Origin of the sequence: Simplicispira psychrophila DSM 11588, from assembly GCF_000688255.1 — a bacterium.
In the GTDB taxonomy this organism is placed as follows: domain Bacteria; phylum Pseudomonadota; class Gammaproteobacteria; order Burkholderiales; family Burkholderiaceae_C; genus Simplicispira; species Simplicispira psychrophila.
Genome location: NZ_JHYS01000014.1, coordinates 1 through 53,925 on the forward strand (window position 1 = coordinate 1; position 53,925 = coordinate 53,925).

A 53,925-nucleotide genomic window follows, 5' to 3' on the forward strand; every position below is an offset into this window, starting at 1 on the left:
CTGCCACTGCCGCTGCCGCTGCCGTCGCGTTCTTTTAAGCGCGCCTCTTTTTTAGTGGACTCGTCACGCTCTTGGCGCTCTTTCTTGTCTGCAGCCTCGCGCGCTGCCTGCTCGGCTTTGCGCTGGCTTTCGGCTTCTTTTTCAGCGCGGTCTTTTTCTTCGCGCTGGCTTTTTTCTTTGCGGTAAATTTGCTCTAACAACCTGAGTTGCTGCTGATAGGTGTCCAGCTCTTTCTCCAGCAGCGTGACTTCTTCGGCATCTTTGCGTATCCGTGCGCGCTCGATGTCCAGTTTCAGCAGGGCCATTTTTTGCTGCGTCTCGGCTTGGTCTCGGGCGTAGCGGGCAGCGGCGACTTCTTCTTCGCTGCCCGACAGCTGAAGGAGGCGGTCTTGCAGCCCAGCCAGCCCCTGAGCCGCATCTGAGCCGCTGCGCTCGATGGCTTGCTGCTGCTTATCCAGCTCTTTCATCGCCGCGCTAGCTTCCCAAATGGCTTTATCTAGCCCCCACGGCCCAATGTTTTGGAAGTCCTCGTGCTTGCGATAAATTTTGGACAGCTCTTGGTAATACTCATCGGCCTCGACAATCGATTTGCGCCACGCGTTGGTGAGTGCGTTGGTCGCAGCGTTCTGAATGTCCGCCGCCTCCTTCATGTCCTCGGCAATACCCCAGCCCTGAGACTTAATAGATTGCAGCTCTTCGACGCTTTTGCCGGCCATTTGCGCTGCGTAGTCAATTTTCTTCAGCCCGCCCTCGACCTTTTCCAAGCTCTTGACCGAGGCCTTGCCAGCCGCATCGACCTCAATGGCAAAGCCTTGCGCTGCGGCCCCGGACGTGATTGCCGCATCGGCCACGCCGTCGTTGGCGGCAATGCTGGCCTCGGCCATCGCTTTCCATGCTTCGCTGATTTCACGCGGGCTAGCGGTTCCGCTGGCTTTGATGGCCTCAAACGCTTCTTTGGCGGTGGCGGCGGTTTGTTTCAGCTCTTTGTCGCTGGTGATGCCTAGCTCTTTAAAAGCCTCGGCAGCGCTGTTGATGCCCGGCGTGGCCGCGTCCATTGCGGCCTTGAGCTCGTCTGCTTTTTTGGCCGCTTGCTCCAAAAAGCCGTTGGCAACTTGCTCGCCCAGCACGCTGCGCAGCTCCTGCACTTTGGCTTTGAGAGCGTCGAGGTCGGCTTGGTTTTTGGCCTCCGACAGCATCTTGTTGAGCCCCAGCGTGATGGCCTCAGCGGCCTGTACGCCCTGCGCTTCCAGCGCGCTAAAGTTGTTTTGCAGCGCCGTCACAGCGACCGCCGACTCTTTAAAGCCGCTGCTGATTTTGGTGGACACCGTCTCGGCATCAATGCCCAGCGTTTTGAGCGCTTGGGCTGCGCCCTGAGAGGCGTTCACCAGCTTGAGCGTTTCTTTGCCCGCTGCGTCCATCTCAATCTTGTAGCCGCGCGCTGCGGCTTCGGCCTTGACCCACGAGGGGGCCAGTCCGTTGTTGGCGGCAATGGCTTTTTCTGCCGCCGCTGCAAATGCCGCGCCCACGTCTGCTGCGCTAGCGCTGGCGCTGTTTTTTATCAGCTCAAAATCGCTCTTGGCTTTGCTAGCCAAGTTCGTCAGCGCGGCGCTGCTGGTCACGCCCAAATTAATGTACGCATCCGCCAGCGCTGTGGCCGCCTGCGCAGCGTCCTGCACTGCGGGGCCGGCGCCGCGCAAAGCTGCGTTAATTTGCTGCAGCTTTTCCGCTGCGCCCTGCAGGTCACCAGACGCAATCAGTGCAGCGTATTCTTCGCGCAGCTTGGCGAGTGCTGCGGCGTGTTCGGCGGCTGCAGCCGTGGCCTTTGCGTCAGCGTCTGTTTTCTTTTTTTGCGCGTCAGTGGCAGCGGGCAGCGTGGTCGATAGGGTCGCCAGCGCAGCGTCAATCTCACGGGTTTTGGCGGCGGCTGCTTCTAGGTCGCCATTGGCAATCAGTGCAGCGTATTCCTCGCGCATCACCGCAACTGCGGCGTTGACCTGGGCAATCTTTTCGGCAGACGCGGCGGCCGCTGCTGCTGCGCTGGCAATGGCTGGGGTCGCCGCTGCGGTGCCAGAGGCCAGCTCGGCAAAGCCGTCGCGCGCCAGTTGCGCGCCATCGGCCACGGCGATAAATGCCGTTGTGGATTTAGCGCCCAGCGCCTCGGACGCGGCCCAAGTGGTTTCTGCTGACAGCCGAATTTCGTCGGCAGCCAATTTGTAAGCCTTGGACACATCGCCAAAGGTGACCTTGGCAAAGTTGTCATAGATCAGCGCCAGACCGGACTGGATGTTGCTGGCCACGCCAGCGAACGCCGCGCCGATGCCGTAGATGGCCCCCATGACAGTGTTGGTGCCGGCACTCATCACGCCGTAGACCAGCTTGACGATGTTGCCAGCGTTGGTGGCGTACTCGCCCACCTGTGCAAACGCTGCGCCGGTGCGGTCGGCAAAATCGCGCAGGTCAGTGGTTAATTTGCCAAAATCTATCGTCGCCAAAAACGCCCGCGCCCACGTCGCGCCCGACTGAAATGCAGCAGCAATGGCCTCGCCAAACCTTTGCACCGTGCCATCGGCTACAGCGCTGCGCAGCGCGCCCGCCAGTTGCTCCACGGCGCTTTTGAGCGCCGGCAGCACCGGCGTGCCCAGCACGGTGGTCACTGCGTCCCATGCGCTAGACAGCCCGGTGAGCGCGCCGCGCAGGTTGTTGCCCATCACATCGGCGGTGGCTTTGGCACTGCCCGCAGAGTCGTGCAGTTTGGCGCGCAATGCCTCCAGCGCCGGGATGCCCAAATTGAGCGCCGATTGCAGGGCCGGGCCGGCCTCCAGCCCCACGGCGCGCACGGCGGCAGCACCATTGGGGCCGGTAGCGGCCAGCTGCTTCAGCGCTTCGTCAAAATTGGTGGTGGTAATGCCCAGCGCGGCCAGCTCGCTGCGAAACTTGCTGGCCGGGTCGCTGAACTGCGACAGGATGGAATTGAGCGCAGTACCGGCGCGGCCCGCGTCAATACCGGCGTTGGCAAACTGCGCCACGATGGCGGTGGTGCTCTCCAGCGACAGGCCAATGGTTTTGGCCACCGGCGCAGCGTAGCTCATGGCCTCGGCCAGACCGGTGATGCTGGTGCGGCTGGCATTGGCCCCCATGGCCAGCACGTCGGCTACGCGGGCCGACTCGCCAAACTGCAGGCCCATGCCCATCACCACGCCCGTCAGGCGCTCGGACGCATCGGCCAGCGACACACCGCCGGCCTGCGCCATAGCCATCACGGCCGGCAGCGCGGCAATGGCCTCTTTGCCGCTCAGGCCCGCCTTGGCCAAGTTCTCCAGCGCCTGCGCCGCCTGTACGCCGGTAAATTTAGTGGTGGCGCCGGCTTGCTCGGCGGCCTTTTTGAGGGCTTCCAGCTCGGCACCACTGGCCTCGGTGGCCGCCTGCACCTTGCTCATGGCCTCCTCAAAGTCGGCTGCGCTAGACACTGCGCCCGCAAACGCCTTGATGCCAAAATAGCCCGCAATGGCGGCGCCAAATAATTTGACCTTGTTGCTCAGCTTGTCAAAAACCCCGCTGGCGTTGTCGCGGGCGTTGATCAGGATCCGCAGTCCAGCCCTCATCTCAGGATTCGCCATGTCTCACACTCCTCATTCATTGATTTAGCCTTTCACCCCACAAAAAAACCGCGCCCAAGGCTTACGCCTGGCGCGGTTTTTGTTTGCGTGGCACCCGAGCGTCAGACTGGCAGGTCAGGCATCGTGTCAATGCGCATGAACGGGCCAAACTCGGGGTCGGTCTGCAGGCCGGGCACATACAAAGCCGGGCCGCCCAACGTCAGCGAACTGGCCTCATCGCTGATCCAGCCAAAGTCGCCGGTCATGGCCAAGCTGATGCGCGGGATGATCACCCGCACCTTCTGCCCGTCGCCATTGACGCCGCTGAAGATGATTCCCTTCTCGACGTTGGACTTGCTGAACGCCGCAATATTCACAAAGCCGGCGTAGCTGTAATCCACCTTCAGCGGCTCCACGTGCGTCGCCGGGTGCGCCAGCAGGCGGTAGCGGCTGTGGTCGGCATCGCTGACTTCATAGTGCGTGCCCTGCACATAGGTGATCGGCACGCCGGTGCTGTCTTCAATCACCACGCTAGAGCTGCGCGGATTCTTCAAAAAGAAGTAATCCCCCGGCTGCATCTCGGCCAGCAACTCCTCGGTCACGGTGCCAGCGGCCTTGACCACCGCCGCGCCATAGAACGCCTGCGCCAGCGTGCGCCCGTCAAACTGCACCATCTCCAGGCCCACCGTCAGGCTCTTGCTTTTTTCCATTTCTTTGAGCGTCAGGCGCTGGCCCGAGCAGCTCTCGTTAATGGTGGTGGTCTCGCGCGCGGGCGTGGCCGTCAGCGTGCGGTTGCCACAGCCGACGCTGTACAGGTTGGTCAAAAAGCCCATCTCGGCACGGCCGTTCACCGGGTCATAGGTGCCAATGTGAACGGGCCCTTGGCCGTTCCAGATCATGCTGGTGGATGCAAGCGTCATGGCTTATTGCTCCTTGGTTTTAGGGGTGGCCACCGGTGCAGCAGCCGGGGCGGGGGCAGGGGCGGGCGCAGCCTCAGCGGCACCCACAGAAATCAGCCACTGGGCCTTGCCCTCGGGCAGCTCCAAGCATTGCTCGGGCAAATAATCGCGCCCGGCGTGGCGGTGCGGCTTGATCAGCTTGATGCGCTTATGCGCCAGCGGGTCGGGTTTGGACATGAAAAAGGGCTCCTATGTAAGAGCCCCCAGTGTTTGCCGTGCAGCGGTTTTGCAGGAAGAAAAGCGCTTTAGAAAATCAAGTGGTTGGATGCGGCATTCTTGTGTGCGAGTGCTGTCACCCCGCCTTGACCCACTGCTTGTAGGGGCTGGCCACAGCCGCAGCCGGCGGCACTAGGAATGTCGGCAACGCTACTGGGAGCGTGGCGGCACCGTTAGTTCCTGCGGCGACAAAAGCGAACAGGCCTTCTTTGTACGCCCCGGCGCGCCAGTCCAACACTAAGGGGAGAGTGCGCAGCGTCCACGCGATGCCGTCAGGTGACGTTGCAGCGACGTTGCTTGGCTCCGAGTCGCTTCCGGCAAGCGCGATGAACTGACCAGCACCAAATACCACGCACCCCCAAGATGCGCTCGCCGGAAGCGTGCGCTGCGTCCACATGATGCCGTCCGGCGATGTCGCTGCGATGTCCCCTGCCGTTGCGACGGCAACAAAAACGCCGTTGCCATAGGCGATAGATCGCCACTGCGCGGACTGCGGCAGCGTGCGTGGCGTCCATGTGCCTGCGGCGTTGGTTGATGTCAGCGCAATGTCGCCGTCATACGGCAACAGTATGTTGACACCGTTGCTTCGGCAGATGGCACCCCAACGCACTAGAGCCGGTAGCGGAAGAGGGCTCTTTACCCAGCTGCTACCAGTAAAGCGCACAACGTCGCCGGTTGCCCCGGCAACAAATGTAGACATAGGCAAAGCACCGAACCCCGCCGCCACACGGGCAACGCCGCCCACTTCCCATTCGGCACTGACCGGCAAAACACCTTGCGTCCACGTGATGCCGTCGGTCGAGGTCAGCGCAATGTCGGTGCCTTTGGCGACAGTGCTGAAAACGCCGCTGTTGAATATCACTGCCACCCAGTCTCCCGACACTGGCAGCGTGCCCAATGTCCAAGTGACGCCGTCGGGCGACGTAGCCGCCAGATCGGTGCCTCGGGCAATAGCGACAAAAACCGCACTTGTCGTAGAGTAGGCAATGGAGCTCCACTCTGCATTCTGGGGCATATAGCGGGTCACAGGCGCCCATACGCCTTGTTCGGGTAGCCCGAGCGCAGCGTACAAATCCGGGTAGTCTGCGCTTGGGTAAACGCCGCCGGCTTGCAGCCACTGCGCCCCGGGCGACTGCAGGCCGGTGTACACCGTGCCAACCGCCGGGGCGCTGGCACTGTGCAGCGCTTTGATGTCTGCGCCGATGGCCTGCGCCAGCGCGGTGATGCTGGACTCCAACGACATGGTGTTACGCCTTTGCCGCGTTGTAGGCGGCCACGTAGTCGCTGTCGTATGCGCCCAGCCCGTCGGTCAGCGCAGTCAGGTCAGCCGCAGCAGCTGCGCCGATGTTGTCACGTGCCTGTGTTTTTTCAGGCGAAGTCAGCACCTGCGCGGCGTCAAAGCGCACGCGGTTGGCAATCTCGGTGGCGATAGTGGCGGCAAAGCTCGGGTCGTTGCCCAGCGCTGCGGCCAGCTCGTTGAGCGTGTCCAGCGCAGCAGATGCGCCGCCCAGCAGCTCGTCTTTGACGGCGGTCTTGGCAGCTTCGATACTGTCGAAAATTTTGTCAGCGCTCCACGTCACGCCGGTGTTGCCGTTGCCTGCGCTGTCGTTCACGGCCACGCCGGCGCTGCCGATAAGCGTGAGCAGTTCGTTGATGGCCGAGACAATACTGGTTTTGGTAGTGGTGCCCAGCGCGGTCAAGTCGCCGCGCGCTACGTGCAGAGCTTTGACGTCGGTGCCCATAGCTTGGGCAAGGGCGATGATGCGAGTTTCGAGGGACATGGTGACTCTTTCAGGGGTTGGTTCAGGATTTGGCCAAGATGTAATAGGCCAGCGGGTCTACGGTACCGAGGCCGAGATTTGTTTGGGCGTCCGCTTGCGCAGCAGGGTCGGCGGCGAATTCGGATAGGCGGTTAGTCGTGAGCAGCGCACCGCCGGCGTCGCCGACAGGGCCGGGCGGGCCTTGCAGCCCAGGCACACCAACAATGGTGACCACGTGGGCACTGGCGCCGTGGTTGATGACAGTGACAAAGCTCATGCTGTAACTCCGCTCAAGGGGTGGTGACGGCGTCTAGCACTTGCACGCTCACGTCGCAGGTGTGCATAACGCAACCGGCCGCGTCGGCGTAGCGAATGTCGGCAGACAGCTGTCCCGTAGGCCAGCCCGAGGTCTCGGCACTCGTGGCGCTCAGCAGGTAGGTGCCCGCCGCAGCAAGGTTGCCAATAACAACGGCAAGGCGATGCACCAGCTTGCCGCCAGGCGCGCGCACCCAACAGTCGATCTGCCAGCCCGTAATGTCCAGCGGCTGCCCTTGCTGCTGCACAGTGCAGACAAGGTTGAGGGTGTCGCCGCGCTTGAGGGTGATCAGGCGCATGGGTCAACCTCCTTGGCGGCATGGCACATCCTTGTGCAGCAGGTATTGGATTTGGTAGCGGTCGGCAAACAGCAGCACGCTGGCGTCGTAGTCCAGCACCGCCCCGCCGTCCCAGCCCACCACGCGGGCGCCCTTGTCGGGCTTGTGCCCAATCAGCGCCGTGCGTACTTGGCCAATCAGCACGCGGGCTTGGTCGCTCATCTGTTCGCCCATTTGCTCGCGGTAATTGCGCAGTGCCAGCACCACACCAAAGCGCACGCGCGCCTCTTGGCTGCACACGCCAATGCTGGTCGGGATGCGACCGGTGTTCTCCTCCTCAGAAAACACCACAAACGCGCTGGGTGTGCGAAAGCTGCGCAGCTCTTTCACCGCCGCATAGTCCGCCGCGCTGCCCACCACCTGCAGCTCAGGCACCGCCTGCAGCAGACGCTGCACGATCAGGCCGGTATCAAAAGGCTCAAAGTTCATTGCGCACCGCCCTACCTGAAAGCCTTGAGCTGGTCACGCCCAAACACATTCGGCGCAAACGCAAAGCGGGCATCGTGCTGGTCAATGGCCACCGCGTCTTGCGCGCCCAAACTGAATTTGCCGTCCGCCGTCTGCTGCAACAAGCGCAGCGCATCGTTGTAGCCGCGTGCAATTGGGTCTTTGCTCTCCAGCGCGGTGCGGTTTTTGTGCAGCAGGTAGCGCGCAAGGGCCCGGCACCACGCGCTCACCAACGGGTGCACCGGGCTGAGCGGCAGCACATAGCCGCGCTTGGCCAGGTAGCCGTCGATCAACGCGCCGGCATCGCCCACGGCGGCATCAATGCGCGTGGCCGCGCGCTGCGCCGCCAGCACATCGTCGGCCGGCCACGCGCTCACATCCGCGCCGCGCAGCACGGCATCCAACAACTCGGCGGGCACGGGGCGGCGGTGCTCATCGCTGGCCACCTCCGACAACTCCAGCGCGCCGGGGCTCTCAGCCAAATCTGCGTGGGTGATGTAAGCCATGACCTGCGCTCCTTACAGCCAGTCGGCCACCAGCGAATCGAGCGCGCCCATCACATCGTTGGTCACCACGCCCACGCCCGGCTCGGCCACCAGTTCGGCCTCCATCAGCTTCTTGGCCACAAAGCGCAGCGCCTTGGGCACCACCAGAATGTTGGGGCTGATGCCCAGCGGGCGACCGTGGTCGCCGGTCTGCGTCTCCATCGCCAAGATGGCTTCTTTCAGGCTCTCGGCCGTCAGCGGCTTGTTGCTGGCGTGGGCCAGTTGCCAAAAGCCAAAGCCCGCATTGCGCCGCGCATCCACGCCGTACACATACTGCGCGCGGTTAAACACACCCTCGTCCGTCTCGCCGGTCAGCGAGACAAAGTTGGGGTTCTTGCGGTTCTGAAAAATCAGCGGCTTGAGCGCGCGGCGTGTCTCCAAGATGTACCAGCTCGGGCCAGCGCCGGCGTCGTCTGACACGTTGGACACGCTGACTTCTTTGCCCTTTTCATTGAGCACCTTATGGCCGGCGCTGAAAAACGGCTGGCCGTCGTAGCACAGCGCCGTGCGCCCGTCTTTGAGCAGGCCAAACACCAGCTGGTCGGGGTGCACCTCCACCGCGCGGCCCATCTCCTGCATCAGCGGGGTGTAGACGCCGTACTGGTCGTCTTCAATGGCGGTGCGCGGCACGCCCACCGTCAGCTCAAACGGCTTGTTTTTGATGGTGTAGCCGTGGTTGCCAATGGCGTGCACCACGCGGTCGCCCAGCCACTCGCGCAGGCCCGGCAATTGGCCCAGCCAGCCGTATTCTTCTGCCGCCGTGGTGCTGGGCACCGTAGTGGCAATCTGGCCGTACTGGCTCTCGGCCTGACCCAGACCGGCCTTGAAGGCCGCGTTAAACGCCACATACAGCGTCTTGAGGTTTGCGTTGTTTACTTGCATTTCAGTCTCTCTATTTGGTTATCAGCCCACGCGCACCCACACGCCGCGCTCGGTCACGTCCAGCACCGTGCCGGCCTGGCAGGTGCCGGTTTTTTGCACGGTGCAATCGTCCAGCGCGTAGCAGGCGGCACCAATGTCGGTGCGCGCCAGTGCGTCAGCGCCGGGCGCGTTATCAAAGCAAAACACCCCCAGCGCGCCAGCGGTCTGCGCATCGCCTGCAGCTTGCACGGCGCGCACACGGGCTACGGCACGCACTGGGGTAGTCGCTGCCGCCGTGGCAGGCGTAGCCAAGGCGGTAGCGCTCAGCACATACATCGCGCCGGCAAAAATCGTTGCGCCAGTGGCCAGCGGGTCGGCCACCAAGCGGCCATCGCGCTCGGGCGTGGTGCGGTCTTGGGTCAAAGCAGTCATTGAGTGGTACTCCTTGCGCTAAAAATTAAAAATCAGTTGCTGCGGCCGCCGGCGTAGGCCTCGGGCGTCATGCCGCAGGCCACGGCTACCGCCATTTCAGAATCGCTCAGGCCATGCGGGTTGCCGCTCTGGTTGCCCTGCGGTGCCAGGCCCCGGGTCTGCGTGCCGGTCAGCGCCGCCATCGGCTGCGCCGCCGCCAAATAAGCACTCAGCGCCGCCACATCCTTGCCGCCCAGCTCGCGCGCCCACACCTCTAGCGCTGGCAGCAAGCGCCCGTCTTGCAGCGCCGGTGCCACCAAGTCATCGACTTGGCGCGTGCGCGACTGCGCCGTCAGCGCCGCCACTTGGGTTTGCAGCTCGCGTACCGCAGCCACGGGCACAAACAGCGCCGGGTCAGCGCCTTGGGTGCGCAGGCGGGCACAGGCGGCAGCCACCGCCGGGGCGTCCGCCTTGTTGTCCAGGCCCAGCTCTTGGTGCGCGGCATCCAGCTGCGTCTTCATGGCACCCAGCGCCTTGAGCGCGTCGTCTTCGCTGGTGGTATCGGGCAAGCCCAAGGCGGCTAGCAGTTTTTTTAGCAATTCATTCATCGCGGGGGTCTCCGGTGCGGGGGGATGGTTCAAAGGGGTAAAACGTGCGCTGGCAGCGGCCATCAGATTGATGGCCTCCATGCCGGCAATGGCGGGGTGATTGGTCAGCGCGCCCATCAAGATGCGCGTGACCTCACCCGTGCCCCGGGCGTACTCAAAAACGGGGGAGAAATAGCGGTACTCGCCCGCCTGCACCAGGCTGCGGGCGCGCTCAGTCAGCTCCGCCTGCGCAAACAGGCCTTGGCCTTCAATCCAGCGCAGGCCGTGCATCCAGCCCGCCGCCGGTGCGGGCTGGCCGTTGGCTTCTTTGTGCAGAGTCTGGTGCTCGTAGTCGATGACCGGGGGCTGCTGCGCATTGAAGGCTGCAATCACCCGCTGCGCCACCTGCGCATCCATGCGCCACGCGGGCACGTCCATCGCGCGCCCGTCAGACGGCGCAAAGTCCTGCCCCGGCGTCAGCTGCAGCAGCACATGCTGCGCAGGCACTGCTGCACCTGCAACAGCAGTAGCGGCAGCAGCACCAGCGGCCTTGGCGTCAAACGCGCAGGCCGCCACCGCAATGCAGTAAGGGGATAGGGTGGGGAAAGAAAGAGAAGCACTAGGCATGGCGCCATAGTGCAAGGCAAGGGGTGCGGGGGCCGACTAAAGCGTTTTACAACTTAGCCCCCCGCTGGCGTGACAACCGCCTCAGGCGTCGCCCAAGCCCGGCAGGCGGCCTTGGCAGGTCTGGAATTGCTCCAGCTGCCAAGTGCCCACAATTTGGCGCACGCGCATCTCAGTCAGGCCGTAGCGCCGGGCCAACTGCGGGTAGTTGTTGCCCATAAATTCAGCGCACAGCCGCCGGTCGCGCGCGCTCAGACCCACGGCCATGCCCTTGGCCAAGTAAATCGGCTGGCCGCCCAGCTGCGTCGCCAGTGCATCGAGCTGCAGCAGCACCACCTGCGCCATCGCCACCAGCACCGCTAGCCAGGGCTCATTCGGGCAGTGCTGGCCGGCGCGCGCGTCTTGCAGCACCAAGGGCGTAAACAGGCACAGCGCCACCTCGCGCATCGTCTCCGTCAGTCCCTGCGGCAGCATGGCTTCGAGCACCTGCGCCTCGGCGCTGCTCAGGTAGCGCTGCGTCATGCCGCACCCCCGCGCAGTTGCCAGGCCTTGAGCGCCTCAATCAGCACGTCCAGCTGCACATCGGTGGCAAAGCGCAGCGCACTCACCTGCACCGTGCGCTCCACCCAGGCATTCAGCGCGGCCGCGCTGGTGTTGCGCACCACGCCGTCGCGCCCCAGCTGATGCCACAGCGCCCACACCTTGCGCTCCTTGGGGCTGGCGGCAGCTTTGACCTGGTCGAATTTTGCCGCTGCGTAGGGGCGCTGGCGCGTGGGCTGCACCGCGCCCATGCGCTCGGCCAGCTTTTGCAGGTGGTCACGCACCGCGCCGCGCTGGGTAGGGGTCAAGTCCTTGCTGCTGGTCTTGCCGGTCAAGTTGGCCAGCAACGCGCGGTAGTCGCCATCTTGCAGCTGCAACTTGGACTTGAGCACGTGGATGGCGGCAATGTGGTTGGTGGCCATGCGCTACCCCTGTTTCAATTTAAGCGCCACAGAGACGATTTCGGGGCCACTGGCACCCAGCGCCCCGGCATTTTCTTTGGGACGTTTTGGGACGGCATTGGGCGCGGCTGCGGTGCCTTGGTGGCCGATGGCGGCGGCCATGTGTGCCAGCAGCCGCACCGCATCAGCCCCGGTGGTGCGAATCGTCACGCCCTTGGCGGTTTCGCGCACGGTGATGCTCATACCGCCGCCACGTCCAAACTGATAGGCAAATACTCACCGGTGGTGTCGTTGCGCTCGTAGAAGCGGATGTAGGGCTTGGTGCTGGCGGTTTGCATACTGTCGGCAATGGCCTGCATGGCTTGCTGCCACGCCTCGTCGTGAATGGCCAGGCGACGCAGGCCCAGCACGCGGGCGGTGTTGATCTTGCCCTCTTTGTCGGTTTGGAAAGCATGGTTTACCAACACCAGCATGTTGTCATTGGCGCCTTCGCTCCACTGCTGCACGCATTCATCAATCAGCTCTTTGGCGGCCATCAACTGCTCGCCAAACACGATGCGATCTTGCATCTGGCGCACCAGCTTGAACTTGCCGTCAAAGCTGACCAGCGTGACGTTGCCCTTGTTGCCGCCACTTTTAACGCCGTACTGTTCCATGCTGGTGGACACCAGCGCGGCCACCTCTTGCATGGCATCGAGCTTGAATTTGCCCAGAGCGGCGCTGCTGGCCTTGGCCATGATGCACAGGTCGGTGACCACCTGGTGGCGCAGCTTGTCGATGTCTTTGACCTTGGCGTCGGGCACCAGGCTGCCGTGCTGGTCTTTCCAGTAGCCGGGGGGCGCTCCGGCCGTCGTGGGTACGGCGACAGTGGCCGTGTAGGTGGTGGTGATTGCGGTCATTGCAAATTCCTCTCAGGGGTGGTTAAAAAAGATAGCTGCTAGCGCTTGTCGAATAAGCGCTGCAGGCTGTTTTGGCTAAATGCTGGAATCAGCAGTGGCCACGGCTGGCGACAGCGGCAAAGTCCATCGCACCAGGGCGAGTCGGAGCGAAGACGCGGGGGGCGTAGGTGCCCTCCATCACGTTGATGCGCCGGGGTGGCACCAGGTTGAGTGCGGCGGGCGGCTCGGCTACAGCCGCAGCCACTGCGGTGCGTGCCGATGGCTGCACAAACCAGTGCTGTGCTCCATCCTTGTCCCAGCCAAAGTCCAGCCAGCTGTAGGCCACCAGGTTGCGTAAGCGCTTGAGCAACTGGCCCTTGGTCTCCTCAGGAAACTGAGCGCACAGGTCTTTTGCGGTGGCCTTGCCATGCGTGCGCAGGTAAGCGATGACGGCCACGCTTTCGGGGCCAAGAGCGGTTTTTCGGGTCATGACTGAGCGGCTTTCTTTTTGCGTTCAATTTCTTCGCGGAATTTGCGCACCGTGGGGCTGGGGCCTGCCGGTGTAGCTGGGGCTGCCAGGCGCGGCGCTGGTTGCAGCGCCTGCGCCACCTGCACCGGCGCGTGGGTGGTAGCAGGGCGCGGCCCCATGCGCCGCTCTTGCTCGTGCTGCTGCTCTTGCGCGGCTTCGTGCTTGTCCGCCTGCGCGGCAACGATGGAGTACAGGTAGGCGTGGCCGGTCATCGGCAGGGTGAGCCTGTCATTGGCGCGGGCGCTGAGCATTTGCTCTATCGCCGCTGCCCATGCCGGCAGCGGCGCTGGCCAGTCGCGCCCTTTGTGCGTGATGGCGCGGCGCTCCAGGTCCGGCAGCAGCTGCGCCATCAGGCGCAATTTCTTGCTGTTGGTCAGGCGCTGCTTGGGCGGCGTGAACAGCGTCAGGTACTGCAGTACCAGGGTGCCCAGCGGCACGCTCAGGGTGACCATGCGGTCAAAGGTGCGGTCAGCCTCCAGGCGCCCCAAAATCTGCTCAAAATTCAGCGTGGCCGAGCACACCGGGCAGGCGAGGTTTTCAACAGAGGGGCTTACCACAGCGCGGCTCCTTTGGTCAGCACCAGCACAGCAGCGGCCAGGGCCACGCCGGCCAGCAATGCGCCCAAGAGCTTGCGCAGGAGACCACGGCGTACACGCTTGGGCCCGCACTGCAGCACACCAGGGGCAAACGGATAGTCCGCTCCCGAGAGTCGCTCTTGCAAAGCCAGTGCGTCGTAGTCGCACGTATCGCAGTCGGCACGGCCCTGGCACACGCCCAACTCAGCGCAAGTGCGCACGCGGATGTTGTTGGAAGTCATCGATCAGCTTTCGTAAAAAGGCAAAAAAAGAGAAAAAAGGCAGGGCAAGCATCCGGCGGTCACGCCACGTAACAGGCCAACATCGCCAGTGCTCGGGCATGGTTTTGGTACGGCCCGATGGCTGCACGAGCGGCGACACAACAGCCTCTGTAGGCAATGGGGCCGGCTGTATGGGCGCTCGGGCAGATGCCGCAGCAGCAGTGCCGGCCTCAGCAGCTGCCACAGCCACCACCGGGGTGGGCAGGGCCAGCGTCCACAGCAACGCCGCCATCAACTCCAGCAGCAGGCTTTGCAACAGCGACGACAGCAGCGCTACCACGCCCGCATCCAGCCCGGTGATGGCCGCTAGACGTGCATCGACTGGGTCGCCAGCCTGCGCTGCGCGCTGGCGGTCTTGGCCCGCAGCCGCATCGGCCAGCTGGGTGCGCAAGGCACCGGCCCGCAGGGCACTGGCGCGCTCGTCCTGCAACGCTTGCACCCGTGCAGCAGCGCCCTCTACGCTGGCCTGAGCGCTATGGCAACGCCCCTCAGACTGCGCAGCGCAACGCGCCAGCGCCGCCTGCGCCTGTGCCGCGCGCACGCTGGCCTGCGCCAGATCAGCAGCCACCGTGGGCAACGCCCGCGCCGCTGCATGGGCCTGCAACTCCGCCTGCAATGCCTGTGCATGTCCGCTGGGGGCTACCACGGCAGCCCGTTGCGCACCGGCGCGCTGTTGCACCCCGGCAAAGTAATGCGCGTGGTGGTACAGCGTGGCCAGCACACAGCCGACAAACAGCGCCTGCACCAGCCGGTTGCGCCGCGCCGCCAGTGCTGGCAGCAGATGCGCCCCCAGCACCAAGGCCACCGCCACGGCAGTCACCAGCACCCGGTCATCGCTGGTAGCGGCCCGCTCGGCAGCAGCGGCAGCGGCCATGGCAGCGCACACCCCCGACACCGCCAAGGCCAGCGCAGCAGAGACGCTGCGGCGCAGGGCCATCAGGTAGCGCTGGGCCACGTTCAGCACCCCCCAATCACTTGGGCATCCACCTGCGGCCAGCCAGCGCGGGTGGCGGCATTCATGGCACGGCACACCAAGTTATTCACCACCAGCGGAAAGCACTCGCTGCGGGCGTCGGTGGGCTTGCCGCCACGTGGGATGTGCACCAGACGGGCGCGGATGGCGTCGGCCGCATCGGGGGCAAACACGTCCTCGTACTTCAAATCAAAGCGGGCAAACTTGTGGCGCAGGTAGCCTTCCAGCTCACTGTCCAAAGGCTCCAGCTCTACCACTTCGCAGCGCTGCGCCACCTCGCGCACCTCGGCGTTCTGGCTGGACAGGCGATCGCGCAGCTCGGGCTGGCCGATCAGGGCAATGCCGACCAGGCGCTGCATACCGTCTTTGAGTTCCAGGAAGCGCTTGAGGTGCTTAAGCGTGGGCGATGGCAGGCAGTGCGCCTCTTCGATCACCAGCAGGTGGCGGCGGCCCGCGCGGCGGCTGGCCTTGAGCAGTTCGTGCACCTGACGAAAGCGCGCCTCGGGGCTGCTCTTGATCTTGAGCTGCGGATCCAGCGCGGCGCCAATGGCCTCGGCAATGTGGCTAGCCTTGAGCGTTTTGCCCTTTTGGTCATTGGCCTCCATGGCCAGCACGTAGGGGCGGATGATCACCACGTCGCGCTTGTCCGCCTTGATGCTCTCTTCCAGGTCTTCGGCCAGCGTGCTCTTGCCCGCGCCGCTCTCGCCCACCACGGCGACAAAGCCGTGGTGGTTGGCGCAATCGCTCAAAGTGGCGCGCACGTAGCGCACGCTGGCGGTTTGGAACACGTCGTCAGGGCTTTGCACGTCGTCCAAAAACGGGTTGCGTGGCAGGGCAAAGTGCTTACGCGCGTCGGAGCTAAGGGCTTCGTTTTGTAATAACATGGTTTCTTCCTTTGTGGTTTCGTTTGGTTTTGGGGTTACAGAGGCGGCCTCGGTGAGGGGCGAATTCACCGGGGCCAACCGTTTCATGGCGCACCTCCGGCCACCACGCGCAGGCTGGTGCGCACCGTCAGGCGCGCTTGCAGGTCGTTTAGCTCGGTTTCTGGCACCCCATCGGGGTACCAAGTGCGCAGACTGATCACCATCTCGCGCGTCATCTCCAGCCCCTTGCGGCGCAGGTCGGCAGCGGCTTCAAACTGGGTCAGTACGCGGGCTGGCAAAGCCGTGCTGCTGGTGGTCGTGGTGGGCGCCAAGTCGGTGCCACGGCGGGGCATAAAGGTGCGCTCGGGCGCTTGGTCTATGACCTTGCCGGGGTCAATGCGGCCACCAAACGGTGTGGCCTTGGCGCGGCGTTTGGCCTCGGCCTCGGCATCGGTGCTGGCGTCCATCGCAAAGCGCTCCACCTCGCGGCGGTTGGCTTCCAGCTGGGTGTCGGCGGGGCGTGCCCAGTCTTCGCCAATGACGTTGGCATCCTCGCGAAAGCCCGCCTCGTTGCGCACCACCACCGGCACGCTGTGCAGCACCTCGTTACCGTCAGCGTCGGTGTCCACCACCATGGCGGCGTCTGGCACCCACGGGTTCAGGGTGATGTGCAGCTTCTCACCCACCATCACGCCGGGCACGTTGCGCACATCAAACTCGCGCCCTTTGTAGGACACGGTCAGCTGGTCGCTCACTTTGCGCGTCTCGGGCGCTTCGGTCAGCAGCGCTTGGCACACTTCTATCGGCGGCGCCACGCGCAGCTGCTCGGCCGCAATGGTCAGCCACGCGTCGTAGCGCGTTTTGCCGTGGCGGCTATGCACCTTGGTGGCGTTAAACCAGCGCGCCCAGCGCTGCGCTTGGGCGTTGAGCTCTGCCAAGTCGCGCACCGGGCGCAGGCGCAAGCCCGACTCAAAGCCGCGCTCAATCAGGTCGCGTGCTTTTTCTACCTGACCGGTGGCCCGTGCATTGCCGGGGGCGTGGGCAATGGTCTTGACCTGCAAGCGCCGCGCGAGGTTGCGGAACAGGCCGCTGGTGTTGGCACTGCCCATGTCCATCATCAAAATGAATGGCACGCCGTGGAAGGGGTCGCCCTCACGCTTTTGCGTGGCAGAGATAAAGCACTCTGACAAATTGGCACCGCTTTCGGCCCCCATCACGTACTGCACATAAATGGCGCTGCTGTAGTGGCAGGTGACTTCGTAGCTCCACACCCGGTCGGCCTCAATGCGTTTCAGGTTTGCGGGCTTGTTCTTGTAGAACTTGTCGCGATCCATCACTTGCAGGCCGCTTTCGGCTTGGGTGCGAGCGTTGAGGTAATACAGCACGCACAGGCTGGCATCGATTTGCCAGACGTGGTTGGGGTGCAGGCTTTTGAGCTCCACCGCCGGGGTGGGCCGGTTGAGCTGGTCGGGGTGCAGGCTGTAGTGGCGCAGCGCGCGGGCAATGGCCGAGTCGCTGAGGGGCGTTATTTCGCCGGTGGCGGGGTCGGTGCGCTGGGCGCGCACTTCGCCGTTGGCGCGCATCACATCCACGGCTTGGCCAATGGACATCAGGCGCTTGTTGGTTTTGCGGTGGCTGACCATCAGCGCGGCGCTGATGGCAATGGCCTCAGTGCGCGAGAGCGAGACATCGCCCGCATCACTGCGTTTTTTGCGTTCGGGTTTCATGGTAATTTTTCCAAGTTGGCGGTGCAGCGTGGCGGCGCTCATGCCCAGCTCGGCGCAGGCCGCTGCATAGACGGCGGTTTTGCCGCCGTGCGGGGCCGCCTGTGCGGCTTGGCGCACCTGTACCAAGCGGGTGACGATCACGGGGTTGAGCGACATGGGTGATCAGGCCTGTAAGGGGGTGCCGGGCTTACTCAGCCCACTGCGCCACTTCGCCTGCCAGCTGCGCGTCGGCGGCGTTGCTCACGTCGGGCAGGTTGAACTCTTCGCGCAGCGCGTTCAAGTCGGCCTGTATCTGCCCCACCAGACCGGCCATAAACACCGACTGGGTGCCGCTGGCAGCGGGCACATCGTTCAGCGCCGTCAGCGCTTGGCGCACCCCACCACGAATGGCACCCAGCGCGTCGCGGGTGATGGTGGTGGCCTCTTTCATCACCTCCTCCAGCACCTCATCGGCGGACATAATTTGGATGCGGTGCTCCAGCCGGTCAATCTTGGCGTTCTTGTCGGCCATCAGCTTTTCGCTGGCCTCTTTCTCCTTGTGCGCATCGCGCAGCGCGGCGCGCAGTTGGCTGGCGCTCATTTTTTCTACAGCGTCCATGTTGGTCAGGTTTTCCAACACGTCGTCGTCGTGGGTGACCAGTTCCAAGAAGGCGCTGGCGCTTTTTACTTGGGTGCTCAATTGTTCCAATTTGGAACTTTTGGCTGTTTTGGCGGCGGCTTGCATGAATCGAAACGCGGTAGTCCTAGCGAATCCAAGCATCTCGACACGCTGTGCAAACTCGCCGTGGGCAGTCAGCTCCTTCAGTACCAGCAGCCGCTTGCCAGTCTCCAGAATGGCCTCCACAGTGCGGCGCTGATAAAAGCGAATTTCATCTTCCAGCGCGCCTACGGTCATGGCACCCTGGTAGCCAATCTGCACCGCCATCGCATGGGCTGCGTCGTTGGCTTCTATGGTCAGCGCGGCCAACTGATTGGCGGCGCTGAACTCTTGTGCAATCACGACGGTGTTGGCGGGGGTCTCTTTGCTCTGGGGCATGGGGGTCTCTTGGCGGGCCATGTGGTTTCTCTCTTTTGGGTTTCAGGGTTCAGGGTTACAGGGGTACGGAATAACGGGCGCTGATGTCGTCCAGCTGCTGCTTGGCTTTGTTCAGGTTGGTGCTCACGGTCAGCGCAATGCGCACAAACTGCACGCCCAAGCGCCAGCGGTTGGTACCAGCCACTTGCTCGACATAGCCGGTGGTGGCCAGTGCGGGCAGGTTCTGGCTGACCCAACTGGCGGGCACGCCTAGGCCTTTGGCAATCTCGCCGGGCGCCAAGCCCAGCACTTCGTGGCCGGCCAGCAAGCGAAACAGGTCGCAGGTTTTGCGGATCGGGCCGGCCAGTGGGTAGTCGGGGGCGCGGCTCATACCTGCCCCCGCTCGACAAGGTATTTCCACTCGGTCATGCCCATCAGGTTGCCCGCCAGCCAAGCGTCGCTTTGCGCGGTGCCGCAGGGGTAGGGGCTGCCAAGTTGGCGCAGGCCAGCTTGCTGGCGCAGGCCGCGCAGGGCGCCTGCCTTCCACTCGGGGCTGCGGGGGCAGTGGGCGTATTCGGTGTCGTACACGCGCTGGGTGGCGTGCAGGACGCACGGCGGGGTGTTTGCGGCGGTGTTCATGCCACACCCCCAACCCGGCACGCGGCCAGCAGTCCCAAGCGGCGCGCTGCACTGCGCTGGTAGCTGACGCTGGCCACGCTGCAACCGAGCCATGTGGCGGTGTCGCTGCGCGTTAGGCCGTCGGCAAAGTCCTGCACCACGGGGCGCAGCTTGGGGCGGATGGTGTCCAGCGCAGCGACGTAGCGCGCTTGCAGGTCGGCCAAGTCACGCTCTTGCTGGCGGAAGGCGGCGAGGAACTTCCACTTCCATGCCATGGCCTCGGGGCCGGTGAAGCCCATGGCAACCACGGCAAAACCGTCATGGCTCAGTTCGTAGATGGGGCGCTGGCGCAGCTTGCCCTTGAGCAGGTAAGGCTCGGATTGCTCCTGAAAATTAAGGAGCAATTCGTCGCTGGGCGTGTCGTCCATCACGCGACGGATGGCGTCCATCACGTTGTCATGGCGCTTGCCAAAGTGCTCGGCAATCTTGACGCTGGTGGTGTAAATGCGCGCGCCGCAGTGGGCAACAAGCAGCGATTCAGGAAACAGGTCGGGGTTGTGCATGGCAAAATCTCTCAGCTAGTGATTGAATGGGTGGGGTGGCGCGGGGTTTTAGGCCGAGGTCTTGGCAGAGTCGGACTTGAGACCCAGCGCCACCGCTACTTGGTGCGTCTGGCCGCGCCAAGCGGGGGTTCTGCCGTTGAGAACGCGGTACACCACGTCACGCGGAAAGCCATGGGCGTCAGCCCACGAGGCAACGGTTTCACCGCGCTGGCGGAAATTGGCTTTGATTTGTTGGGGGGTCATGAAGGCTCCTTCGTTTGAAGCCTCGGCCTCAATGGCACACAGGACATAGCCCAGCGGGCCGGCGCCTACGGCGATGACGGCGGCGTTCATGCCAGCGCCCGCTTTGGATCGGTCACAATCTCGCCAGCCTTGAGGCCCAAGGAAACGGCAATGCGGTGGGTCTGTCCCATTGTTGGATTGCGGCGGCCCGACAGCACCTCGAACACGAGGTTGGGCGAGTAGCCGTTGGACACCGCCCACTGGGTGATGGATACGCCTTTGCTGCGCAGTTCGGCACGGACTTGTTCGGGGGTTCTAAGCATGGGGATAGGCTCCTTTGGTTGTGTTGATTGGTTGCTCATGTGTCGATTATGGGCAATAAATTACCCATTTGCAATAGTTAACGGGAAATTTTTTATGCACTTAGGTGAACGCATCAAAGAAGAGCGGGAACGGCTCGGCCTCAATCAGATTGATTTCGCCGCGCTTGCAAGCTCCACGCGCAAGACGCTTTTCAATTGGGAGAGTGGTGCAGCGACACCCAATGCAACCGTTCTTGCAGCTTGGGCCGCCCACGGTCTGGATGTGCTGTATGTCGTGACCGGCCAGCGCAGCCCCTCAATGCCCGCTACAGACCCTGCCGAGCAGGTGCTGCTCGACAGCTACCGCCGCTGCGGCGCTCAGGCGCGGCAGAACCTGATTCAGACGGCAGCACTGCTGTCAGCGGGCATATCCCTGCCAACACTAGGCAAGCAAGGCGCCGCGCCGCGCGGCAGTGCTGGCGGGCAGCAAATCAACACTGCATCTGGTGCCGTGCAAGTCTTGGGTTCAAAAAACCGGGTTACCACTAAGCGAACTTGAGGACAAGCGTGAATGAATGAAAAGAAAAAAACCGGCGCGCAGGTCATTCAATTTCCCGGTGTAAAGCGATCTCCCGTCGAGGTAACGCAAAAGATCAGCGGCCACGGCAATGTAGGCGTCGTGGGCGATGGCAACCACGTGCAGATCAATCTTGCTGGCGTAGCGCCCAGCAAATCTTTCAAGTACATCGTGCAGCCAGGGCCGCAACACATAGGCCCAGCCGAAACGGCTGAGGTTCGTGAATTGGTGTCAAAGATAGCCGCTGCAACCGGACGAGGGCACTCTTTTGTGTGGTCAACGATCAAGCGTGAACACCGCTTCGCTAGGTACGAGTTGTTGACTCCAGAAATTTATGAACAGGTGTGTCAGTATTTGCGTAGGTGGATTGCCCGCTACACAGCAAAACCCACTGGGAGCGCGGAAGACCAACGCAAGCATCTTCTCAAGCGCATCCACGCTGAAGCGAGGAAAAGGCATGGCGTGCTTGACCAAATTCACGCCTACGTTTCGGGCCGATTCGGAACGAGTAGCTTGGCCGACCTTGCGCCTGGACAACTGCACGAAGTCATCAGGCAATTTCTTCTGTAGTGCCCATTCAAGTAAAGAGCCGCAGTGGAAGCAGGATGACTCGCCTTGACGTGCTAAAGCCCGCTGGCTCATGGACGTTCGATGTCCTCAAGGAATGGCTGAAAGCCGAAATCACCCAAGGCCTGCCGACCCTCAGGGGATTGGGCCAGTAGCTCCAGCAGCTCTTGCGTGGCGGCTGCCAGCGCCCGTTGTGCATCGGGCAGCAAGGCCAGCTCTAGCGGTGTTTTTTTGCGCCAAGCCTTGCTTGTATCGCCAGCAAATTCGAGCGGTAAATCCGGTGCTGTCTGGCGCATAACCCAATGCGCGGCCATGCGTGCAAGCTGCGTTGGCAGGGGAGGTGTGCGGGACGCGGGCAGCGGCTCGCGCGGTGGTGGCGAAGGTGGCGGAACATTTATATGCATTTGCTGATGGTGCAGGTGGGCACCGCCCGCCAATAACTAAAACGCTTTACCCAAGCCCTCGGGCGTGTGCGCGGCATTCTGCTGGGCATGACGCTCAAATCCCATATCCCCTTGTGGCTGCGCGCCCCGCGCAACAGCCTGTTTGTGTTGCTGGCGGTGTTGCTGCTGGCCTGTATTGGCTGGCTGGCACCGGTGCAGCTGCCGGTGGTGCTGTACAAGGCGGCGCTGATAGCGCTGGCGGCCGCTCTTGGCTACTGGCTTGACCGCGCGCTGTTCCCCTACGCCCGGCCTGACTCCTTTCTCTGGCGCGACTGGCGCAAGGGCACCAACGAGCCCGAGGGCGATGTGGACTTTCCCATTGCCCATGCCCAGTACATGAGCGCGTATTGCGCGGCCCAGCTGCGCCGCGCCATCGTGGTCGGCTGTGTGGTGCTGGGTGTGGCGACGGGGCTGTAATGCGCCGCGCCGCTCAAGATTTTGCGCTGGCCGTGCTGGTGGTGGCGCTGTGCGCGCTGGCCGCTTGTGCGCTACCGGCACACGCCCAAGCGCCGCCAGCTGCGCAGCCCTACCGAGCGCTGCTGCTGCGCACGGCGCACGCGGTGTGGGGGCTCAATGCGCCGGTGGCGGTGTTTGCTGCGCAGGTACACCAAGAAAGCGCGTGGCGCCCGGGCGCGCTGTCGCACGTCGGCGCTCAGGGCTTGGCACAGTTCATGCCCGCTACCACGCAATGGATTGCTGGCTTGCACCCAGACCTTGCGGTGCAGCAGCCCTACAACCCAGCGTGGGCGCTGCGCGCTTTGGTCACTTATGACCTGTGGCTGTACCAGCGCACCCCCGCGCGCTACCCGCCACACGACCGTATGTGGGTAGCCCTGCGCGGCTACAACGGTGGACTAGGCCACTGGCAAGCGGAGGCCGCCAGTACCGGGCTGGCCCAGCCAACGCGCGCCCAAGTGGACGGTGCGTGCGGGAGGGCCAAGCGATCCCCAGTGCATTGCCGCGAAAACCTGGGCTATCCGCACCGCATTCTGGTTGTCGTGCAGCCGCGCTATGCGCAGTGGGGGCCGGGGCTATGAGTGCCGCTGCCCGCTGGCTACTAATAGGTGCTGCGCTGGTGGGCGCTGTGGCCGGGGTCAATGCCTGGCAGAACCATTTGATAGCGCGTGGTGACGCACAAGGTGCAGCACGGGTGCAACAGGCTTGGGATGCACAAGAAACCGCCCGCAGCCGCGCCACTGCGCGCGACAACGCCGCCAAATTTCGCAACGCTGAAAGACTTGTCGATGAAGATGCCCAACGTGAGGCCGCGCGCCTGGCCCGTGATGCTGCTGCTGCCACTGCTGTGCGCAGCCTGCGCGCCGAAGTGGCCCGCCTCAACCGCCGCCCCCATCCCTACCCGGCAACTGATGCCGGCCTTGCCGCCTGCGCTGGCGAAGCCACCACCGCCCGAGAGCTTTTCTTTGAAGGCGCAAGCGCTTATCAAGAGCTGGCAACAGCGGCTGACGGACTCAGCAGCCAAGTGACAGGCCTGCAATCTTTTGCCAGCAACGTCTGCCGCGCCGGTCAGACAGAAAACGGATCGCCCAATGACTTTGCAGATTGAATTTTGGCAGCTGCTGGGGTTGCTCCTCAGTGGGCTGGGTGTGTTTTGGGGGGTGGTCAAGCACAGCTTGGGCCAATCTCAGCACCATTTAGACGAGCGTTTTACGCTGCAAGACGCTGCCCGCGAGGCCAACCACAAAGCGCTGGCCACGCGCCTTGACGGCATGGAGCAGATCAACCGCGACGAGGCTGCGCAGTGGCAGCGCATCGAGCGCGACCTGCTCAAGATGCAGGCGGAAATGCCGCTGCACTATGTGCGCCGCGAAGACTACATCCGGGGCCAAAGCGTGATCGAAGCCAAGCTCGATGCGCTGGGCTCCAAGCTGGAGGCCGCCCAGCTGCGCGCGGCCGCAGGAGGACACCATGCAAGCAATTGACCACACCCGACTGCGGCGCGAAGCGCTGCGCTGGCTCGCGCTACTCACCCTCAATAACGCGCGCCCCATCGGTGCTTTTGAATCTCTGGTGCTGTCGGTAGCGCAAAGCGAATACCCCGACGCCACGGCGCTGGAGCTGCGCCGCGAGCTGGACTATTTGCACGGGCGCGAGCTGGTGCGCGTAGACAAACAGCCCAGTGGCAAATGGTTTGCCGAGCTGACGCGCCACGGCGTGGACGTGGCCGAGTACACCGTGGTCTGCGAGCCCGGCATTGCCCGCCCGGCCAAATACTGGTGAGCGGTATGGGCCGCAAAAGCAGTGTGTCGCGCCTGAGTGTGCAGATCAAGAGCTACATCGAGGCCATGCTGGCCACCGGCGCGCAGACGCTCGATGAGCTGATACGCGACCTGCAAGAGCGCTTTCCCGCCGAGGCGCAGGCGGGCAGCCTGCCCAGTCGCTCGGCCCTGCACCGCTACGGCGCCAAGCTGGACCGGCGCTTGTCCGCCATCCGCGCTAGCACCGAGGCCGCCAAGCTGATCCAAGCGCAGGCGGGCGACGACAAGGACGCGCGCAGCGAGGCGCTCACGGCGCTGATCCAAACAGAGTTGTTCGAGGCTATTTTGGCGCTGCAAGAGGCCGACGACCCCGAGGCCAATGCCGAGGATCGGGTGGCCATGCTCAGTTCGGCGGCTAAGAACATTGCGACGCTGACGCGCTCAAGCGTGAACCTCAAGCAGTTTCAGGTGAAGGTAGAGAAGGACACACGCGAGCGGGTGCTGGCCGAGCAGCGCACCAAGCTCGACGAGCTGGGCAAGACCGGCACTGTGCCCGCCGACGTGCTGGCCCAAGTGATCAAGGCGGTCTATGACCTTTGATCTGGCACCCGCTGCACCCGCCTTGCAGCTGCACCCCTATCAGCGCCGCTGGGTGCAGGACGCATCGCGCTTCAAGATTGCCATGTTTGCGCGCCAATGCGGCAAAACCTTTACCAGCACGCTGGAGCTGGCACTGGATGTGGTGCGCGCCGAAGCCGAGGGGCGGCGCGTGCGCTGGGTGATTTTGAGCCGGGGTGAGCGCCAAGCGCGCGAGGCCATGAACGAGGGTGTCAAGCTGCACCTGCGTGCCATGCAGGCCGGCTTCAAAGAGTTTGAGACCGAGTTCAGCGCCAATGTGCGCTCGCTGGAGGTGGAGTTGCCCGGCGGCAGCCGCATCACGGCACTACCCGCCAACCCGGACACGGCGCGCGGCTTCAGTGCCAATGTGTTGCTCGACGAGTTTTCCTTTCACCAAGACAGCCGGGCGATTTGGCGGGCGCTGTTTCCAGTGATCTCCAAGCCCGGCCTGAAGCTGCGCGTGGTCAGCACACCCAATGGCAAGGGCAACAAGTTTTATGAGTTGATGACCGGCAAGGACGACGGCTGGAGCCGCCACACCACCACCATCCATCAGGCGGTGGCAGACGGCCTGCCGCGCGACATCGAGGAGCTGCGCCGAGGCGCGAGCGATGAGGACTTGTGGCGCCAAGAGTTTGAGCTGGAATGGCTCGACGAGGCCAGCAGCTGGCTGGACTACGACCTGATTGGCGCCTGCGAAGACGACTTGGCAGGTGAGTCGGCCCACTACAGCGGCGGCCCGTGCTTTGTTGGCGTGGACATTGCCGCGCGCCACGACTTATTTGTCATCTGGGTACTGGAGCAGGTGGGCGATGTGTATTGGACGCGCGAGATTATGGCCAGAAAGCGCATCAGCTTTGCCGAGCAAGCGGCGCTGCTGGACGGGGTGTTTGCCCGCTACCGCGTGATGCGTGCCTGCATGGATCAAACCGGTATGGGCGAGATGCCGGTGGAGGATGCGCAGCGGCGACACGGCTCTATGCGGGTGGAGGGTGTGCTGTTTACCGGCCCCAACAAATTGACGCTGGCTACGCGCGGCAAAGAGGCGTTTGAAGACCGGCGCATCCGCATTCCGGCGGGTGACCCGGTGCTGCGCACCGACCTGCACAAGCTGCGCAAAGAGACTGGCCCCACCGGTGCGCCGCGCTTTGTGGCCGAGAGCGATGGCGCGGGCCACGCTGACCGCACTTGGGCGTGTTTTTTGGCGCTTAACGCCGCTGGGCAGGCGCCGCCAGCCATCGACTACATCCCCGTGCCCGGTCACGCGCGCGGGTTCGACAACCACACCCATCTACCTGCCGACCTGGACTTTTCCATGCCAGAGCCGGGTGGCTGGTAAGGAGCACCGCCATGGCAAAAATTTTGGGGCCAGACGGCCAGCCCATCAGCCGCGAAGTGCTGGTGCAGCCGCAGACTTCGCACCTCTCGCACTTGCAGCGCGAGCTGCAAACCCACCCCACGCGCGGGCTCACGCCGTCCAAGCTAGCGGCCATTCTCGATCAGGCCGAGCAGGGCGACTTGCAGGCGCAGTTCGACTTGTTTGAGGACATGGAAGAAAAAGACGGCCACATTGCCGCCGAGCTGGGCAAGCGCCGCCGCGCGCTGCTGGTCGATTGGACAGTGGCGCCGCCCGATAACCCCAGCCCCCAAGAGAAGTTGGCCGCCGAGCGGCTGACCGAGCTGCTGGGCGAGATTGCCGATTTTGAGGATGTGCTGTTTGATGTGACCGATGCGATCGGCAAGGGCTTTTCTTGCGGCGAAATCGAGTGGCATAAGCCAGGCGCGTACTGGCTGCCCAAGACCATCACGCACCGGCCCCAAAGCTGGTTCAGCGTCCACCGGGGCTACCGCCAAGAGCTACGTCTGCGCAGCAATACGGTCGGCGCTGATGGCAGTGTTGGCGAGCCGCTGCTGCCGTTTGGCTGGATCACGCACATCCACAAAGCCAAGAGTGGCTACATCGAGCGCACGGCGATGTTTCGCCAGTTGGTCTGGCCGTATCTGTTCAAGAACTATTCACTTGGCGACTTGGCTGAATTTTTGGAGATTTACGGCATCCCGGTACGCATCGGCAAGTATTCCAGCGGTGCCAGCGAGAAGGAGAAAATGACGCTGCTGCGCGCGCTGACCGGCATTGGCCACAACGCGGCGGGCATCATCCCCAGCGGCATGGAGCTGGACTTTATGGATGCGGCCAGCGGTGACCCCGCTGCATTCGAGCTGATGATCAACTGGTGCGAGCGCACGCAATCAAAGGTGATTCTGGGCGGCACGCTGACCAGCGGGGCCGACGGCAAAAGCAGCACCAATGCGCTGGGCAACGTACACAACGAGGTGCGTAAAGACCTGCGCGACAGCGACATCCGGCAGGTGTGCAGCACGCTGACGCGCAGTTTGCTCTATCCGATGGCCGCACTCAACGGCCTCGCGCCCGATGGTGTGCGCCGCTGTCCGGTTTTTCGGCTGGACACGGGCGAGACAGAGGACATGACGGCCTATGCCAACGCATTGCCTAAGCTGGTCAGCATTGGGATGCAAATTCCGGTGCAGTGGGCGCAAGAGAAGTTGGGCATTCCGCAGCCAGAGGCGGGCCAGCAGGTGCTGCAAGCGGCCCCAAGAAATTTTGGTATTGCTGCCGCTACCGGGCAGGTGTCCACAGCGGCACCGACCAGTCCACACATGGCCATGCTGCCCCAGCTGGCGACCCATGTCCGTGCGCCAGCGGCCACGTGGGTCGAGCAAGTGCGTGCGCTGGTCACGCAGGCCAACAGCTTGGAAGACATCCGAGATGGCCTAGTGCAATTGCAGCCCGATATGTCACTGGACGACTATGCGGCGGCTATGGCCGAGGCCCTGAGCGCTGCGCAGTTGGCCGGGCGCTATGAGGTGCTGCAAGAGGCTGCGGCGCTGGGTTCAGGGGGCGGCTGATATGCCTCAAGCGCCTCAAGCCGCCTATGGCTCGCTGCCCTTTGCCGAGCAAATAGCGTTTTTCAGGGCCAAGATCAATCTGCCCACTGCGCACTGGACGGATATTTACAAGGCCGAGCACGATTGGGCCTTCGTGGTGGCCGGTGCCAATCGCAATGCCATCGTGGAGGACTTCAGGGCGGCGGTGGATCAAGCCATTGCCCAAGGTACGACACTGGAGCAGTTTCGCAAAGATTTTGATGCCATCGTGGCGCGCCACGGCTGGGACTACAACGGCGGGCGCGATTGGCGCAGCCGTGTTATCTATGAAACCAACTTGAACACCAGCTATGCCGCCGGGCGCTGGCAGCAGTTGCAGGCCGCGCCGTTTTGGCAGTACCAGCACAGCGAGTGGGTGGAGAGTCCACGCCACCAGCATGTAGCTTGGGATGGCTTGGTGCTGGCGCGTGACGATTCATGGTGGCAGACTCACTTCCCACCCAACGGCTGGGGCTGTCAGTGCAAGGTGTTTGGCCTGTGGCCGCGCGACTTGTCACGCCTAGGTAAAAAGGTGCCAGACCCGTCCCCCCCGGTGCAATGGCTGGAGCGCGAGATCGGCAAGCGTAGCCCAAATGGACTGCGCATAGTGAAGGTGCCCGAGGGGATTGACCCAGGGTTTGAGTACGCACCGGGCAACGCGCGCCTGCAAAGCGCCATACCGCCCGAGCGGCCCGAGCCGCCCATGCCTGGTAGCGCGGGGGGGCTGGGCCTGCCCAACCGCCGCCCGCTTGAGCCGTTACCGCCTCCACGTCCAATACTCCCAGAACAGTTGCTGCCTGCTGGCTTACCTCCAGAAGAGTATGTTCGTGCCTTTTTGGCACCGTTGGGGGGCGAGCTGGATCGCTCCACCATCGTGCCCGATGTGATTGGTGAGCGCTTGGTTGTTGGTAAGGAGCTATTCCAGACCGCCAGAGGCGAGTGGAAGGTTTTGAAACTGGGTCGCGAACGATTTTTGCCGCTGTTAGCTCAGGCGCTTCTACAGCCAGATGAAATCTGGGTACGTATGGAGTGGATGTATGCCTTGAATAAAGCTGTAGTTCGCAGGCGCTACGTGGCCCGGTTTTCCGTAGAGGGGCAGGAAGTACCAACTCTGGTGGTGTTTGAGTACGGCGAGGGCGGCTGGTCAGGCATTACTGCGTTTCAAGGAGCTGCCCAGACAGCAGACGACTGGCGTGTTGGCGTACGTCTGTACGCCAGAGAATAGAAATAAAAAAGCCCAGAACGGCACCGCATACTGGGCTCCTCCGGGGGTAGGGTCGGTTGGCTCGGTGCAGTCTTCTCACCCGATGAGTTGCAACGATTATAGGAAATTTCACCATGGCAGAAACGCACTTTTCTGTGGACTTTGATGCCAGATCGGTCATCGTCAGCCTGCGTGGGCTGCCAGATGCCATCGACCACCCTGCGCCGCTACTGGCCCAGCTAGGCGAGTACGCGCTGCGCACAACAACCGAGAGGTTTAGGACGCAAACCGCACCGGACGGCACGGCGTGGGCCAAGCTGACACCTCGGTATCAGCGCGAGAAGCCCCGCAACAAGAATCGCATCCTGACATTAAACGGCTACCTGCGCGGTCAAATGGCAGTGCAGGTCAACGAGAAATCAGTTCAGGTGGGCAGCAACTCTATTTACGCCGCCACCCATCAGTTTGGTCGAGGTGCAATTCCGACCCGCCCCTACCTAGGCCTGTCGGATATCGACCGTAACGAGATCGTCGAGCGCACGCAAGACTGGCTACAACGGCAGATGAGAGGCTGATTCCGTCTTTGCACCACACGCAAGACATTTGCATTAGCCGGTTTCACTTTATCCCGCCTCAGCCCCGTAAATTTCGATTTATCGCGCCTCTCACTCTTTCTTTATCTCAACTTCCGTTATGCAGCACGCTGGCGTCGGTATTTACCAGTGACAGCGCAAAGCGCTGGCCTGCCAGATAGTCTTCCAGACTGCGCAGCAGCAGCGGGCTGCGATGGCGCTCGGGGCAGGCGCGGATTTCGTCGCCCGTCATCCAGACGGTGCGCACGATGCCCGTATCCAGCGCGCGCCCGGCATGGTGGGCGCCGACGCTGCCGGCAAAGGCAAAGCGCAGGTAGGTCAGGTCTTCTTGCGTGCCGGTTTTGGTGAAGCGGTTGAGGTACACGCCAACTAAGGCTGTTGGCATGAACTCGTGCGCCGTTTCTTCCAGCACCTCGCGCGCGCAGGCGCTTTGCGGCGACTCGCCCGGATCGAGGTGACCGGCCGGGTTGTTCAGTTTGAGCCCGTCGCGGGTTTGTTCTTCCACCAGCAGAAAGCGGCCATCACGCTCCATGATGGCGGCCACGGTGACGTTGGGTTTCCAGCGGTTTGGCATGGCCGGCATTATCACCACGGCGGCTGACAGCGCCGTGACACAGAGATGACAGGCGCTGCGTTCACGCCTTCAGGCCTTTACGCCCAAGCGCCGCGCCAGTTTGTGCAGGTTGCTGGCGTCCAGGTCGAGTTGGCGTGCTGCTTGCGCCCAATTGCCGTGGTGCGTGGCCACGGCGGCCAGGATGGTCTGGCGCTGGCAGTCGTCCACGGCGCTGCGCAGCGTGATCGCGCTGAGCGCGCCGCTGGCTGCCGTGGCGTGGCTGGGCGCCAGAGGGGCCGCTTGGGCGGCGGGTGCTACGCCCGGCGTGGGCAGTGCATCCAGATCCAGCCAATGCGCCGGCAGCGTGACGATGGCGTTGGGCGCTACGCCTTGGCTCAGCGCTTTGAGGGCGGCGCGGCTGATGACATGTTCCAGCTCGCGCACGTTGCCGGGCCAGTGGTAGCGCAGCAGTGCGGCCTGCGCGTCGCCCGCCAGGCGCAGGCTGCGAAAACCCAGCCGCGCGCGGTTGAGTTCCAGAAAGCGCCCGGCCAGCAGCAGCACATCGCCGCCGCGCTCGCGCAACGGCGGAATCGGTGCCGGATACACCGACAGGCGGTGGTACAGGTCGGCGCGGAAGGCACCGCTGGCCACTTGGTCGCGCAGGCTGCGGTTGGTGGCAGCGACGATGCGCACGTTCACGCGCCGCGGCGTGTCGGCGCCCAGTCGCTGGATTTCGCCGTTTTGCAGCGTGCGCAGCAGCTTGGCCTGCACCGACAGCGGCAATTCACCCACTTCGTCCAGAAACAGCGTGCCGCCCTCGGCGGCTTCAAAGCGGCCCGGCCGGTCGGCCACCGCGCCTGAAAACGCGCCCCGGCGGTGACCGAACAGTTCACTCTCGGCCAGCGACTCGGGCAGTGCGGCGCAGTTGACATGCACCAGCGGCTTATGGCGGCGCGGTGAATGGCGATGCAGCAGGCGCGCAAACAGCTCTTTGCCAACGCCAGTTTCCCCCAGCAGCAGCACCGGCAGGTCCGAGCCCGCCACCACCTTCATCTCTTGCAGCAGGCGCGTCAGCACCTCGCTTTGGCCCATGATTTCGGTGTCGCCGGGGGTGTCGGTGGCTGCGGTATCTGCGTCGCCGTGCATCGGTGGCGTCAGGCGCAGTGCGTGGTTTTCCTGCTCCAGGCGAGCGACGCGGATGGCGGCTTGCACCAGCGCAGTGCACGCTTGCAGCGCGGTGCGGGCCGCTGCGTCAAAGGTGCCGGTCTGCAGAGCATCCAGCGTCAGCACGCCCCACGGCTGGCCGTCGATACGCAGAGCCACGCCCATGCAGTCGTGTACCGGCAGTGGCTCGCCGACCAGCGCATCGAGCAGGCCGTCGTAGGGGTCGGGCAAGGTGCTGTCGTGGTCAAAGCAGGTGACGGCGCCGTTGCGCGCCAGGATGGTCGCCAGCCGCGGGTGCTGGCCCACGGCAAAACGCCGCCCCAGCGCCTCGCCTACTAGGCCATCCAGCGCCACCGGCCGCAGGTGCTCTTCTTGCAGGCGCAGCAGCACCACGGCGCCGCAGCCAAAACGGGTGCGCAGCCAAGTCACCAAGCGCTGCAGGCGCACGGCCTGGGGCAGGTCGCTGGCCAAGTCGGCCAGCGGATCGTCATCGGTAGGCATTGGTATTTATGACCATTTAGCGGTTAAAAATACCGTGAATATAAGGGTTAAAAACACCATGGTGGCGTGTAAGTCGTTGATGTGTGGTCGCGGCGCGGCTGGCCCCAGTCTTGCTTAGATACGAGGGTATGTCTGGCAATGCCACTGCCTCGGGCGGTGGTGATGCCGGGATTTTTCCTCCTGACAAAGAAAGACCATAGGTATGAACATCGATCGCTTCAAACACGAGCACGTCAGCATTCTGGAGAGCATTGCCACACTGCGCCGCCTCACCCAGAGTGGTGTGGCCACCCATGCCGCACAAATTGCACAGGGCGTGGTGGCGATGAGCTCACTCATCAAACTGCACCTGGCGGTGGAAGACCGGGTGCTGTACCCGGCACTGCAAAACGGCTCCGATGCCCAGTTGGCGCGGCTGGGCCAGCGGTTTCAGCAGGAAATGGGCGCTATCGCCAATGCCTACATGGCTTTTGCCCGGCGCTGGAATACCGCTGAGGCGGTGCGCGGTGATGAGGCCGGTTTCAAGGCGGATGCCAATACGGTGCTGCGCCAGGTCTACGAGCGGATGCAACGTGAAAACCACGATTTCTATCCACGTATCGAGGCGATGGACGCTGTCGCTGCGTAGGAATAATACCGTTATATTTTGCGATTATCACTATTAAAAAAATAGCTTATAACGCATGTTGAATAAGGGCTAGAGGCTGAATTGACGGTTATGGAGGTGGCTGCTGCTCTGCATCGGTCCAGCGCTGCTGGACCTGCATCGAAAGGCGCAAAAAAGACAAAAGGCTGAGATCGGCTATTTTTATAGTCGGATATATACCCACACGCAATATCAAATATTTGCAATAATTGAATGTTTTTGTTTCTTGATGTGCGAGATATTTGCATGACTGTCAATGCGGTGTCAAAGCGCTTCGCTCCGAGTGGCTATTGCCCTTGAAGCGGCTGGCAAAAATATCCATGCCGGCATGTCTTATGGCCGCAGCGCATTTGTCACCCTTAGAAAGCCTGTGTATGTCCTCCCCCTCTCAGCCTGCCCCGCCTGGAATGCGCATCAAGACCCGTCTGGGCTTGGGTTTTGGCTTATTGATTGTCATGATGCTGGCGATGGTGGCGGTCGGCTTCATGGGTCTGACCAGCGTCTCCAACAGCAATAAACAGCTGATTGAGCGGGATTGGGTCAAGGCCGACGCAGCCAACACCTTGAGTTCCATTGCACTGGCCAATGGGCGGCGCACTGTGGAAATTCTCACCGCCCCCACCGATGCCCACCGCGCCCAGATGCGCGCGGAAATCGGCGGTGGGCGTGACGCTTTCATCAAGGCCTTCAAGACCTTGCAAGACATGGTGGAGCTGCCTGAAGCCCGGGCGCTGCTCAAGCAGGCTGAAGAGGCACGCGGGCGCTATGTCATCTCACAGGCCAAGTTCAACAGCTTGGTCGATGAAGGGCGCCTCGAAGAGGCCGCCACCGAACTCAATGGCCACACCCTGCGCGAGCTGAATGCGGTGCAAGTTAGCGTCGATGCGCTGGCACAAGCGGAGCACCGCACGGTGATTGAAAACGGCACCCGGGCTGCGGCCGAGGCGCAAACCGCCCGCCTGATTCTGCTGGCGCTGGGTGGCTTCGGCCTGCTGTGCGGGCTGGTGCTGGCGGTGCGCATCACAAACTCCATCGTCAGGCCCTTGATGGCTGCCGTGCAGGTGGCGCAAGCGGTGGCCGCCGGTGACTTGACCAGCCGCGTCGAAGTGCGCACCAGCGACGAAACCGGCCTGCTGATGCAGGCCCTCAAGGACATGAATCAGAGTCTGTCGGCCATCGTCAGCAATGTGCGTGGCAGCACCGACGCCATTGCCACGGCCACTAGCCAGATTGCTGCCGGCAACCTGGACCTGTCCTCGCGTACCGAAGAGCAGGCCAGCGCGCTGGAGCAGACCTCGGCGTCGATGCAGGAGCTGGCCGGTGCCGTCAAACAAAACTTTGACAGTGGCAAACATGCCAACGAGCTGGCCGAGTCGGCCTCCCAGGTGGCTCTCAAGGGGGGAGCCGTGGTGGCTGAGGTGGTGCACACCATGGAGGCCATCAACACTTCCTCGCGCAAGATCGCCGACATCATCAGCGTCATCGATTCCATCGCCTTCCAGACCAACATCCTGGCCTTGAACGCTGCCGTGGAAGCGGCGCGTGCCGGCGAGCAGGGGCGCGGCTTTGCCGTGGTGGCGTCTGAAGTGCGCAGCCTGGCCGGGCGCTCGGCCACAGCCGCCAAAGAGATCAAGGGCCTGATCGACGCCTCGGTGGACAATGTCAGCCAGGGCTGCACGTTGGTCGAGCAGGCTGGCAGCACCATGGATGAAATCGTCGTCAGCGTGCGCCGTGTGGCCGACATCATGGGCGAGATCAGCCTGGCCAGCCAGGACCAGACCCAGGGCATTGAACAGATCAACCAAGCCATGGTGCAGATGGATCAGGTGACGCAGTCCAACGCTGCACTGGTCGAAGAGGCTGCCGCCGCTGCCCAAGCGCTGGAGGGGCAGGCGCAGGCACTGGTGCGTACCGCCAGCGTGTTTCGCCTGCAACCCCACCACCCATTGCTGGCCCTGGCGGCTTAAGAGGAAAGACGTATGGCTTATTTTGAGTGGGCGGATGACATGGTCATCGACAACGGCCCGATCGACGATGACCACCGCAAACTGGTCCAACAGGTCAACGCCTTGCACAGCGCCACCAGCCAGGGGCGTGGGCAGGACATGGTGGCGCACTTGCTCGCTAGCGTGATTGCCGATACGCAGGAGCATTTGCGCCGCGAAGAACACCTGATGGAAGTGGCCAAATTTCCTGATCTGGAACGGCACAAACAGGGCCACGTGCAGTTTGTGGAAAAGCTGCACGATTTGCAGCAAAAGCACCAGAGCGGCAGCATCACGGTGGCCTCGCAGCTGTCCACTTTGCTGCGCGATTGGCTGTCGCTGCACATTCGGCGCGGCGACAAAGGGTTGCAGCGCTTCCTGCAGTTGCAGCGCTTCCTGCAGCAGCAGCAGCAGCGCCGCCCCGCCGTCAAGTAACAAGTAACAAGTAACGCCGTGTGCTTTTAAAAGCACGTACGCCTTGTGGATGCGCATGATGGGGTGGCTTGGTCAGGGCTCAGGGCTGCAGGTAGAGGCGGACCAGGCGTTGCTGCGCCGCTGCATTGACGCCCAGCACCCGCTCCAGGTAAGGCGCAATACCGCCGTACTCGACTTCCACGCCATGCAATGCGGCTTCCAGGAAATCTTCCTGTACGCGCCACAGCACCTGCAGCCCGGCGGGCGTGGTGGCGGCGTCGCCCCAGTGGCTGGGCGGGCGGTACAGCGTGTTGGTCAGCAGGTAGTCCTGCATCACTACGGCGCGTGGTACGCCCAGCGCCAGCAGGATCAGCGCGGCAGCAAAACCGGTACGGTCTTTGCCGGCGGTGCAGTGAAAGACGAGGGGGGCGTCGCTGTCGAGCAGCAGCTCAAACAACTGCGCAAAGCGCGGCGCGTGCTCAGTGACAAAGCTGCGGTAGGTGGCGTGCATCAGGCGCACCGCCTGCGCCGCGGTCAGGCGGTCACCCTGCGCTTGCAGCGCCTGCTGAATCAGGATCGGCTCAATCTCCAAAGTGTGCGTGGCCACGCCGGGCAGGGCATAGGCCTGCGCCGCGCGCTCGGTGACACCGCGAAAATCGGCGCTGCGGGTGATGCCCAACTCGCCTAGCCGGGCCAGGTCGGCCGGCGTCAGCGCTGCCAGATGGTCAGCGCGGAACAGGTGGCGCCACTTCAGCGGCCGCCCACCGTGTCCGGCGTAGCCGCCCAGATCACGAAAATTGCTGGCCCCGCTCAGGGCGATGGTGCGCGGGGGCGGCTCGGCAGGGGCGGCAGTGGGGGTGGTATGCATGGCAATTCAATGTGTTTTTAGTATCAAATCGGCCTCTAGCCCTTTAAATAGTTGCGCTAGTAGCTATGTTTTTAATAGTATCGGTGCGCTGGGTGCGCTGGGTGCGACTGTGGGGGTGTAACCCAACGCTGCCAGCAGGCTGCTGGGGCGCTGGCGCTGCGCCAGCAGGGTGAGTTGCTGGCGTGCGCGCGTCATGCCGACATAGAGCAGATTCTGTTCTTCGCCGGCCTCGGCCTGCGGCGTCGGAAAGAGGCCGCGCTCCAGAAACGGAATTACCACTTGGCCAAACTCCAGCCCTTTAACCTGCCCGATACTGGCCAGTACCAAACTGGCGGTGCTTTTCAGTGTGTGCTGTTGCTGCTCGATGCGATTGAGGTGCAAAAAATAGTCGCGGGCTGAATCAAAGCCTTGCGCTGCGCTGCACAGGCCGGCTAAGTTGTCGCGCGCGTCTTGGCGGCGTTCGCGCGACACCAGTACCTCGTTGAGGAGGGCGTCGATGTGCAGTGCTTGCAGCAGCCGCGCCAGCATGTCGGGCGCGGGCGGTGCTTGCGCCACCTGTACCGCCCGTTGCAGCCGCTGTTGCATGGCTGGCGCCACGTTGTTCAAGATTTGGTTTTGAAAGAAATTTTGCAGAAACAGCGGGTTGTCAGTGACGCTGCGGATGGCGTCGGCCAGCAAGTCGGCCTGTGACTCGTCCTCGCGCCCGGCGACGACGATGCGGGCACCGCAAAAAAACACCAGCGCCTGCATCAGTTTTTCGCGCGTGCGTGGCTCGGTCACGCTGTCAAAGTTGTCGGTGGCTACCGCCAGCAGGCCGCGCACCAGCAGCACTTCGGGGCGCAGCAGGTAGCTGTCAAAGCCGTTGGTGCGGTAGGGCAGACCCTCGGCCAACAGGCGGTTTTCAATACCGACCGACTGGCCGGGATGGCGTAGCAGCACCGCAAAATCGGCCATTTTGGCGCGCGGCTGGCCACGCCACTGCAGCGCCTGGGCCGCTACCTGCGCGGCGCAGTCGGCGGCATCGTCGTAGGCCAGCAGCGTGACGGCCGTATCGTGCGCTGCCAGCGAGCTGTACGGCTTGTGTGCCAGCCGACCCGCCTTGACCGCCAGCTTGGCACCAAAACGGTGGCTGGGCGTGAGCGGCAAGCGCAGCACCTTGCGTCCAGTGCGCTGCGCGATGGCCTCGCCCATAAAGGCACTGTCGGCGCCGCTGGCGCTGTAAATCACTTGGTCGCGGTCACCGACACCGCAAAAGAACGCCTGCGTGGTGTTGAGCAGCTCTTGCAATACGCGAAACGCGGCCTGGTTGACGTCGTGCATCTCATCGACCAGCAACACCCGCAGCGCGCGCGGCCAAGCGCGCAGCTGCTGCACCGCGCCGCCTTGCTCCAGCCACAGTGCCAGATCGTAGGTGGCGTCGCCCGGCCCCTGAAACACTGGCTGCTGCACCAGTTCGTGCAGGCGAATGCGCTCAAAGGCCAAAAATAGGCGCAGCTGGGTGTAGCTCACGCCAAGCGCACCGGCGTAGTCGGGCGAAGGGCGGGCGCCATCCCGCTCCAGCGTGTCTTTCATCGTGCCCTTGAGCCACGCGGCGCGTTGTAAAAACTCTTCGACAAAGCCGCTGTCGCCGAGGTTGGGCAGCGCCAAATCCTCGGGCCAGCGCTCCTCTTCGTTCCTCTCGACACGCTGCACCGCCTCCCAGACAAAGGGCTGCAGTTCTTCCAGCGTCTGGTACGGCGTGGCGGGCCGGTCCAGCGTTGCTTGCAGCAGTTGCGCGCAAAAATCTTCAAAACGGCTGATGCGAAAACGCTGCGCCACCGGCGCCGGCACGCCGACCTTTTGCAGCGCCGCCCGCAGCGCTTGGCAGGCGGTCTCGGTGTGCGTCAGCGCCAAAAAATCTTCCGGCCGAATGCCGCGCGCCCAGCCCTCGGCCATGCGCAGCGCCAGCGTGGTGGTTTTGGCGGCGCCGGCGTTGGCCTCGATCAGCAGGGTTTGCGCGCTGGCGGTTTGCACCGCCAGCTGCTCTGCCGTGGGGGTCATGGTTTTGGCAGCAAAAGCCGCCACGCTGGTCATGCCAAGTGTTTGCCGACGATGCCGGCCAGCTCAAACATGGTGATTTGCGGCTTGCCAAACACCGGCAGCAGTTGGGCGTCGGCGTTGATGGCGCGCTTGTTGACGCTGTCTTGCAGGTTATGGGCCTTGACGTAGTCCCACACTTTTTTGATGACCTCGGTGTGCGCTACCGGTTCGCTGCCAATCACCGCGGCCAGTGCGGCGCTGGGCTGCTTGCCGACGGCGGGTTTGCGCGGGGCTTTGACTGCGGCAGTTTTGGCGGCAGTGCTCTTGGTGGCGGTGGATTTAGTGGTTTTTTTGGTTGCAGCGCTGGTGGGACGTGCGCTAGTAGCTACAGTTTTGGTAGCGCCAGCGGCAGTCTTGCGCGGCGGGAATTTGCTCGGCGCAAATTCAAAGCCGACCTTGCCGGCTTCGGCGTCCCACGCCAGATGCGCCTTGAAGGCACGGCGGGTGCGCATGCTGACGAACTTGTCCAACAGGTCGGTCTTGCCGGTTTCCAGCAGCTTGGTGACTTGCTCGCGCTCCACCGGTTGCTGCAAGATGATTTTGCCGGTCTTGAAGGTGCAGCTCGGTGTCGGCTGGGCGTGGGTCGGTACGGCTTTGCTGCAGACGTAGTTGCTGCCGTGCTCGTGCACCGGTGCACCGCAGGCGGGGCAGGGACCCAGGCTGGCGTCGGTGAATTCCACCAGTTCGCCCGATTCTTCGGCTTTCTTGTCGTCGCCAAAGTCAAATTCGAGCTTGTAGTTGTGCGTTTCCTCGTCGTACTTGAGCACGATCTCGGACGTGAACGGCCAGCCAGCCTTGGAGCGAAAGCCCTCCAGCGGGCCGATCTTGTGCGTTGCCAGCAGTGCCTCGGCTTCGTTCGGCTCAAAGGTGCGGCCCGCCGGCGATTTGCCAAACGAGAAGCCGCACGGCTCGGCGCCGGCCTTGCCGATACAGGCGTAGCGGCGGTAGTTTTCTGTCACCACGCCGCCGCAGTTGGGGCAGGGCGCTTCCAGGCGGGCGTAGTCGCCGGGGATGGTGTCGCGGTCGTACTCTTTGGCTTTTTTCACCATGCGCTCGGTCATGGCGGCAATTTCTTGCATGAAAGTGGCGCGCGACAGCAGGCCTTTTTCCATCTGCGACAGCTTGTATTCCCACTCACCGGTCAGGTCGGCGCGGGCCAGTTCTTTCACTTCGAGGCCGCGCAGCAGCGTCATCAGCTGAAACGCTTTCGCCGTGGCGATGATTTCGCGGCCTTCACGCAGCATGTATTTTTCGGCCAGCAAGCCTTCGATGGTGGCGGCGCGCGTGGCGGGCGTGCCCAGACCCTTTTCCTGCATCGCCTCGCGCATGGTTTCGTCTTCAATCTGCTTGCCGGCGCTCTCCATCGCGCCCAGCAGCGTGGCTTCGGAGTAGCGCGCCGGGGCTTTGGTTTTCAGGGCCTTGGCATCGACCTGCTCGGCATTCGGGCGCTCGCCTGGCTGCACTGGCACCAAGTTTTGGCCCTTGTCGCCTTCTTTGGCGTCGGGCACTTCGCTGGCAATTTCTTTGCCGTAAATCGCCAACCAACCCGGTTTGACCAGCACCTTACCCTCGGTCTTGAAGTGCTGCACGGTGCCGGCTTGCTCGACTTTGCTGATGCGCGTCGTCACCAAGTATTCAGCGCTCGGGAAGAACACCGCCATGAAGCGGCGCACCACCAGGTCGTACAGCTTTTGCTCGGCTTCGGACAGCTCGCCGGGGGCTTGCAGCGTCGGGATGATGGCAAAGTGGTCCGACACCTTGCTGTTGTCAAAAATGCGTTTGTTCGGCTTGACATAGCTGCCATTCAGCGCCGTGCGCGCGTGCGGTGCCAAGTGCGCCATGCCGCTGCTGGCCAGCATCTCGAAGGTTTCTTTGGCCACCGGCACATAGTCTTCCGGCAACGCGCGCGAGTCGGTCCGGGGATAGGTCAGCGCCTTGTGGCGCTCGTACAAAGCCTGTGCCAGCGCCAGCGTGGTTTTGGCGGAAAAGCCGAACTTGCCGTTGGCCTCGCGCTGTAGGCTGGTCAGGTCGAACAACTGGCCGGGCGCTTGCGTCGTCGGCTTGCTTTCTTCCGTTACCGTGGCGGCTTGGCCGCGCGAGGCGTCGGCAATGGCGCGGGCTTGGTCGGCGGACCACACGCGGTCGGCGCGCTGCTCGGCGTCTTCGGGGTTTTTCTTCCACTGCGGATCAAACCATTTGCCCGGGTAATGGCCCGCCTGGGCGGCAAAACTGGCGTGGATTTCCCAGTAATCGCGGCTGATGAATTTGCGGATTTTTTCTTCGCGCTCGACCACCAAGGACAGCGTCGGCGTCTGCACCCGGCCCACCGTGGTCAAAAAGAAGCCGCCGCCCTGCGAGTTGAACGCCGTCATGGCGCGCGTGCCGTTGATGCCGACCAGCCAGTCGGCCTCCGAGCGGCTGCGCGCCGCGTCGGCCAGGCCCTGCATCTGCTCATTGCTGCGCAGTTGGTTAAAGCCGTCGCGGATCGCCTGCGGCGTCATCGATTGCAGCCACAGCCGCTGCACCGGTTTGCCCAGCGGCTTGGCGCCACCGGCGTATTGCTCGATCAGGCGGAAGATCAGCTCCCCCTCGCGGCCGGCGTCGCAGGCGTTGATCAGTTCGGTGACGTCTTTGCGCTTGGCCAGTTTGACGACGGCGTTCAGGCGGGTTTTGGTTTTATCCACCGGCTTCAGATCAAAGCGCGGCGGAATGACGGGCAGGTTGGCAAAGCTCCACTTGCCGCGCTTGACGTCGAACTCTTCCGGCGCCTGGATCTCTACCAAGTGGCCGACGGCGCTGGTGACAACGTAGCGCTCATTTTCAAAGTGCTCATCGTGTTTGTCGAACTTGCCGGCAATGGGCGTCAGGGCGCGCACGATGTCTTGTGCAACGGATGGTTTTTCTGCAATTACCAGGGTCTTGGTCATGTTGGGTTCTCGCCATACGGCTAGTACCGGAGAGATGCTCCGGGCGCTTCTACAATCTGGGCCTCTCGCGCGTGCCTGCGCACGCACATGTGTGCTCATTTAAATTAACAGAGTTTTGCCATGTCCCGCACCGCACCGCGCGCCAGCACCGGCCGCCGAATCCAGATGCGCACCTCCGGCGTGCACGGCAAGGGTGTTTTTGCCGTGCAGGAGATTGCCGAGGGCGAAGTGCTGATCGAGTACACCGGCCAGATCATTGGCTGGCAGGAGGCGCAAGACCGCCACCCGCACGATCCGCTGCAGCCGAACCACACGTTTTACTTTCATGTCGATGAAGACCGCGTGATTGATGCCCACTTTGGCGGAAATTCTTCGCGCTGGATCAACCACAGCTGCGCGCCCAACTGCTTTGCCGACGAGCAGGATGGGCGTATTTTTATCACGGCGCTGCGCAACATTGCGGCGGGTGAAGAGCTGAATTACGACTATGGCCTGATGCTTGATGAGCGCTACACCAAGAAGCTCAAGGCCGAATACCCGTGCTGGTGCGGCGCTGCCACTTGCCGCGGCACCTTGCTGGCGCCCAAGCGTGGCCCGGCAGCGCCCAAACCGCTGAAAAAACCCGCACCACTGGGTACCCGTCCATGAACCAACCCATCCGCTGGCCGGCCGAGGCGATCTGGGAGGCGGTGGCACCGTTGCTGCCGGGCTTCACCGTGGAGGTGCTGCCTTGTATCGACTCGACCAACAGCGAACTGATGCGCCGTGCCCGTGCCGGGCGCTGCGAGCCGATTTTGTTGGTAGCCGCGCAGCAGACTGCCGGGCGCGGGCGCCTGGGCCGGGTCTGGCACAGCGGTGTGGCGGTGGTTGCTGCCGATACCGCGCCGCCTTCGCTCACCTTTTCCCTGGGCTTGCCGCTGGCGCCGGCCGATTGGTCGGGCCTGTCGCTGGCCGTCGGTGTCAGCGTGGCCGAAAGCCTGCAGCCGGTGCTGCCGAGTGCCACCAGTGGGGGGCGCGCCCTGCCGCGCATCGGGCTGAAGTGGCCGAATGATTTGTGGCTGGGCGGCACTGGGGGCGACCGCAAACTGGGCGGCATTCTAGTCGAGACGGCCAGCTTTGTCGCCCCGCAGCAGCCCGGCCTGGGCGCTGCCCCCGCTGCAGCAGCGCGCTACGTCGTGGTGGGAATCGGGCTGAACGTGCAGGCGTGCGCTGCTACTGGTCTGTCGATGCCACCGGGCAGTTTGCAAGAGATCGATGCGGACTTGGATGCTCCCACCGCGTTGGGGCGCATCGTGGCGCCACTGGTCGCCATGCTGCAGTCGTTTGAAGCCTATGGTTTTGAGCCGATGCAGCCGCGCTTTGCCGTGCGCGATGTGTTGCAAGACCGGCAGGTGAACCTGAGCGATGGCAGCAGCGGCACGGCGCATGGCGTCGGTCGCGATGGCGCCTTGCAGGTATTGACGGCGCAGGGCATGCAGTCTGTCACCAGTTCTGAGGTTAGCGTGCGCCCGGCCAGCGCCGCCGCGCTGCCGCCGCACTGAGCCGCACCGCCCATGCTGCGTCTTTTTGCCATTTTTTTACTGCTGGCCAATGTCAGCTATTACGTTTGGTCGGACGGCTGGCTGCGTTCTTGGGGGCTGGCGCCGACGCAAGAGTCCGAGCCACAGCACGCGGCGCAGCAGATCAGCCCGGAGGCGCTGCGCATCCTGCCCCGCCCAGATGCCGCCCCGGAGGCCGCAGCTGCCGATCCCGACACGCCGCCGGCGCGACCTGTGCCCCCCGAACCAGCCCCGGCTGCCGCTGCCCCCCTCAGCGCGGCGCCGCCTGCACCCGTGCAAGCTGTGGTATTGCAGCGCACCGTGACACTGCCACCCGTGGCGGCCTCCAGTGGCGAATGCCTGCAGGCCGGCCCTTTTGACCCGGCGCAGGCCCAAGTCTGGCGCCAAGCTGCCAGCGCGCTGCCCCAGGGCAGTTGGCGCTTGGAGAGCAGCCCCGTGCCGGGGCGCTGGATGATTTACATGGGCCGCTTTGCCGATGCCGACGTGCTGGCCAAAAAGCGCGTCGAACTGCGCATTCGCAAGGTGTCCTTTGACCGGATCAACAACCCGGAGCTGGAGCCGGGCCTGGCGCTGGGGCGGTTTTCTTCCGAAGAGGCGGCCCAGCGCGGGTTGGTCAACCTGAGTAACCGCGGCGTACGCACCGCGCGCGTGCTGCTGGAGCGTCCCGCATCCGAGACCTTTACGCTGCGCCTGCCGCTGGTCGATGCTGCACTGCAGGCGCGACTCAGCCGCCTGCATTCGGCGCTGGCAGGCAACCCGCTGCGCTCGTGTTTTAGCCCTAAATAGGCCTCAAACGCTTATTGGATATGCGGTGTCGGCTATTTATTCGATAGTGGGATCGGCCGATCGGCGCTGCCGCCACGCCGGCAGATGCCTTACAAATCCACCGGCCGTGCGGGCAGGCGCAGCGTGAAACAGGCCCCGGGTGGAGTTTGGCCGGGGTGGGCGTCTTCGACGGTCAGCTCGGCACCGTGCTGGCGGGCGATTTCTTGCACGATCGGCAGGCCCAGGCCCGAGCCATCGGCGCCGCTGCCCAAGGCGCGGTAGAACGGCTGAAAAATCAGCTCACGCTCGGCTTCGGGCACGCCGGGGCCGGAGTCTTCGACCTGGACCACCAGCATCCGGCCAAACGGATCGGCCAGCACGCGCGCCGTGATGACGCCGGGTTTGTCCAAGCTGGACGGCGTGTAGTTCATGGCGTTGTCCAGCAGGTTGCGCACCAACTCTTTCAGCAGCGTCGAATTGCCGTCCACCCAGACCCCCGGATCGCCGGGTTGGGCGCCGTCATAGCCCAGGTCGATGTGTTTTTCCAGTGCGCGTGGCACCGAGTCGCGCACCACCTCGATGGTCAGGCGCGCCATGTCGCAGGCGACAAACGCCTTGAGCGTGCTGCTGCTTTCGGCGCGTGCCAGTGCCAGCAACTGGTTCACGGTGTGCGTGGCGCGGATGCTGGCGTGACCAATCTGTTGCAGCGAGCGCTTGAGTTCTTCATTGCTGGTGCCTTCGCGCTGCGCCAGGTCGGCCTGCATGCGCAGGCCGGCCAGCGGAGTTTTGAGCTGGTGGGCGGCGTCGGTCAGAAAGCGTTTTTGTGTCGCCAGCGAATCGCTCAAGCGCGTCAGCAAGTCGTTCACCGAGGCCACCAGCGGCGCTACTTCCAGCGGTACGGTGCGGTGGTCGAGCGGGCTCAGGTCGTCTGAATTGCGTGCGCGGATGCGTTCTTCCAGCTGGTTCAGCGGCTTGATGCCGCGCGCCAGCGCCAGCCACACCAGCAGCACCGCCAGCGGCAGGATGACAAATTGCGGCAGCATCACGCCTTTGATGATTTCGGTCGCCAGCACGCTGCGTTTTTCGCGCGTTTCGGCGACCTGCACCAATGCTTGGCGCGCTTCACGGCCCGGCAGGCGCACCCAGATATAGGCCATGCGGATGTCGATGCCGCGCAGTTCGGCGTCGCGCAGCAGCACTTCCCCAGGGACGTGGACTTCGTCTTCGGGCGGCAGCGGTAGCGCGCGTTCGCCCGAGAGCAGCTCGCCGACCGGCCCGGTCACTTGGTAATAGACCATGTCTGAGTCGTCGGCGCGCAGGATTTCGCTGGCGGGCTGGGGCAGATTGAACTGCGCCTTACCCTTGTGCACCGTGATCAGCTGCGCCAGCGCATGCGCGTTGTATTCAAGCGCACGGTCAAACGGTTTGTTGGCAATGCCCTGCGCCACCAGCCAGGTCAGCGCCAGGCTGATCGGCCACAGCAGCAGCAACGGCGTCAGCATCCAGTCGAGGATTTCGCCGAACAGGGAGCGCTGCTCGCGCTGGAAAAGCTTCAAGGTGACCGCCTTTTAGTCTGGGATTTTTTCCAGGCAGTAACCCAGGCCGCGCACGGTGGCGATGCGGATCGGGTCTTTTTCAATCTTCTTGCGCAGACGGTGGATATAGACCTCGATGGCGTTGTTACTCACTTCTTCGCCCCATTCGCACAGGCGCTCGACCAGCTGGTCTTTGCTGACCAGACGGCCGGCGCGCTGCAGCAGCACTTCCAGCAGGCCCAGCTCGCGCGCCGACAGTTCAACCATCTTGCCGTCGATGGTAGCGACGCGCCCGGCCTGGTCATACACCAGCGGGCCGTGCTTGATGGTGGCGCTGGTGGTGCCCATGCCGCGGCGCGTCAGGGCGCGCACGCGTGCTTCGAGTTCCTGCAGCGAGAACGGCTTGGCCATGTAGTCGTCGGCACCAAAGTCCAGACCTTTGACGCGCTCTTCGACGCTGTCGGCGGCGGTGAGAATCAGCACCGGCAGAGCGGAACCACGGCTGCGCAGCTTTTTCAGCACTTCCAGGCCGTGCATTTTGGGCAGGCCCAAGTCGAGGATGAGCAGATCAAATTCGTTGTTGGTCAGCAGCGCCGCATCGGCTTCGCTGCCACTGGACACATGATCGACCACGGCACCCGAACTGCGCAGTGTGCGCAGCAGGCCATCGGCCAACACCTGGTCGTCTTCGGCAATAAGAATGCGCATGGGAGAAATCTTTCCTGTGGGGCTCTTGGAGGCCTAGGGCGGCATGGCGCCGCGCTGTCAGGCCTGATTTTAGGCGCCTGCCCCGTCAGAAGGCCGCTGCGCTGGCATAGGCCTCCAGCCCGATGGCCACCACCACGGCCACTTCATCCCCCACTTCAGCGCGAAATTCTGCTTCGGCCTGCGCTAGTGCCTCGCGAAACGCCTGCAGCCAGGCCAAGCCGGTGGGCGTGAAACAGACGCGGCGGGCGCGTGCGTCCCGCGGGTCGGGTTGGCGGGTGACCAACCCCCAGGCGCTGCACTGATCGACCAGATGGGCCATGGCCTGCTTGCTCATGCCGGCGCGGTGTGCCAAGTCGGTCAGGCGGTCACCGCCCAGGGACAAATGGCGCGTGATGTGGACGTGCGCGGCGCTGATCTGGTCGCGTGCGGCCAGGTTGGACAGCGCCAGCGGCACCTCGACATTGCGCGCCATCAGCTGCAGCACGCGGGCGTCAAAACGGCGCAGTGCGTCCCCCATCAGCCGGCCCAGGTGCGTCTGGCGCCAGCCGTCGTCCGGCGGATGCAGCGCGGCAGAAGGAGCGATTTCCGTCATGGTATATGGTCAAGTAAACTGACTAAAAAATAGACTTTTAATTTTCATAACCGTCTTAAACTACTGTTCAAGCATCCAGTTCGACATGGTTTGCAGGCCCGATGATATTTTTATCCTGTTGATTTTCAAGGAGATTTCCATGAACGCACCTATTAGCCGCAGTATGCCCGCCGACGGCGAAAAAGCCAAAGCCCTGGCCGCTGCCCTAGCGCAAATCGAGAAGCAGTTTGGCAAGGGAACCATCATGCGCCTGGGGGAAGGTGAAGTGATCGAAGACATCCAGGTCGTCTCCACCGGCTCGCTGGGGCTGGACGTCGCGCTGGGCGTGGGCGGTCTGCCGCGGGGCCGCGTGATCGAGGTTTATGGTCCCGAGTCTTCGGGCAAGACCACGCTGTCACTGCAAGTCATTGCCGAAATGCAAAAGCAGGGCGGCCAGTGCGCTTTTGTCGATGCCGAGCACGCGCTGGACATCCAGTACGCGCAAAAATTGGGCATCAACCTGCAAGACCTGCTGATCAGCCAGCCCGACACCGGCGAGCAGGCGCTGGAAATTGTGGACAGTCTGGTGCGCTCGGGTGCGGTGGATCTGATCGTTATCGACTCGGTCGCGGCGCTCACGCCCAAGGCCGAAATTGAAGGCGATATGGGTGATAGCTTGCCCGGCTTGCAGGCCCGCCTGATGAGCCAGGCACTGCGCAAGCTCACCGGCACCATCAAGAAGACCAATTGCATGGTGATCTTCATCAACCAGATCCGCATGAAGATTGGCGTCATGTTTGGCTCGCCCGAAACAACTACCGGCGGCAATGCGCTCAAGTTCTACGCCTCGGTGCGCCTCGATATTCGCCGCATCGGCTCGATCAAGCGCGGCGATGAGGTGATCGGCAACGAAACCCGCGTCAAGGTGGTTAAAAACAAGGTGTCGCCACCGTTCAAGACTGCCGAGTTCGATATCCTGTTTGGCGAAGGCATTTCGCGTGAGGGTGAAATCATCGACATGGCCGTGGTGGCGCGTCTGGTGGAAAAGTCCGGTGCCTGGTATGCGTACAACGGCGAGAAAATTGGCCAGGGACGCGACAACGCACGCGAATTTTTGCGCGAAAACCCGGCGCTGGCGCACGAGATTGAAAACAAGGTGCGCGACAGCCTGGGCATTGCTGCGCTGCCCGCCGCGCTGGTGGCTGCTGCACCGGCCGCCGCAGTGGTGCCCACAGACGACGCCGATGGCGTGGTGGCTGCGCCTGCAGCCCGCGCCCGTAAATCAGAGCAAAAAGTGGACTAGATGCTTGATGGGTAAGCGCTGATAGCTATCTTATTGATAGTATTGGCGCTTGCTGCAGTCTTTGATCCCATGGCCACCACACCCATTTCCCTGAAAGGCCGTGCGCTGCGTTACTTGGCGGGGCGCGAGCATTCGCGCGCCGAGCTGGTGCGCAAGCTGGCGCCGCACGCAGAAGAGCCCGGCCAGATCGAGCGTGTGCTCGATGACTTGCAGGCCAAGGGCTTTATCAGCGAGGAGCGGGTCGTGGCTTCCGTGCTGAATCGGCGTGCCGCCAGCCTGGGCGGTGCGCGCTTGCGCCAAGAGCTGCAAGCCAAAGGGTTGGAGCCAGAATTGGTGCGCCATGCCGTGGCGCAGCTGAAAGACAGTGAACTGGAGCGCGCCCAAGCGGTATGGCACAAGCGCTTTGGCGCTGCACCGGAAGACACCAAACAGTGGGCGCGCCAAGTGCGCTTTCTGCTGGCGCGCGGCTTTGCTGGCGAGGTGGTGCGGCGCGTGGTGCCGGACGCACCCCGCTGAACCTACCGCTGCTGGGCACATTTTCTTTACCGGCTGGCGCGGAGCCCGTTCAGCGTTCATCACCCAACAGCTTGCCGTTGACCGTAGTACCGTACAGCGAATAGGGCGCGTTGTGGAATTGCGCCCGTGTCGTAGCTACGTCCTGCGTGAAGCGCGGGTCCTGCGGCCGCTCCTGGCTGTTGATGTAGGTGGAGACATCCCAGGCGTCCTGCAGGCTGAGCGAGCCACCCCGACCCAGCGGCATGTTGGCCTGGATGAAGGCCGCTGCCTTGTCCACCTCGTGCATGCCTGCGCCCCAGTTGTACGAGCGCGCGCCCCACAGCGGCGGAAACACCTGCACATTGCCGCTGCGCTGCCCCTGGCCATCGGCACCATGGCACAGCGCGCACTGCGCAACAAACACCGTCTGGCCTCGAGCGAAGTCCGGCACCTTCGCTGGTGCTGGCGCCTTGCCGTAGCCGGCGCCCGGCAGCTTCTTGCCGACCGGTGCACCCTGCGCCATCCAGTAGGCATAGGCCTCCAGCGCCACCAGCACCTCGTCACCCGGATCGGGGGCTTTGCCGTTCATGCTGTAGGTGAAGCAGCCACGCAGGCGCTCGGAAAAAGTATCGACGTGCTTGGTCTTGGAGCGGTAGGCCGGGTACAGCGGATAGGCGCCCCACAGTGGCGCCGATTGCGCCTTGCGCCCGGCGTCCAGGTGGCAATTGGAGCAGTTGAGGCTGTTGCCGACAAAACCGGGTGCATGGGTGGCTGTCTGCAGGAAGATCTGCTCGCCGCGCCGAATCACTGCGCCCATCGGAGTGTCCGGAATCTGCCGCGCATCCGGGGGTACAAAACCGGCTACGGTGATGGCGCTTGGCTGGCCATTGGCGCTGCCATGGGCAAAGCTGGCATCGGCTGAGGTCGGCGTGGGCGTGACAAGGATGCTGTCATCTTCTGCTGCCGCCTGTGGCGTGGTCAGCGCTGCGCTGACAGCGAGGCTGTTTTTGTTGGCTGCGGCGCTGGGCCCTTGGAGGGTTGTGGCTGAACCGGTGGCTGGCGCTGGGTAAGGGGTGTGTAGTACCCGGCTGACCAGCATGTTGTAGCCCACCACCACCAGCAGACACAGCAGCACAGCAGCTATTGCAATGCCCATCAGACCGCGTGTTTCACGCTGGCTGTGGGTCGAAGGGCGATGGGCGGTGCCGCTGTCGGGCGATGGAGGCAGGGGGGCGTGGTGCGTGGTCATGGCTTGCCTTGCGAGGTGGCGTGCACAGCGCTGGGGGAAGGGGCTACAGCTGCTGCGGGGGCTGGCCCTTGCGGCGCCAGACTGGCCGCGCCGGCGACCGGTTGCTCCTGCAGGCGCAGGTAATAAGCAGCGATGGCCGTGAGGTCCTGCGGCGTCAGTTTTTGTGCCACCGTGACCATCAGCTGCAGCGGGCCGGGTGGGCGTTTGCCGCTTTGCCAGGCCGTTACCTGGGCCTGCATGTAGGCGGCGCTCAGACCGGCAATCGCTGGAAAATGTTCTCCCACCCCGCGTCCATCCGGGCCATGGCACTGCGCGCACGCCGGAATGCCGTCGGCCCAACGGCCGCGCTGTACCAGCCAGGCGCCGGCATCTGCCGGGTTGGCGGCCGGCACGGTGACGGCATGTTGCACGGAGGGCTGCCCGGCATAAAACGCCACCACATCGGCGCGTTGCTGGGCGTTCAGGCCCTTGGCAATCGGTCCCATGATGGCCTGGGCGCGGCTGCCGTCGGCAAACGCCTGCAATTGGGCCAGCAGATAGGCGGTGCCATTACCGGCCAGGGGCGGGAAGGCGGCGCTGCCCTCCCCCCGTGGACCATGGCAGGTGGCGCAGGCCGCCACCGCAGGCGGCAGGCCGTTGTTTGCAATGCCTTGCCCGACCTTGCCGTTGGCTGTGAGGGCGGGTGCTGCGGGGGCCGGGCCGGCAGGCACGGCAGGGGCCGCCGTCTGCGCCCCTGCTGCTGCACACAGCAGCAGGCTGGCAGTGCATCCGACCGAGACACGGCCGGCAGAGGCCAGCGCACGCCGCCAGGAAGAAAGAGAAGAGGTCATGCCAAACCACCGCAGGAGAGAAACATGCTGTCGATGCTAGGCAGCCATGCGCCCGGTGTGTGTCGGACGAAGCGCCGCCTGCGCGCGGCTCGGCAGGCCCCAGGCGCCCTACAGCCCCAGCATCAGTTGCAGGTTTTGTACCGCCGCGCCGCTGGCGCCCTTGCCCAGGTTGTCCAGACGCGCCACCAGTACCGCTTGGCGATAGGTCTCGTTGCCGAAGACGCGCAGCTCCAGCTGGTTGGTACCGGCCAGGGTGTCGGCGGCGAGTTTGCCGTCGTCCGTGGCGGGCAAGACTTTCACCCATTGCTCAGGCGTATTGGTCTGGGCGTAGTGCGCGGCCAGAGCGTTGTGCAGATCGGCGGCGGTGGGCGCGCCGGGCAGCAAGTCCAGGTGCAGCGGTAATTGCACCAACATGCCCTGGGCAAAATTGGCCACCGCAGGAATGAAGATCGGCCGGCGCGTCAGGCCGGTGTAGTGCAGGATTTCAGGGATGTGTTTGTGCGCCAGGCCCAGGGCATAGGCCTCGTAAGGCGGCGCGTTGCCGGCTTCATAGGCTTCCATCATCGGCCGGCCGCCGCCGCTGTAGCCGCTGACCGAGGGCAGGGACAGCGCAAAGTCTTTCGGCACTAATCCGGCATCGACCAGCGGGCGCAGCAGGGCAATCGCGCCGGTGGCGTAGCAGCCCGGGTTGGAGACTCGGCTGGATTGGCGTACGGCGTCTGCTTGACCGGCACACAGTTCCGGAAAACCAAATACCCAGCCCGGCGCGGTGCGGTGCGCGGTGCTGGCGTCGATGATCTTGATGCTGCGGCCGGTGGCTTGCTCCATCTCGTCCACCATGGCCACGCTGTCGCGCGCGGCGTCGTCGTGTAGGCACAACACCACCAGATCGACGCCAGCGATCAGCGCACGCTTGGCGGCCGGGTCTTTGCGCTGCTCGGGCGCAATGCTGACCAGTTGCACTTGCGCCATGGCTTGCAGGCGTTCGCGAATTTGCAGGCCAGTGGTGCCGGCTTCGCCATCAATAAAAATTTTGAACATGGGTTACTCCAGCACGGGGGCCTGTCAACGGGCAGATCGTGTAAGTTTTTCACAAGGTGCGATACGTCGCCGCATGATACATTCTGCGGCTGCCATGTCCCATGCCCGCCGCCAGACATTCCAACCATGGTAGCCGGGTGAAATCCAGTTCCTGAGAGAGCCCTCATGAAGATTCACGAATACCAAGCCAAGGAAATCTTGCGCAATTTTGGTGTGCCCGTTCCACGTGGCATTCCCGCTTTCACCGTTCAAGAGGCTGTGGAAGCAGCCCAGAAATTGGGCGGCCCTGTCTGGGTTGTCAAAGCCCAGATCCACGCTGGTGGACGTGGCAAGGGTGGTGGCGTCAAAGTCGCCAAGACCATTGAGGACGTCAAGCGCATTGCGAGCGAAATTTTGGGCATGCAGCTCAAAACCCACCAGACCGGCCCCGAAGGCCAGAAGGTGCGCCGCCTGTACATCGAAGACGGTGCCGACATCCAGAAGGAATACTACGTTTCGCTGGTGACCGATCGTGCTACGCAAAAGGTGGCGTTCATCGCTTCCAGCGAAGGCGGTATGGACATCGAGGAAGTGGCCCATTCCACGCCTGAAAAAATCATCACCGAATTCATCGACCCGCTGACTGGCCTGAGCGCCGAGCAAGCCACCAAGATTGCCAATGGCATCGGTCTGCCAGCGGAGTCCACCGCGCAAGCCATCGACATTTTCCAGAAGCTCTACCAGTGCTACATGGATACCGACGCGTCGTTGGTCGAAATCAACCCGCTGAATCGCAACAGCAAAAATGAACTGATGGCACTGGACGCCAAGTTCAACTTTGACCCGAACGCGCTGTTCCGCCATGCCGATATCGTGACCTACCGCGATCTGGACGAAGAAGACCCGGCCGAAGTGGAAGCCTCCAAGTTCGACCTGGCCTACATCAGCCTGGACGGCAACATTGGCTGCTTGGTCAACGGTGCTGGCTTGGCCATGGCCACCATGGACACCATCAAGCTGTTTGGCGGCGAGCCAGCCAACTTCTTGGACGTCGGCGGCGGTGCAACCGCTGAGAAGGTCACCGAAGCCTTCAAGATCATGCTGGCCAACCCCAAGGTCGAAGGCATTTTGGTCAACATCTTTGGCGGCATCATGAAGTGCGACACCATTGCTTCCGGCGTGATTGCCGCCTGCAAGGCCGTCAACCTGTCAGTGCCACTGGTGGTGCGCATGAAGGGTACCAACGACGAGCTGGGCAAGAAGCTGCTGGCAGAGTCGGGTCTGCCCATCATCTCTGCCGACACCATGGCCGAAGCGGCCACCCAGATCGTTGCGGCGGTGTCCAAGTAATTTTGCGGGACAGACCGCAGGCCGCGCAGCGGACCCGCTCTGTCACCCACTGAATAGGTAACTTTCATGTCGATCTACATCAATAAAGACACCAAGGTCATCACCCAGGGCATCACGGGCAAGACCGGCCAGTTCCATACGGAAAAGTGCCAGGAATACGCGAACGGCAAGAACTGCTTCGTCGCCGGCGTGAACCCGAAGAAGGCCGGCGAGTCGATCTTCAACATCCCCATTTACGCTTCGGTCAAAGAAGCTGCGCACCAAACCGGCGCTACTGTGTCGGTGATCTATGTGCCACCGGCTGGCGCTGCGGCTGCCATCTGGGAAGCGGTTGAAGCCGACCTAGACATGGCGATCTGCATCACCGAAGGCATCCCCGTCCGTGACATGCTGGAAGTGCGTAACAAAATGCGCGCCAAAGAAGCTGCTGGCGGCAAGCGCACGCTGCTGCTGGGCCCAAACTGCCCCGGCATCATCACGCCTGACGAAATCAAGATCGGCATCATGCCCGGTCACATCCACCGCAAGGGCCGCATTGGCGTGGTTTCGCGCTCCGGCACGTTGACCTACGAAGCCGTGGCGATGCTGACCGAAGTCGGTCTGGGCCAGTCCACTGCTGTGGGCATTGGTGGCGACCCGATCAACGGTTTGAAGCACATCGATGTGATGCGTGCCTTCAACGACGATCCAGATACCGACGCCGTCATCATGATTGGTGAAATCGGTGGTCCGGATGAAGCGGAAGCTGCTCTGTGGTGCAAGGCCAACATGAAGAAGCCTATCGTTGGCTTTATCGCTGGCGTCACGGCTCCTGCCGGCAAGCGCATGGGCCACGCTGGTGCGCTGATCTCTGGCGGTGCCGACACGGCCGATGCCAAGCTGGCCATCATGGAAGAGTCCGGCTTCATCATCACGCGCAACCCGTCTGAGCTGGGTCACCTGCTCAAGGCGCAGCTGAAGTAAAAACAGCGCCTGCGTATCCCATCAGCGTCTGCGGCCTCGGTTGCAGGCGCTTTTTTTATGGACGAGATAAGCCAGCAGAGTGTTTTCTGCGCGTAGCCCGCCCGGCGCAGCGCAGCGCATGAGAGTTTTCCCCCGGTGGTCGGCCCGATTTTCCCCGTAAAATCAATTACAACCGGTTACCAGACATACACTCAGTGGCAAAGACAACAGGCGGACAGGAGCCTGCGCAGTGGCGCAGACAGGGGCAGGCGCTGTGGGCGGTCCTGGCTTTGGCGAGCCTGATCGGCCTGTACTTGACCACGCCTGTCTTTCTGCCCCTGGAGCGGCGCGTCTACGATGCAGCTGTCACCACTGCCGCTCTGCGGCCGCTGCCCGAAATTGCCGTCATTGCCATCGATGACGCCAGTCTGGCCCATCTGGGCCCCTGGCCTTGGTCTTACCAGCTGCACGCCCAATTGCTAGACCAATTGACTGCTGCGGGCCCCAAAACCATTGTCTATACCAGCGTCTTTCAACCGCCACAAACCGACCCTGTCGTGCGTGCCCGCCTACTGCCACTGGGGTCGACCGCCGTGTCAGGGTCTGGCTCCGCAGCGTTGTTGCCCGTAGCCGGCGCGCGCGATCGCGCGACCGATTCTGTGGCGGCATGGTCAGTCGAGGCGCCACCTGCGCCTGAGCCGCTTGCCGATCCCGACGCGCGTCTGACCAGCAGCCTGCAGCGCGCTGGCAATGTGCTGCTGGCGGCTGATTACGTTGTCAGCTCGGCGGCCACGAGCGACGCCGCCATCCCGCCCACGCGTCCCGCGCAGATACTTCACAAAAGTGCGCTGCCCGATCTGGGGGCGGAGATTCTCCCTGCGGTGCCCACTCACAAACCACTGGACGAATTTGACCAGGCTGGCGTCGGTGTCGGCCACTTGGTCTTGCTGGCCGATACCGACGGCACCGTACGCAGCCTGCCCTTGCTGCTGCGCCATGAGAGCGCTGGCGTGCCTTCGCTGGCGTTGTTGGCGGCGGCCCACAGCCTGCACCTGGGGGTAGATGATGTGCAGCGCGTGGCCGGCCCGGCCCTGCGTGTCGGTGCACTCACCGTGTCCACCGACGCCGCTGCGGTATTGCGGCCCCATTTC

General features: G+C 63.4%; 63 protein-coding genes (1 of these 63 only partly in view). 23 read left to right on the plus strand and 40 right to left on the minus strand.

What is annotated here, in order from left to right; genetic code table 11:
* The 28 genes from Q390_RS19200 to Q390_RS0113295 all read right to left on the minus strand — a co-directional run.
* Positions 1–3,617, minus strand: a 3,617-nt coding sequence (locus tag Q390_RS19200; RefSeq protein ID WP_156949904.1) for a phage tail tape measure protein, incomplete at its 3' end; no start/stop codon positions are given.
* A gap of 101 nt (positions 3,618–3,718) precedes the next feature.
* Complete coding sequence (locus Q390_RS0113165; RefSeq protein ID WP_027996482.1) at positions 3,719–4,516, minus strand: phage tail tube protein; 798 nt, start codon at positions 4,514–4,516, stop codon at positions 3,719–3,721.
* A 3-nt stretch (positions 4,517–4,519) separates the two neighbouring features.
* A complete protein-coding gene (locus tag Q390_RS0113170; RefSeq protein WP_027996483.1) occupies positions 4,520–4,732 on the minus strand; it encodes a DUF7210 family protein in 213 nt (70 codons plus the stop codon).
* Between the two features lie 115 nt (positions 4,733–4,847).
* Positions 4,848–6,014 (minus strand): beta propeller repeat protein, encoded by a 1,167-nt coding sequence (locus Q390_RS18500; RefSeq protein ID WP_156949905.1) that lies wholly within the window; start codon positions 6,012–6,014, stop codon positions 4,848–4,850.
* 4 nt (positions 6,015–6,018) lie between these two features.
* On the minus strand, positions 6,019–6,552 hold the full coding sequence (locus tag Q390_RS0113180; protein WP_027996484.1) for a hypothetical protein: 534 nt from the start codon (positions 6,550–6,552) through the stop codon (positions 6,019–6,021).
* A gap of 22 nt (positions 6,553–6,574) precedes the next feature.
* Positions 6,575–6,808 carry a hypothetical protein gene (locus Q390_RS0113185; RefSeq protein ID WP_027996485.1) on the minus strand — a complete coding sequence of 78 codons (234 nt, stop codon included), beginning with the start codon at positions 6,806–6,808 and terminating at the stop codon, positions 6,575–6,577.
* Positions 6,809–6,821: 13 nt separating this feature from the next.
* A complete protein-coding gene (locus Q390_RS19205; RefSeq protein WP_051603243.1) occupies positions 6,822–7,145 on the minus strand; it encodes a hypothetical protein in 324 nt (107 codons plus the stop codon).
* 3 nt (positions 7,146–7,148) lie between these two features.
* Positions 7,149–7,613 (minus strand): phage tail terminator protein, encoded by a 465-nt coding sequence (locus Q390_RS0113195; protein WP_027996486.1) that lies wholly within the window; start codon positions 7,611–7,613, stop codon positions 7,149–7,151.
* An 11-nt stretch (positions 7,614–7,624) separates the two neighbouring features.
* Positions 7,625–8,137 carry a gp436 family protein gene (locus Q390_RS0113200; RefSeq protein ID WP_027996487.1) on the minus strand — a complete coding sequence of 171 codons (513 nt, stop codon included), beginning with the start codon at positions 8,135–8,137 and terminating at the stop codon, positions 7,625–7,627.
* A 12-nt stretch (positions 8,138–8,149) separates the two neighbouring features.
* The gene (locus Q390_RS0113205) at positions 8,150–9,058 is read right to left on the minus strand and encodes a Mu-like prophage major head subunit gpT family protein (protein ID WP_027996488.1); all 909 of its coding nucleotides are present in this window, start codon (positions 9,056–9,058) and stop codon (positions 8,150–8,152) included.
* Between the two features lie 21 nt (positions 9,059–9,079).
* The gene (locus Q390_RS0113210) at positions 9,080–9,469 is read right to left on the minus strand and encodes a hypothetical protein (RefSeq protein ID WP_027996489.1); all 390 of its coding nucleotides are present in this window, start codon (positions 9,467–9,469) and stop codon (positions 9,080–9,082) included.
* 32 nt (positions 9,470–9,501) lie between these two features.
* Complete coding sequence (locus Q390_RS0113215) at positions 9,502–10,662, minus strand: phage protease (RefSeq protein WP_051603259.1); 1,161 nt, start codon at positions 10,660–10,662, stop codon at positions 9,502–9,504.
* Positions 10,663–10,743: 81 nt separating this feature from the next.
* The gene (locus Q390_RS18510; RefSeq protein WP_037473021.1) at positions 10,744–11,181 is read right to left on the minus strand and encodes a Mor transcription activator family protein; all 438 of its coding nucleotides are present in this window, start codon (positions 11,179–11,181) and stop codon (positions 10,744–10,746) included.
* The gene (locus tag Q390_RS0113225; protein WP_027996491.1) at positions 11,178–11,621 is read right to left on the minus strand and encodes a regulatory protein GemA; all 444 of its coding nucleotides are present in this window, start codon (positions 11,619–11,621) and stop codon (positions 11,178–11,180) included. Before Q390_RS0113225 ends, Q390_RS18510 begins: the two co-directional genes overlap by 4 nt.
* 3 nt (positions 11,622–11,624) lie before the next feature.
* Complete coding sequence (locus Q390_RS0113230) at positions 11,625–11,843, minus strand: hypothetical protein (RefSeq protein WP_027996492.1); 219 nt, start codon at positions 11,841–11,843, stop codon at positions 11,625–11,627.
* Positions 11,840–12,499, minus strand: a complete 660-nt coding sequence (locus Q390_RS0113235; RefSeq protein WP_051603244.1) for a DUF3164 family protein — start codon at positions 12,497–12,499, stop codon at positions 11,840–11,842. Before Q390_RS0113235 ends, Q390_RS0113230 begins: the two co-directional genes overlap by 4 nt.
* 88 nt (positions 12,500–12,587) lie before the next feature.
* The gene (locus Q390_RS0113240; protein ID WP_027996494.1) at positions 12,588–12,968 is read right to left on the minus strand and encodes a hypothetical protein; all 381 of its coding nucleotides are present in this window, start codon (positions 12,966–12,968) and stop codon (positions 12,588–12,590) included.
* The gene (locus tag Q390_RS0113245) at positions 12,965–13,564 is read right to left on the minus strand and encodes a hypothetical protein (protein ID WP_027996495.1); all 600 of its coding nucleotides are present in this window, start codon (positions 13,562–13,564) and stop codon (positions 12,965–12,967) included. The genes Q390_RS0113240 and Q390_RS0113245 overlap by 4 nt, the downstream gene beginning before the upstream one ends.
* Positions 13,558–13,824 carry a hypothetical protein gene (locus Q390_RS0113250; protein ID WP_027996496.1) on the minus strand — a complete coding sequence of 89 codons (267 nt, stop codon included), beginning with the start codon at positions 13,822–13,824 and terminating at the stop codon, positions 13,558–13,560. The genes Q390_RS0113245 and Q390_RS0113250 overlap by 7 nt, the downstream gene beginning before the upstream one ends.
* Positions 13,787–14,827, minus strand: a complete 1,041-nt coding sequence (locus tag Q390_RS0113255) for a hypothetical protein (protein ID WP_027996497.1) — start codon at positions 14,825–14,827, stop codon at positions 13,787–13,789. Before Q390_RS0113255 ends, Q390_RS0113250 begins: the two co-directional genes overlap by 38 nt.
* On the minus strand, positions 14,821–15,720 hold the full coding sequence (locus Q390_RS18515) for an ExeA family protein (protein WP_037473039.1): 900 nt from the start codon (positions 15,718–15,720) through the stop codon (positions 14,821–14,823). The genes Q390_RS0113255 and Q390_RS18515 overlap by 7 nt, the downstream gene beginning before the upstream one ends.
* Positions 15,721–15,803: 83 nt before the next feature.
* Positions 15,804–17,582 (minus strand): DDE-type integrase/transposase/recombinase, encoded by a 1,779-nt coding sequence (locus tag Q390_RS0113265; protein ID WP_027996498.1) that lies wholly within the window; start codon positions 17,580–17,582, stop codon positions 15,804–15,806.
* 31 nt (positions 17,583–17,613) lie between these two features.
* Positions 17,614–18,462 (minus strand): hypothetical protein, encoded by an 849-nt coding sequence (locus Q390_RS0113270; RefSeq protein ID WP_245606920.1) that lies wholly within the window; start codon positions 18,460–18,462, stop codon positions 17,614–17,616.
* Between the two features lie 55 nt (positions 18,463–18,517).
* Entirely contained in the window at positions 18,518–18,832 is a 315-nt protein-coding gene (locus Q390_RS0113275) for a helix-turn-helix domain-containing protein (protein WP_027996500.1), read from the minus strand.
* Positions 18,829–19,080, minus strand: coding sequence for a hypothetical protein (locus Q390_RS0113280; protein ID WP_027996501.1), 252 nt, complete (start codon positions 19,078–19,080; stop codon positions 18,829–18,831). Before Q390_RS0113280 ends, Q390_RS0113275 begins: the two co-directional genes overlap by 4 nt.
* Positions 19,077–19,622, minus strand: coding sequence for a Rha family transcriptional regulator (locus Q390_RS19210; protein WP_051603245.1), 546 nt, complete (start codon positions 19,620–19,622; stop codon positions 19,077–19,079). The genes Q390_RS0113280 and Q390_RS19210 overlap by 4 nt, the downstream gene beginning before the upstream one ends.
* Positions 19,623–19,670: 48 nt before the next feature.
* Entirely contained in the window at positions 19,671–19,955 is a 285-nt protein-coding gene (locus tag Q390_RS0113290) for a DNA-binding protein (protein WP_245606921.1), read from the minus strand.
* Positions 19,952–20,167: a DNA-binding protein gene (locus Q390_RS0113295; protein WP_027996503.1), complete on the minus strand. Its 216-nt coding sequence runs from the start codon at positions 20,165–20,167 to the stop codon at positions 19,952–19,954. Before Q390_RS0113295 ends, Q390_RS0113290 begins: the two co-directional genes overlap by 4 nt.
* A 94-nt stretch (positions 20,168–20,261) precedes the next feature.
* On the opposite strand from Q390_RS0113295, the gene Q390_RS18525 reads away from it, so the two are divergent.
* On the plus strand, positions 20,262–20,705 hold the full coding sequence (locus Q390_RS18525; protein ID WP_051603246.1) for a helix-turn-helix domain-containing protein: 444 nt from the start codon (positions 20,262–20,264) through the stop codon (positions 20,703–20,705).
* Positions 20,706–20,717: 12 nt separating this feature from the next.
* The gene (locus Q390_RS0113305) at positions 20,718–21,293 is read left to right on the plus strand and encodes a hypothetical protein (protein WP_027996504.1); all 576 of its coding nucleotides are present in this window, start codon (positions 20,718–20,720) and stop codon (positions 21,291–21,293) included.
* 68 nt (positions 21,294–21,361) lie between these two features.
* Here Q390_RS0113305 and Q390_RS0113310 read toward each other — a convergent pair whose 3' ends face one another.
* Positions 21,362–21,586 (minus strand): hypothetical protein, encoded by a 225-nt coding sequence (locus Q390_RS0113310; RefSeq protein WP_027996505.1) that lies wholly within the window; start codon positions 21,584–21,586, stop codon positions 21,362–21,364.
* 174 nt (positions 21,587–21,760) lie between these two features.
* Between Q390_RS0113310 and Q390_RS0113315 the strand changes: the two genes are divergently transcribed.
* The 10 genes from Q390_RS0113315 (at position 21,761) to Q390_RS18540 (ending at position 29,292) form a co-directional block, all read left to right on the plus strand.
* Positions 21,761–22,150, plus strand: a complete 390-nt coding sequence (locus tag Q390_RS0113315; protein WP_245606922.1) for a putative holin — start codon at positions 21,761–21,763, stop codon at positions 22,148–22,150.
* Complete coding sequence (locus Q390_RS0113320; protein WP_027996507.1) at positions 22,150–22,770, plus strand: transglycosylase SLT domain-containing protein; 621 nt, start codon at positions 22,150–22,152, stop codon at positions 22,768–22,770. The genes Q390_RS0113315 and Q390_RS0113320 overlap by 1 nt, the downstream gene beginning before the upstream one ends.
* Complete coding sequence (locus Q390_RS18530; RefSeq protein WP_051603247.1) at positions 22,767–23,297, plus strand: hypothetical protein; 531 nt, start codon at positions 22,767–22,769, stop codon at positions 23,295–23,297. The genes Q390_RS0113320 and Q390_RS18530 overlap by 4 nt, the downstream gene beginning before the upstream one ends.
* Positions 23,281–23,673 (plus strand): hypothetical protein, encoded by a 393-nt coding sequence (locus tag Q390_RS0113330; protein WP_027996508.1) that lies wholly within the window; start codon positions 23,281–23,283, stop codon positions 23,671–23,673. Before Q390_RS18530 ends, Q390_RS0113330 begins: the two co-directional genes overlap by 17 nt.
* Entirely contained in the window at positions 23,660–23,971 is a 312-nt protein-coding gene (locus Q390_RS0113335; protein WP_027996509.1) for a hypothetical protein, read from the plus strand. The genes Q390_RS0113330 and Q390_RS0113335 overlap by 14 nt, the downstream gene beginning before the upstream one ends.
* Positions 23,972–23,976: 5 nt before the next feature.
* Positions 23,977–24,549, plus strand: coding sequence for a phage protein Gp27 family protein (locus Q390_RS0113340; RefSeq protein WP_027996510.1), 573 nt, complete (start codon positions 23,977–23,979; stop codon positions 24,547–24,549).
* Positions 24,539–25,906, plus strand: a complete 1,368-nt coding sequence (locus Q390_RS18535; RefSeq protein ID WP_156949907.1) for a terminase large subunit domain-containing protein — start codon at positions 24,539–24,541, stop codon at positions 25,904–25,906. Before Q390_RS0113340 ends, Q390_RS18535 begins: the two co-directional genes overlap by 11 nt.
* 11 nt (positions 25,907–25,917) lie before the next feature.
* Positions 25,918–27,495 (plus strand): DUF935 domain-containing protein, encoded by a 1,578-nt coding sequence (locus Q390_RS0113350; RefSeq protein WP_027996511.1) that lies wholly within the window; start codon positions 25,918–25,920, stop codon positions 27,493–27,495.
* A gap of 1 nt (position 27,496) precedes the next feature.
* Positions 27,497–28,738, plus strand: a complete 1,242-nt coding sequence (locus Q390_RS0113355) for a PBECR2 nuclease fold domain-containing protein (RefSeq protein WP_027996512.1) — start codon at positions 27,497–27,499, stop codon at positions 28,736–28,738.
* A gap of 113 nt (positions 28,739–28,851) precedes the next feature.
* On the plus strand, positions 28,852–29,292 hold the full coding sequence (locus tag Q390_RS18540) for a phage virion morphogenesis protein (RefSeq protein WP_051603248.1): 441 nt from the start codon (positions 28,852–28,854) through the stop codon (positions 29,290–29,292).
* A gap of 106 nt (positions 29,293–29,398) precedes the next feature.
* On the opposite strand, the gene Q390_RS0113365 is transcribed toward Q390_RS18540, so the two are convergent.
* Together Q390_RS0113365 and norR are read right to left on the minus strand one after the other, a co-directional pair.
* The gene (locus tag Q390_RS0113365) at positions 29,399–29,884 is read right to left on the minus strand and encodes an NUDIX hydrolase (protein WP_037473051.1); all 486 of its coding nucleotides are present in this window, start codon (positions 29,882–29,884) and stop codon (positions 29,399–29,401) included.
* A 69-nt stretch (positions 29,885–29,953) separates the two neighbouring features.
* The gene (norR, locus tag Q390_RS0113370; protein ID WP_037473025.1) at positions 29,954–31,528 is read right to left on the minus strand and encodes a nitric oxide reductase transcriptional regulator NorR; all 1,575 of its coding nucleotides are present in this window, start codon (positions 31,526–31,528) and stop codon (positions 29,954–29,956) included.
* A 202-nt stretch (positions 31,529–31,730) separates the two neighbouring features.
* Here norR and Q390_RS0113375 point away from each other — a divergent pair, with 202 nt between their 5' ends.
* The 3 genes from Q390_RS0113375 (at position 31,731) to Q390_RS18545 (ending at position 34,594) form a co-directional block, all read left to right on the plus strand.
* Positions 31,731–32,156, plus strand: a complete 426-nt coding sequence (locus Q390_RS0113375) for a hemerythrin domain-containing protein (RefSeq protein ID WP_027996515.1) — start codon at positions 31,731–31,733, stop codon at positions 32,154–32,156.
* 392 nt (positions 32,157–32,548) lie between these two features.
* Positions 32,549–34,141, plus strand: a complete 1,593-nt coding sequence (locus Q390_RS20555; protein ID WP_281174788.1) for a methyl-accepting chemotaxis protein — start codon at positions 32,549–32,551, stop codon at positions 34,139–34,141.
* Between the two features lie 12 nt (positions 34,142–34,153).
* On the plus strand, positions 34,154–34,594 hold the full coding sequence (locus tag Q390_RS18545; RefSeq protein WP_051603249.1) for a bacteriohemerythrin: 441 nt from the start codon (positions 34,154–34,156) through the stop codon (positions 34,592–34,594).
* Positions 34,595–34,673: 79 nt separating this feature from the next.
* Here Q390_RS18545 and Q390_RS0113390 read toward each other — a convergent pair whose 3' ends face one another.
* From Q390_RS0113390 to Q390_RS0113400, 3 genes are all read right to left on the minus strand, one after another.
* Positions 34,674–35,441 carry a tyrosine-protein phosphatase gene (locus Q390_RS0113390; RefSeq protein WP_051603250.1) on the minus strand — a complete coding sequence of 256 codons (768 nt, stop codon included), beginning with the start codon at positions 35,439–35,441 and terminating at the stop codon, positions 34,674–34,676.
* Between the two features lie 63 nt (positions 35,442–35,504).
* On the minus strand, positions 35,505–37,514 hold the full coding sequence (locus Q390_RS0113395; RefSeq protein WP_027996518.1) for a UvrD-helicase domain-containing protein: 2,010 nt from the start codon (positions 37,512–37,514) through the stop codon (positions 35,505–35,507).
* A complete protein-coding gene (locus Q390_RS0113400; protein ID WP_027996519.1) occupies positions 37,511–40,447 on the minus strand; it encodes a DNA topoisomerase III in 2,937 nt (978 codons plus the stop codon). Before Q390_RS0113400 ends, Q390_RS0113395 begins: the two co-directional genes overlap by 4 nt.
* Before the next feature lie 120 nt (positions 40,448–40,567).
* Between Q390_RS0113400 and Q390_RS18550 the strand changes: the two genes are divergently transcribed.
* Genes Q390_RS18550 through Q390_RS0113415 form a run of 3 tightly spaced genes read left to right on the plus strand, consistent with a single transcriptional unit; the run spans position 40,568 to position 42,792 of the window.
* Positions 40,568–41,095 carry an SET domain-containing protein gene (locus tag Q390_RS18550; RefSeq protein WP_051603251.1) on the plus strand — a complete coding sequence of 176 codons (528 nt, stop codon included), beginning with the start codon at positions 40,568–40,570 and terminating at the stop codon, positions 41,093–41,095.
* On the plus strand, positions 41,092–41,988 hold the full coding sequence (locus Q390_RS0113410; protein WP_027996520.1) for a biotin--[acetyl-CoA-carboxylase] ligase: 897 nt from the start codon (positions 41,092–41,094) through the stop codon (positions 41,986–41,988). The genes Q390_RS18550 and Q390_RS0113410 overlap by 4 nt, the downstream gene beginning before the upstream one ends.
* Before the next feature lie 12 nt (positions 41,989–42,000).
* Positions 42,001–42,792, plus strand: coding sequence for a hypothetical protein (locus Q390_RS0113415; protein WP_027996521.1), 792 nt, complete (start codon positions 42,001–42,003; stop codon positions 42,790–42,792).
* A gap of 89 nt (positions 42,793–42,881) precedes the next feature.
* On the opposite strand, the gene Q390_RS0113420 is transcribed toward Q390_RS0113415, so the two are convergent.
* From Q390_RS0113420 to Q390_RS0113430, 3 genes are all read right to left on the minus strand, one after another.
* Positions 42,882–44,327, minus strand: coding sequence for a sensor histidine kinase (locus tag Q390_RS0113420; protein ID WP_027996522.1), 1,446 nt, complete (start codon positions 44,325–44,327; stop codon positions 42,882–42,884).
* Positions 44,328–44,339: 12 nt separating this feature from the next.
* Positions 44,340–45,014, minus strand: coding sequence for a response regulator (locus Q390_RS0113425; protein WP_027996523.1), 675 nt, complete (start codon positions 45,012–45,014; stop codon positions 44,340–44,342).
* Between the two features lie 85 nt (positions 45,015–45,099).
* Positions 45,100–45,606, minus strand: coding sequence for a MarR family winged helix-turn-helix transcriptional regulator (locus Q390_RS0113430; RefSeq protein WP_027996524.1), 507 nt, complete (start codon positions 45,604–45,606; stop codon positions 45,100–45,102).
* Positions 45,607–45,745: 139 nt separating this feature from the next.
* Between Q390_RS0113430 and recA the strand changes: the two genes are divergently transcribed.
* Both recA and recX read left to right on the plus strand, forming a co-directional pair.
* Positions 45,746–46,888: a recombinase RecA gene (gene recA / locus Q390_RS18555; protein ID WP_051603261.1), complete on the plus strand. Its 1,143-nt coding sequence runs from the start codon at positions 45,746–45,748 to the stop codon at positions 46,886–46,888.
* 69 nt (positions 46,889–46,957) lie between these two features.
* The gene (gene recX, locus Q390_RS0113440) at positions 46,958–47,404 is read left to right on the plus strand and encodes a recombination regulator RecX (RefSeq protein ID WP_027996525.1); all 447 of its coding nucleotides are present in this window, start codon (positions 46,958–46,960) and stop codon (positions 47,402–47,404) included.
* 49 nt (positions 47,405–47,453) lie between these two features.
* On the opposite strand, the gene Q390_RS18560 is transcribed toward recX, so the two are convergent.
* From Q390_RS18560 to argC, 3 genes are all read right to left on the minus strand, one after another.
* Positions 47,454–48,632: a c-type cytochrome gene (locus Q390_RS18560; protein WP_245606923.1), complete on the minus strand. Its 1,179-nt coding sequence runs from the start codon at positions 48,630–48,632 to the stop codon at positions 47,454–47,456.
* Positions 48,629–49,462 (minus strand): c-type cytochrome, encoded by an 834-nt coding sequence (locus tag Q390_RS0113450; protein ID WP_051603252.1) that lies wholly within the window; start codon positions 49,460–49,462, stop codon positions 48,629–48,631. The genes Q390_RS18560 and Q390_RS0113450 overlap by 4 nt, the downstream gene beginning before the upstream one ends.
* 108 nt (positions 49,463–49,570) lie before the next feature.
* Complete coding sequence (gene argC, locus Q390_RS0113455) at positions 49,571–50,503, minus strand: N-acetyl-gamma-glutamyl-phosphate reductase (protein ID WP_027996527.1); 933 nt, start codon at positions 50,501–50,503, stop codon at positions 49,571–49,573.
* 165 nt (positions 50,504–50,668) lie between these two features.
* Here argC and sucC point away from each other — a divergent pair, with 165 nt between their 5' ends.
* The 3 genes from sucC to Q390_RS18565 form a co-directional block, all read left to right on the plus strand.
* On the plus strand, positions 50,669–51,832 hold the full coding sequence (gene sucC / locus Q390_RS0113460; RefSeq protein WP_027996528.1) for an ADP-forming succinate--CoA ligase subunit beta: 1,164 nt from the start codon (positions 50,669–50,671) through the stop codon (positions 51,830–51,832).
* Between the two features lie 66 nt (positions 51,833–51,898).
* On the plus strand, positions 51,899–52,795 hold the full coding sequence (gene sucD, locus Q390_RS0113465) for a succinate--CoA ligase subunit alpha (RefSeq protein WP_027996529.1): 897 nt from the start codon (positions 51,899–51,901) through the stop codon (positions 52,793–52,795).
* Between the two features lie 194 nt (positions 52,796–52,989).
* On the plus strand, positions 52,990–53,925 hold the 5' portion of the coding sequence (locus Q390_RS18565) for a CHASE2 domain-containing protein (RefSeq protein ID WP_342666100.1). 747 nt of this gene lie beyond the right edge of the window; the window shows 936 of its 1,683 coding nt (coding positions 1–936); it begins with the start codon at positions 52,990–52,992; the stop codon falls past the right edge of the window.

Coding starts and splice junctions, on each gene's coding strand:
- Q390_RS0113165 (WP_027996482.1), bottom strand. CDS start 4,516: ATGACGCTTGCATCCACCAGCATGATCTGGAACGGCCAAGGGCCCGTT.
- Q390_RS0113170 (WP_027996483.1), bottom strand. CDS start 4,732: ATGTCCAAACCCGACCCGCTGGCGCATAAGCGCATCAAGCTGATCAAG.
- Q390_RS18500 (WP_156949905.1), bottom strand. CDS start 6,014: ATGTCGTTGGAGTCCAGCATCACCGCGCTGGCGCAGGCCATCGGCGCA.
- Q390_RS0113180 (WP_027996484.1), bottom strand. CDS start 6,552: ATGTCCCTCGAAACTCGCATCATCGCCCTTGCCCAAGCTATGGGCACC.
- Q390_RS0113185 (WP_027996485.1), bottom strand. CDS start 6,808: ATGAGCTTTGTCACTGTCATCAACCACGGCGCCAGTGCCCACGTGGTC.
- Q390_RS19205 (WP_051603243.1), bottom strand. CDS start 7,145: ATGCGCCTGATCACCCTCAAGCGCGGCGACACCCTCAACCTTGTCTGC.
- Q390_RS0113195 (WP_027996486.1), bottom strand. CDS start 7,613: ATGAACTTTGAGCCTTTTGATACCGGCCTGATCGTGCAGCGTCTGCTG.
- Q390_RS0113200 (WP_027996487.1), bottom strand. CDS start 8,137: ATGGCTTACATCACCCACGCAGATTTGGCTGAGAGCCCCGGCGCGCTG.
- Q390_RS0113205 (WP_027996488.1), bottom strand. CDS start 9,058: ATGCAAGTAAACAACGCAAACCTCAAGACGCTGTATGTGGCGTTTAAC.
- Q390_RS0113210 (WP_027996489.1), bottom strand. CDS start 9,469: ATGACTGCTTTGACCCAAGACCGCACCACGCCCGAGCGCGATGGCCGC.
- Q390_RS0113215 (WP_051603259.1), bottom strand. CDS start 10,662: ATGCCTAGTGCTTCTCTTTCTTTCCCCACCCTATCCCCTTACTGCATT.
- Q390_RS18510 (WP_037473021.1), bottom strand. CDS start 11,181: ATGACGCAGCGCTACCTGAGCAGCGCCGAGGCGCAGGTGCTCGAAGCC.
- Q390_RS0113225 (WP_027996491.1), bottom strand. CDS start 11,621: ATGGCCACCAACCACATTGCCGCCATCCACGTGCTCAAGTCCAAGTTG.
- Q390_RS0113230 (WP_027996492.1), bottom strand. CDS start 11,843: ATGAGCATCACCGTGCGCGAAACCGCCAAGGGCGTGACGATTCGCACC.
- Q390_RS0113235 (WP_051603244.1), bottom strand. CDS start 12,499: ATGACCGCAATCACCACCACCTACACGGCCACTGTCGCCGTACCCACG.
- Q390_RS0113240 (WP_027996494.1), bottom strand. CDS start 12,968: ATGACCCGAAAAACCGCTCTTGGCCCCGAAAGCGTGGCCGTCATCGCT.
- Q390_RS0113250 (WP_027996496.1), bottom strand. CDS start 13,824: ATGACTTCCAACAACATCCGCGTGCGCACTTGCGCTGAGTTGGGCGTG.
- Q390_RS18515 (WP_037473039.1), bottom strand. CDS start 15,720: ATGTTATTACAAAACGAAGCCCTTAGCTCCGACGCGCGTAAGCACTTT.
- Q390_RS0113265 (WP_027996498.1), bottom strand. CDS start 17,582: ATGTCGCTCAACCCCGTGATCGTCACCCGCTTGGTACAGGTGCGCCAA.
- Q390_RS0113270 (WP_245606920.1), bottom strand. CDS start 18,462: ATGCCCCAGAGCAAAGAGACCCCCGCCAACACCGTCGTGATTGCACAA.
- Q390_RS0113275 (WP_027996500.1), bottom strand. CDS start 18,832: ATGAGCCGCGCCCCCGACTACCCACTGGCCGGCCCGATCCGCAAAACC.
- Q390_RS0113280 (WP_027996501.1), bottom strand. CDS start 19,080: ATGAACACCGCCGCAAACACCCCGCCGTGCGTCCTGCACGCCACCCAG.
- Q390_RS19210 (WP_051603245.1), bottom strand. CDS start 19,622: ATGCACAACCCCGACCTGTTTCCTGAATCGCTGCTTGTTGCCCACTGC.
- Q390_RS0113290 (WP_245606921.1), bottom strand. CDS start 19,955: ATGAACGCCGCCGTCATCGCCGTAGGCGCCGGCCCGCTGGGCTATGTC.
- Q390_RS0113295 (WP_027996503.1), bottom strand. CDS start 20,167: ATGCTTAGAACCCCCGAACAAGTCCGTGCCGAACTGCGCAGCAAAGGC.
- Q390_RS18525 (WP_051603246.1), top strand. CDS start 20,262: ATGCACTTAGGTGAACGCATCAAAGAAGAGCGGGAACGGCTCGGCCTC.
- Q390_RS0113305 (WP_027996504.1), top strand. CDS start 20,718: ATGAATGAAAAGAAAAAAACCGGCGCGCAGGTCATTCAATTTCCCGGT.
- Q390_RS0113310 (WP_027996505.1), bottom strand. CDS start 21,586: ATGCGCCAGACAGCACCGGATTTACCGCTCGAATTTGCTGGCGATACA.
- Q390_RS0113320 (WP_027996507.1), top strand. CDS start 22,150: ATGCGCCGCGCCGCTCAAGATTTTGCGCTGGCCGTGCTGGTGGTGGCG.
- Q390_RS18530 (WP_051603247.1), top strand. CDS start 22,767: ATGAGTGCCGCTGCCCGCTGGCTACTAATAGGTGCTGCGCTGGTGGGC.
- Q390_RS0113330 (WP_027996508.1), top strand. CDS start 23,281: ATGACTTTGCAGATTGAATTTTGGCAGCTGCTGGGGTTGCTCCTCAGT.
- Q390_RS0113335 (WP_027996509.1), top strand. CDS start 23,660: ATGCAAGCAATTGACCACACCCGACTGCGGCGCGAAGCGCTGCGCTGG.
- Q390_RS0113340 (WP_027996510.1), top strand. CDS start 23,977: ATGGGCCGCAAAAGCAGTGTGTCGCGCCTGAGTGTGCAGATCAAGAGC.
- Q390_RS18535 (WP_156949907.1), top strand. CDS start 24,539: ATGACCTTTGATCTGGCACCCGCTGCACCCGCCTTGCAGCTGCACCCC.
- Q390_RS0113350 (WP_027996511.1), top strand. CDS start 25,918: ATGGCAAAAATTTTGGGGCCAGACGGCCAGCCCATCAGCCGCGAAGTG.
- Q390_RS0113355 (WP_027996512.1), top strand. CDS start 27,497: ATGCCTCAAGCGCCTCAAGCCGCCTATGGCTCGCTGCCCTTTGCCGAG.
- Q390_RS18540 (WP_051603248.1), top strand. CDS start 28,852: ATGGCAGAAACGCACTTTTCTGTGGACTTTGATGCCAGATCGGTCATC.
- Q390_RS0113365 (WP_037473051.1), bottom strand. CDS start 29,884: ATGCCAAACCGCTGGAAACCCAACGTCACCGTGGCCGCCATCATGGAG.
- norR (WP_037473025.1), bottom strand. CDS start 31,528: ATGCCTACCGATGACGATCCGCTGGCCGACTTGGCCAGCGACCTGCCC.
- Q390_RS0113375 (WP_027996515.1), top strand. CDS start 31,731: ATGAACATCGATCGCTTCAAACACGAGCACGTCAGCATTCTGGAGAGC.
- Q390_RS20555 (WP_281174788.1), top strand. CDS start 32,549: ATGTCCTCCCCCTCTCAGCCTGCCCCGCCTGGAATGCGCATCAAGACC.
- Q390_RS18545 (WP_051603249.1), top strand. CDS start 34,154: ATGGCTTATTTTGAGTGGGCGGATGACATGGTCATCGACAACGGCCCG.
- Q390_RS0113390 (WP_051603250.1), bottom strand. CDS start 35,441: ATGCATACCACCCCCACTGCCGCCCCTGCCGAGCCGCCCCCGCGCACC.
- Q390_RS0113395 (WP_027996518.1), bottom strand. CDS start 37,514: ATGACCAGCGTGGCGGCTTTTGCTGCCAAAACCATGACCCCCACGGCA.
- Q390_RS0113400 (WP_027996519.1), bottom strand. CDS start 40,447: ATGACCAAGACCCTGGTAATTGCAGAAAAACCATCCGTTGCACAAGAC.
- Q390_RS18550 (WP_051603251.1), top strand. CDS start 40,568: ATGTCCCGCACCGCACCGCGCGCCAGCACCGGCCGCCGAATCCAGATG.
- Q390_RS0113410 (WP_027996520.1), top strand. CDS start 41,092: ATGAACCAACCCATCCGCTGGCCGGCCGAGGCGATCTGGGAGGCGGTG.
- Q390_RS0113415 (WP_027996521.1), top strand. CDS start 42,001: ATGCTGCGTCTTTTTGCCATTTTTTTACTGCTGGCCAATGTCAGCTAT.
- Q390_RS0113425 (WP_027996523.1), bottom strand. CDS start 45,014: ATGCGCATTCTTATTGCCGAAGACGACCAGGTGTTGGCCGATGGCCTG.
- Q390_RS0113430 (WP_027996524.1), bottom strand. CDS start 45,606: ATGACGGAAATCGCTCCTTCTGCCGCGCTGCATCCGCCGGACGACGGC.
- recA (WP_051603261.1), top strand. CDS start 45,746: ATGAACGCACCTATTAGCCGCAGTATGCCCGCCGACGGCGAAAAAGCC.
- recX (WP_027996525.1), top strand. CDS start 46,958: ATGGCCACCACACCCATTTCCCTGAAAGGCCGTGCGCTGCGTTACTTG.
- Q390_RS18560 (WP_245606923.1), bottom strand. CDS start 48,632: ATGACCACGCACCACGCCCCCCTGCCTCCATCGCCCGACAGCGGCACC.
- Q390_RS0113450 (WP_051603252.1), bottom strand. CDS start 49,462: ATGACCTCTTCTCTTTCTTCCTGGCGGCGTGCGCTGGCCTCTGCCGGC.
- argC (WP_027996527.1), bottom strand. CDS start 50,503: ATGTTCAAAATTTTTATTGATGGCGAAGCCGGCACCACTGGCCTGCAA.
- sucC (WP_027996528.1), top strand. CDS start 50,669: ATGAAGATTCACGAATACCAAGCCAAGGAAATCTTGCGCAATTTTGGT.
- sucD (WP_027996529.1), top strand. CDS start 51,899: ATGTCGATCTACATCAATAAAGACACCAAGGTCATCACCCAGGGCATC.